42 protein-coding genes, 1 tRNA gene, 1 pseudogene and 1 riboswitch (1 of these 45 only partly in view) are annotated in these 57,671 nt (G+C 72.5%); of the genes and pseudogenes, 10 read left to right on the top strand and 34 right to left on the bottom strand.

What is annotated here, in order from left to right:
* From ACIPSJ_RS30660 to ACIPSJ_RS30650, 3 genes are all read left to right on the top strand, one after another.
* Positions 1–1,576, top strand: partial view of an ATP-binding protein gene (locus ACIPSJ_RS30660; protein ID WP_401350879.1) — the 3' portion only. It extends 419 nt beyond the left edge of the window; 1,576 of the gene's 1,995 nt are visible here — the last part of the coding sequence; its start codon lies beyond the left edge, outside the window; it ends in the stop codon at positions 1,574–1,576.
* 202 nt (positions 1,577–1,778) lie between these two features.
* Positions 1,779–4,556 (top strand): hypothetical protein, encoded by a 2,778-nt coding sequence (locus tag ACIPSJ_RS30655; protein ID WP_401350878.1) that lies wholly within the window; start codon positions 1,779–1,781, stop codon positions 4,554–4,556.
* 103 nt (positions 4,557–4,659) lie between these two features.
* The gene (locus ACIPSJ_RS30650; RefSeq protein ID WP_401350877.1) at positions 4,660–4,848 is read left to right on the top strand and encodes a hypothetical protein; all 189 of its coding nucleotides are present in this window, start codon (positions 4,660–4,662) and stop codon (positions 4,846–4,848) included.
* On the opposite strand, the gene ACIPSJ_RS30645 is transcribed toward ACIPSJ_RS30650, so the two are convergent.
* The 12 genes from ACIPSJ_RS30645 to ACIPSJ_RS30590 all read right to left on the bottom strand — a co-directional run bounded on the left by ACIPSJ_RS30645 (position 4,817) and on the right by ACIPSJ_RS30590 (position 18,408).
* Entirely contained in the window at positions 4,817–5,404 is a 588-nt protein-coding gene (locus ACIPSJ_RS30645; protein WP_401350875.1) for a hypothetical protein, read from the bottom strand. The two genes, ACIPSJ_RS30650 and ACIPSJ_RS30645, sit on opposite strands and share 32 nt — an antisense overlap.
* Before the next feature lie 37 nt (positions 5,405–5,441).
* Positions 5,442–7,382: a DUF6519 domain-containing protein gene (locus ACIPSJ_RS30640; protein ID WP_401350873.1), complete on the bottom strand. Its 1,941-nt coding sequence runs from the start codon at positions 7,380–7,382 to the stop codon at positions 5,442–5,444.
* Positions 7,383–7,457: 75 nt separating this feature from the next.
* Complete coding sequence (locus tag ACIPSJ_RS30635; protein WP_401350872.1) at positions 7,458–9,578, bottom strand: phage tail protein; 2,121 nt, start codon at positions 9,576–9,578, stop codon at positions 7,458–7,460.
* Positions 9,575–12,022, bottom strand: a complete 2,448-nt coding sequence (locus ACIPSJ_RS30630; RefSeq protein ID WP_401350870.1) for a putative baseplate assembly protein — start codon at positions 12,020–12,022, stop codon at positions 9,575–9,577. The genes ACIPSJ_RS30635 and ACIPSJ_RS30630 overlap by 4 nt, the downstream gene beginning before the upstream one ends.
* On the bottom strand, positions 12,019–14,508 hold the full coding sequence (locus ACIPSJ_RS30625) for a putative baseplate assembly protein (RefSeq protein ID WP_401350868.1): 2,490 nt from the start codon (positions 14,506–14,508) through the stop codon (positions 12,019–12,021). The genes ACIPSJ_RS30630 and ACIPSJ_RS30625 overlap by 4 nt, the downstream gene beginning before the upstream one ends.
* Before the next feature lies 1 nt (position 14,509).
* Positions 14,510–14,866: a GPW/gp25 family protein gene (locus tag ACIPSJ_RS30620; RefSeq protein WP_401350867.1), complete on the bottom strand. Its 357-nt coding sequence runs from the start codon at positions 14,864–14,866 to the stop codon at positions 14,510–14,512.
* Between the two features lie 3 nt (positions 14,867–14,869).
* On the bottom strand, positions 14,870–15,184 hold the full coding sequence (locus ACIPSJ_RS30615) for a hypothetical protein (RefSeq protein WP_401350866.1): 315 nt from the start codon (positions 15,182–15,184) through the stop codon (positions 14,870–14,872).
* The gene (locus tag ACIPSJ_RS30610; protein ID WP_401350864.1) at positions 15,184–15,681 is read right to left on the bottom strand and encodes a phage baseplate assembly protein V; all 498 of its coding nucleotides are present in this window, start codon (positions 15,679–15,681) and stop codon (positions 15,184–15,186) included. The genes ACIPSJ_RS30615 and ACIPSJ_RS30610 overlap by 1 nt, the downstream gene beginning before the upstream one ends.
* 78 nt (positions 15,682–15,759) lie before the next feature.
* Positions 15,760–16,917 (bottom strand): hypothetical protein, encoded by a 1,158-nt coding sequence (locus ACIPSJ_RS30605; RefSeq protein ID WP_401350863.1) that lies wholly within the window; start codon positions 16,915–16,917, stop codon positions 15,760–15,762.
* A gap of 37 nt (positions 16,918–16,954) precedes the next feature.
* Complete coding sequence (locus tag ACIPSJ_RS30600; RefSeq protein WP_401350862.1) at positions 16,955–17,263, bottom strand: hypothetical protein; 309 nt, start codon at positions 17,261–17,263, stop codon at positions 16,955–16,957.
* Entirely contained in the window at positions 17,260–17,964 is a 705-nt protein-coding gene (locus tag ACIPSJ_RS30595) for a hypothetical protein (protein ID WP_401350860.1), read from the bottom strand. The genes ACIPSJ_RS30600 and ACIPSJ_RS30595 overlap by 4 nt, the downstream gene beginning before the upstream one ends.
* Before the next feature lie 361 nt (positions 17,965–18,325).
* Positions 18,326–18,408, bottom strand: a tRNA-Leu gene (locus ACIPSJ_RS30590).
* Between the two features lie 410 nt (positions 18,409–18,818).
* Here ACIPSJ_RS30590 and ACIPSJ_RS30585 point away from each other — a divergent pair.
* Positions 18,819–19,592, top strand: coding sequence for an ABC transporter ATP-binding protein (locus tag ACIPSJ_RS30585; protein ID WP_355716271.1), 774 nt, complete (start codon positions 18,819–18,821; stop codon positions 19,590–19,592).
* The gene (locus ACIPSJ_RS30580; protein ID WP_401350858.1) at positions 19,592–22,120 is read left to right on the top strand and encodes an ABC transporter permease; all 2,529 of its coding nucleotides are present in this window, start codon (positions 19,592–19,594) and stop codon (positions 22,118–22,120) included. Before ACIPSJ_RS30585 ends, ACIPSJ_RS30580 begins: the two co-directional genes overlap by 1 nt.
* A 70-nt stretch (positions 22,121–22,190) precedes the next feature.
* Here the strand turns inward: ACIPSJ_RS30580 and ACIPSJ_RS30575 are convergent, their stop codons facing one another.
* The 19 genes and pseudogenes from ACIPSJ_RS30575 to ACIPSJ_RS30485 all read right to left on the bottom strand — a co-directional run bounded on the left by ACIPSJ_RS30575 (position 22,191) and on the right by ACIPSJ_RS30485 (position 46,669).
* The gene (locus ACIPSJ_RS30575) at positions 22,191–23,477 is read right to left on the bottom strand and encodes a class I SAM-dependent methyltransferase (protein ID WP_401350856.1); all 1,287 of its coding nucleotides are present in this window, start codon (positions 23,475–23,477) and stop codon (positions 22,191–22,193) included.
* Between the two features lie 237 nt (positions 23,478–23,714).
* On the bottom strand, positions 23,715–25,094 hold the full coding sequence (locus ACIPSJ_RS30570) for an NAD(P)/FAD-dependent oxidoreductase (protein ID WP_359212913.1): 1,380 nt from the start codon (positions 25,092–25,094) through the stop codon (positions 23,715–23,717).
* A gap of 441 nt (positions 25,095–25,535) precedes the next feature.
* Positions 25,536–26,477 carry a Ppx/GppA phosphatase family protein gene (locus ACIPSJ_RS30565; protein ID WP_359212910.1) on the bottom strand — a complete coding sequence of 314 codons (942 nt, stop codon included), beginning with the start codon at positions 26,475–26,477 and terminating at the stop codon, positions 25,536–25,538.
* Positions 26,474–27,019: a DUF501 domain-containing protein gene (locus ACIPSJ_RS30560; RefSeq protein ID WP_359212907.1), complete on the bottom strand. Its 546-nt coding sequence runs from the start codon at positions 27,017–27,019 to the stop codon at positions 26,474–26,476. Before ACIPSJ_RS30560 ends, ACIPSJ_RS30565 begins: the two co-directional genes overlap by 4 nt.
* 28 nt (positions 27,020–27,047) lie before the next feature.
* On the bottom strand, positions 27,048–27,524 hold the full coding sequence (locus tag ACIPSJ_RS30555) for a septum formation initiator family protein (RefSeq protein WP_355716255.1): 477 nt from the start codon (positions 27,522–27,524) through the stop codon (positions 27,048–27,050).
* Positions 27,525–27,632: 108 nt separating this feature from the next.
* Positions 27,633–28,919 carry a phosphopyruvate hydratase gene (eno, locus tag ACIPSJ_RS30550; RefSeq protein ID WP_359212902.1) on the bottom strand — a complete coding sequence of 429 codons (1,287 nt, stop codon included), beginning with the start codon at positions 28,917–28,919 and terminating at the stop codon, positions 27,633–27,635.
* 363 nt (positions 28,920–29,282) lie between these two features.
* Positions 29,283–29,963 (bottom strand): transglycosylase family protein, encoded by a 681-nt coding sequence (locus tag ACIPSJ_RS30545; protein WP_401350853.1) that lies wholly within the window; start codon positions 29,961–29,963, stop codon positions 29,283–29,285.
* Positions 29,964–29,967: 4 nt separating this feature from the next.
* A riboswitch (cyclic di-AMP (ydaO/yuaA leader) is annotated at positions 29,968–30,168 on the bottom strand.
* A gap of 197 nt (positions 30,169–30,365) precedes the next feature.
* Entirely contained in the window at positions 30,366–31,349 is a 984-nt protein-coding gene (locus tag ACIPSJ_RS30540; protein ID WP_401350852.1) for a transglycosylase family protein, read from the bottom strand.
* A gap of 177 nt (positions 31,350–31,526) precedes the next feature.
* Positions 31,527–32,801, bottom strand: a complete 1,275-nt coding sequence (locus ACIPSJ_RS30535) for a cytochrome P450 (RefSeq protein ID WP_359212894.1) — start codon at positions 32,799–32,801, stop codon at positions 31,527–31,529.
* Positions 32,802–32,828: 27 nt separating this feature from the next.
* Positions 32,829–33,851, bottom strand: coding sequence for a nucleoside triphosphate pyrophosphohydrolase (locus ACIPSJ_RS30530; protein WP_401350850.1), 1,023 nt, complete (start codon positions 33,849–33,851; stop codon positions 32,829–32,831).
* A 127-nt stretch (positions 33,852–33,978) separates the two neighbouring features.
* Entirely contained in the window at positions 33,979–34,626 is a 648-nt protein-coding gene (locus ACIPSJ_RS30525) for a SurA N-terminal domain-containing protein (RefSeq protein ID WP_359212888.1), read from the bottom strand.
* A 148-nt stretch (positions 34,627–34,774) separates the two neighbouring features.
* Complete coding sequence (locus tag ACIPSJ_RS30520) at positions 34,775–35,602, bottom strand: glycoside hydrolase domain-containing protein (RefSeq protein ID WP_401350848.1); 828 nt, start codon at positions 35,600–35,602, stop codon at positions 34,775–34,777.
* 78 nt (positions 35,603–35,680) lie between these two features.
* Positions 35,681–37,219, bottom strand: coding sequence for a protein kinase domain-containing protein (locus ACIPSJ_RS30515; RefSeq protein ID WP_359212883.1), 1,539 nt, complete (start codon positions 37,217–37,219; stop codon positions 35,681–35,683).
* The gene (locus ACIPSJ_RS30510; protein WP_401350846.1) at positions 37,216–37,830 is read right to left on the bottom strand and encodes a hypothetical protein; all 615 of its coding nucleotides are present in this window, start codon (positions 37,828–37,830) and stop codon (positions 37,216–37,218) included. Before ACIPSJ_RS30510 ends, ACIPSJ_RS30515 begins: the two co-directional genes overlap by 4 nt.
* A gap of 194 nt (positions 37,831–38,024) precedes the next feature.
* Positions 38,025–38,286, bottom strand: a pseudogene (locus ACIPSJ_RS30505) (N-acetyltransferase); the annotation flags it as partial.
* Between the two features lie 68 nt (positions 38,287–38,354).
* Entirely contained in the window at positions 38,355–39,071 is a 717-nt protein-coding gene (locus ACIPSJ_RS30500) for an HNH endonuclease family protein (RefSeq protein ID WP_401350845.1), read from the bottom strand.
* Between the two features lie 372 nt (positions 39,072–39,443).
* Positions 39,444–42,977, bottom strand: coding sequence for a transcription-repair coupling factor (mfd, locus tag ACIPSJ_RS30495; RefSeq protein ID WP_401350843.1), 3,534 nt, complete (start codon positions 42,975–42,977; stop codon positions 39,444–39,446).
* A gap of 327 nt (positions 42,978–43,304) precedes the next feature.
* A complete protein-coding gene (locus ACIPSJ_RS30490; protein WP_401350841.1) occupies positions 43,305–45,884 on the bottom strand; it encodes an ABC transporter permease in 2,580 nt (859 codons plus the stop codon).
* Positions 45,881–46,669, bottom strand: a complete 789-nt coding sequence (locus ACIPSJ_RS30485; protein WP_359212868.1) for an ABC transporter ATP-binding protein — start codon at positions 46,667–46,669, stop codon at positions 45,881–45,883. Before ACIPSJ_RS30485 ends, ACIPSJ_RS30490 begins: the two co-directional genes overlap by 4 nt.
* 488 nt (positions 46,670–47,157) lie before the next feature.
* Between ACIPSJ_RS30485 and ACIPSJ_RS30480 the strand changes: the two genes are divergently transcribed.
* The 3 genes from ACIPSJ_RS30480 (at position 47,158) to ACIPSJ_RS30470 (ending at position 50,892) form a co-directional block, all read left to right on the top strand.
* Positions 47,158–48,651 carry an MFS transporter gene (locus tag ACIPSJ_RS30480; protein ID WP_401350840.1) on the top strand — a complete coding sequence of 498 codons (1,494 nt, stop codon included), beginning with the start codon at positions 47,158–47,160 and terminating at the stop codon, positions 48,649–48,651.
* Positions 48,652–48,841: 190 nt separating this feature from the next.
* A complete protein-coding gene (locus ACIPSJ_RS30475) occupies positions 48,842–49,270 on the top strand; it encodes a DUF485 domain-containing protein (protein WP_359212862.1) in 429 nt (142 codons plus the stop codon).
* Between the two features lie 26 nt (positions 49,271–49,296).
* Positions 49,297–50,892 carry a cation acetate symporter gene (locus tag ACIPSJ_RS30470; protein ID WP_401350978.1) on the top strand — a complete coding sequence of 532 codons (1,596 nt, stop codon included), beginning with the start codon at positions 49,297–49,299 and terminating at the stop codon, positions 50,890–50,892.
* On the opposite strand, the gene ACIPSJ_RS30465 is transcribed toward ACIPSJ_RS30470, so the two are convergent.
* From ACIPSJ_RS30465 to ACIPSJ_RS30455, 3 genes are all read right to left on the bottom strand, one after another.
* Entirely contained in the window at positions 50,858–51,745 is an 888-nt protein-coding gene (locus ACIPSJ_RS30465; protein ID WP_401350838.1) for a cellulose-binding protein, read from the bottom strand. The genes ACIPSJ_RS30470 and ACIPSJ_RS30465 overlap by 35 nt on opposite strands.
* Positions 51,746–52,160: 415 nt before the next feature.
* Positions 52,161–55,163, bottom strand: a complete 3,003-nt coding sequence (locus tag ACIPSJ_RS30460) for an SUKH-4 family immunity protein (RefSeq protein WP_401350837.1) — start codon at positions 55,161–55,163, stop codon at positions 52,161–52,163.
* A gap of 7 nt (positions 55,164–55,170) precedes the next feature.
* Entirely contained in the window at positions 55,171–56,154 is a 984-nt protein-coding gene (locus ACIPSJ_RS30455; RefSeq protein WP_355716192.1) for an HNH endonuclease, read from the bottom strand.
* A 298-nt stretch (positions 56,155–56,452) separates the two neighbouring features.
* Between ACIPSJ_RS30455 and ACIPSJ_RS30450 the strand changes: the two genes are divergently transcribed.
* Positions 56,453–56,992, top strand: a complete 540-nt coding sequence (locus tag ACIPSJ_RS30450) for a YwqJ-related putative deaminase (RefSeq protein ID WP_355716189.1) — start codon at positions 56,453–56,455, stop codon at positions 56,990–56,992.
* A gap of 62 nt (positions 56,993–57,054) precedes the next feature.
* A complete protein-coding gene (locus tag ACIPSJ_RS30445; RefSeq protein ID WP_355716186.1) occupies positions 57,055–57,552 on the top strand; it encodes an SUKH-3 domain-containing protein in 498 nt (165 codons plus the stop codon).
* Positions 57,553–57,671 lie beyond the last annotated feature (119 nt).

Raw genomic sequence — 57,671 nt, 5'->3', positions numbered from 1 at the left:
GCTCGCCCATCCCGACATCCCCACGACGAGCGCGCTGTACGTCGAGGAACGGATCCTGCACGCGCTGACCGGTGTCTCCTACCTCGACCCCGAACTGGAACCGCACACCGCGCCGCTCGCCGAGCCCGAGGCGCTGTCCCCCGCCCTCCGGCAGGCCGCGCGGGCGGTGGCGGCGATCTGGTCGGCCGAAGGAGCGCCGGGGGCGGTGCCGGTGCTGGTGCACGGCCGTCAGCGGGCCGGTCTGCGGCACACCGCGGCCGCGGCATACCGGTCGGCGGGGCTGCGGCCGGTCTGCCTGCGGGCGGCCGACCTGCCGACCGAACCGGCGGCACGGGACCGGCTGGCGCGGCTGTGCGAACGGGAGTCGGTCCTGGGCGGGATCGGCTGGATCATCGACGTGGACGACGCGGTGCCCGAGTGCGGCCGGACGGCGATGGACCTGGCCGGCCGGCTGACGGCGCCCGTGGTGGTGACCGCATGTGAGCCCCTGGCCGGCCCCGGACCGCGCCGTCCCGTCCAGGTGGCGGTCGGCCGCGCCTCGGCGGACGAACTGCGCACCGTCTGGCGGCAGGCCCTGGGCCCGGCCGCCGCGGGCCTGGACCGCTGGATCGACATGGCCGCCGGTCAGTTCGACCTGGACCCCGACGCCGTGGCCGCCGTGGCCGGGCAGGTTCCGCCACCGGCCGACGGTACGGCGGCCGACCCGGACGAGACCGGGGCGCGGTTGTGGGACGCCTGCCGCCGTCAGGCCCGGCCCGCCCTGAGCGGCCTGGCGGAACGGATCGAGCCCCGCGCCCGCTGGGAGGACCTGGTGCTGCCGGAGGTCCAGGTACGGGTGCTGCGGCAGATCGCCGCCCACGTACGGCATCGGCTCACCGTCTGGGAGGACTGGGGCTTCGCCGCCCGCAGCGGCCGGGGCCTGGGCACCGCCGCGCTGTTCTCCGGGCCCAGCGGCACCGGCAAGACGCTGGCCGCCGAGGTGATCGCGGGCGCGTTACGGCTCGACCTGTACCGCATCGACCTGAGCCAGGTGGTCGACAAGTACATCGGCGAGACCGAGAAGAACCTCAGCCGGGTCTTCGACGCCGCCGAAGCCGGCGGCGCCGTCCTGCTCTTCGACGAGGCCGACGCGCTCTTCGGCAAGCGCAGCGAGGTCAAGGACAGCCACGACCGGCACGCCAACATCGAGGTGGGCTATCTGCTCCAGCGCATCGAGGCCTACCGGGGGCTGGCCGTCCTGACCACCAACCTCAAGGACACCCTCGACCCGGCGTTCCTGCGCAGGCTGCGCTTCACGGTCCCCTTCCCGTTCCCGGACGCGCCCGCCCGCGAGGAGATCTGGCAGCGCGTCTTCCCCGAGCGGACACCCGCCGAGGGCCTCGACCCGGCGGCCCTGGCCCGGCTGTCCGTCTCCGGCGGCACCATCCGCAACATCGCCCTCGGCGCAGCCTTCCTGGCCGCCGACGCGGGCCGCCCGCTGGGCATGGACCACCTGCTGGCCGCCGCCCGCACCGAGTACGCCAAGTTGGAACGCCCTTTGACCGGTGCGGAGTTGACCGGTTGGACGGTGCGGTGAGCGGAGGGGGTCGCTGATGCCCGGGACACCTGGCGAGAGCCCGGCCACATCCGTATCGGCTGGGCCGTCGTCGCGGCACATGTTCAAAATCCAGGGCGAGGCCGCCAAAACGGTGTCGCCGGCGACGTCCTCGGCGGCGTCAGCGACGTCAGCGGCAGCTCTCACGAAAGCCGGGCCCCCGCCCGCGCCAGGTAACGGAGGCATGGCCATTGCGGCGGCCTCTCCCAGACCGGCCCCGAAGAAGCGCGGCCTGAACGACGCCCCTGGGCGGGGCAAGAGGGCACGGACCGAGGGGTCGGACCCACACCCGTCCGGCGGCAGCGGCAAGGAAGAAAAGAAGTACGACGACAAGGACCGGGACGCGGACGGAGACCGGTCTGCCGGTGACGACATGCAGCTGGTGACGCAAGATGAGGAGAAGAACGACGACGACGGCGACTTCATGGCGCACATCGCGGTCACCTGGCGGGGAACCCGTTCGGCCGACGGCCTCTACCCGCTCGACGGTGTGGCCGTACGCAGTCTGCTGATCAGCGACACCGATCGTGGCCCCACGCGCTTCGGAAAGAAGACGCAGAACAAGAAGGCGCAGAGGTCGCATACCACCGCGTGGACCCTGTTGCGCGAGGCACTCGCCAACCTGGCGGGACGCCCCGCGAACGTCCTGGTCGACTACCTGCGCAACCGGCTCCGCGAACTGAGTGACACCGCCAAGGGCTGGGAAGAGCAGCCTGGCGCCTGGGACAGGGCGCGGGTCTTCGCGGAAGCGCAACTTTCGTCGGCCGGAGGCCAGTTGCCCCTGAACCGCTGGGCGGAGGTGCTGACGCGGCTTCTGCGGGCCTATGTGAGTGCCTACCAGCTCAGCCCCATCGCGACCTACGCCGACGGCCAAGCAACTGGGCACGGTGAGCCGGATGCGATGGTGACGCTGCGTCAGCTGGAGAACGGGCTCCAGTCCGGCGGGCAGCTGGACGATACCGACAGGAAGAAGGCAGCAACGGCGGCGCAGACGCTTGTCGACGTCAAGCGCGGCGAAAGTCTGGGCCAGAACTACGCCCATGCCGTCGACCATTTCTGGATGACCCTCGCCACGGCCTTCCCGCTCGTGACCCGACAGCTGATCGCGCTGCGGGGTGACGATAAGGTATCGCCCGCCTACACGCCGAAGTACGGCCCGGTGCTCGACTCGGTGGTAGAGACTTTTGCGCAGCCGCACGTCGCACAGCCCTCGGTGACCGACACGGGCGTCCCCGTCCAGCTTGTTCTGGACGAGCTGGAGACAGGGTTCCTCGCAGACGTCCGAGTCGCCCCTGTGGCGACCGGCGGTGCTGAGGCGTCGGCGTACGCGATGAACGAGGTGAAGCTGCGCCAGGTGACCCTCAGCACCAAGGAACGGCCCAGGACCGCGTTCATCGAGGGACAGGGCTCGCATCGCATCTCCTTCGCGCTGGGCAAGCGTGCTCTGGAGTCGCTGGCGGGCCACTCCGTGGCCGATGCGGTGGAGTGGCTGTCCCGAGCCGGTGGGCAGATCGCCGACCACCCGCCGGTGCATCGGCGGAGCGCCTGGGTCCACCTGCGCGAGCAGCAGGGGAAGCTGCTGGCGTTCGCCCGAACGGCCCACCTGCCCACCCATGAGTGGTCCGAGCTGCTGAGCGCGCTCGTGAGGGGCTACTCGATCCTGCACAACGCACACCTACTGGCAGTCGGCGGAGGTGGCGCCAAGGATCTCGGCAGTGCCTTCGGACACGGTGAGGCCGCTCACCTCCGCGCGCTCGCGGAGGCAGCCGCCGCCTACCGGGCCGCTCTCCACACCGCCGAGACGGCAAGCAACCGCGCTGCCCGCTCGAAGGCTTCGGCCAAGGCCACGGCCGTGGCCCGCGGTGCGATCAGCCCGGCTCTGGGACTGCTGGATGTGACGTCCCTACGGGACGGGATCATCCAGAAGAACAAAGTTCATCTGCTCAGTCAGGACAGCGGGAAGGCGACTTCCAAGTACCAGGCCCTCCTGCCGGAGGACCGGACGGTCCCGGCGAGCCGCTGGTCATCGTATTGGAGGGCGGCCTGGAAGGCGGCCGAGGAGGACATCGCGAAGGCCGACGAGGAGTACGCCGCGGTCAGGGGGTCGAGCGAGAGGAAGGTCGTCAAAGCCGCCGGTGACATTGTGGACGCCACGCGAATCACCCGGGAACAGCTCGGCAGCCTCCGGTCGACGTGGGAGCCCGGGGTGGTCGTGGACCAGTGGGTGGAACTGCTCGAGCGGCCGTACCGCCCGCTCTTCAGCGACGAGGCGTCCCGCGAGGCTCTGCGGGACGCCGCATATGAGCAACTGCGGGGCGGTCTCTCCGCAGAGGAGCAACGAGTGGTCGTGATCTCCGGGAACAGGACCGGCGACCAGCACGGTTCCCCCAGCCAGCAGGCACAGCCCAGTCTGAAGCGGGCCCGTGAGCAGGCGCCGTCCCAGGACAGGACGCTGGCGCTGCTGCTGCGCAATCTGCAGAAAGAGCACGCCGAAGGGCGGGGTACTCCGATTGGCGGGAGCTCCCTCTACCATGCGGTGCAGGGCGGATCAACGAGCGATGACGACGCCGCTGCGCTCCGTGCCAACCTGGTCGATTGGATACTCGCCCCCGAGAACCTGGGACGTGTCGCACGAGATGCGATCGAACACGAGGTGCACTTGTGGGTCCTGCCCGACGCCATCGACCACCCTGAACGATGGGCCGGCGATCCGCTCGACCCGACGCCCAGGCTTCTCGCTTCGTACCTCTGGACAACGCTGAACATCAGCCGAGGAGGGAAAGCCGTGAAGACCGTGGTACCGCTCGGTGCCGCGACCGCGACCGGGATCCCTGCTGTGCACGTCGACCTCGCAAAGGGCCGTTACAGCTTCGACCACGCGGTGACGGCGTCCATCTCGTCCTCCAGTTCATCGTCCGCCGGCGTGATCGCGGAACCCGCCAAGAAGAAGCGCAAAAGGTAGTAATCGGGTGGCACGCTTCAGGGCCGGGCACGCGGAGCACCGCACACAGTTCGGCCGGGATTCCCAGAATGATCCGCTGCCACCGGGACCGGAGGGACGACACGTGACCACCGAAGTGACCGTCGCCATCGACACCCTCGTCGTCGAGGTGGACGAGACGACCGCGCGCGCCGTCGCCGAGGGCCGTGTCGAGGCCCTGGTGCCGGCGCTGCTGGACACGCTGCGCGACCACCCGGCGTTCGCGGACGCCGTCCGGCGGGTCAGCTGGGGACGCGGGCGCCCAGCCGGATGACCCACAGTGTCGGTGCGCGCAGGGACGCAGACACTGTGTTGGAGCAGGTGGCCGTGAGTTGCACGGTGTGACTGCCTGCGGGCACCTGGACGGTGCCGATCGCGGTGACCGGTACCCATGTGCCCTCCTGAACGGCCAGATAGCCGGATCCCCAATCGTTGGCGCCCTCGCTGTTGGTGGCTACCCCGTCAACCACGATGCGCATGGTCAGTGCTTCGCTCACGCTCGGGGTGGTGCCGTGGCCGTGGCCGATGAGCAGCAGGGTGGTGTCCGTCTGGAACTGGATCTGTTGACTGATCATCGTGGCCATGCCACGCCAGGCGATCCCGATGTTGTCGAAATTCACCTGCCCGTTGTCCGGCTTCAGCAGTTGCACGCCGAGGGACTGAGGTGCGGTCAGCCCGCCCTGCACCGTGAGCGAGCCGGTCACCGTGCCGCCCGAGATGTCGAGCTTGTCCGTCTCGTGCCGCAGTACGGCCGCCGCGAGGTCGTTCCAGTCGGCGGACCGGACCGGGTCGCCGGGGGCCTTGTTGGCCGTGTTCTTGTCGAGTGTCATCGCCGTGTCTCCTCGTCGGCTCGCTGCCATCGGCAGATCACTGGAAAAACCCCTGGTCGAACAAGGATTTGTCGAACACCGCGGGATCGCGGGAAAGCTGCACCCAGAACCAGCAGGTGAAGTCGGCGCCGCGCACGTCGTCCACGGTCGGCAGCACCAGGTCGGTGCCACCGTCCTCGGGGCGGACCCGGGGAAGCGCCAGCCCGTTGAGGACCCGGTCGGGGTGGTCCGCGTGGATCACGGCACGTCCGCTGACGGTGAGACGGCAGTAGAGCCGGTAGGCCGGCGCGCTCTCGAGCAGCCGGCTCGCCAGCTGGTCCAGCCAGCCGTGGAGTGGGTCGGCCGGTTCCCAGGTGAGCTGCTGGCCGACGACGGCGGTGCGGCCGGCCAGCGTCAGCGGCTGGGTGCCCAGGACGGTGCCGGCCGGCAGGGGCCAGTCGGTGCGGTCGGCGGACGACAGCGGAAACGGCAGGTCCATGGTGACCGTGAGCACCGGGCTGCCGGCGGTCACCGGGACGGGCGGGCCGTCCAGTGCCACGGCCAGGCCGCCCAGCAGGTCGGTCTGGCTGATCCCGGTGTCGTTGCGCAGCTCGCGGCCGGCGCCCGTCAGCAGCACCTGCACGACGTGCAGGCCGGGGGCGAAGGGCGGCGTGGACGGGTCGGGGCGTGTCTCGGCCAGCGGGGCGAACAGCGCTCGGCAGTCGTATGCCGTGGTCCAGGCACCGTCTTTGAGGTCCAGCAGGGCGATGGCGGCGGTGTGGTGCTCGATGCCGTCCGGGGGCCGGAACACCGGTGTGCCGTCGGGGTCGCGAGGCCATTCCACGGTGCCGGCGAGATCCGGGTCGAGGTCGGTGTCGTCCCAGACGGCGGTCCTGGCCGGGATCAGCCAGTAGTCGCCGGTGCGGTGCCAACGGTAGTCCTCGAACTGGATCTGTACGCCGTCCTCCAGGCCGACCCATCCGTCGCGGACGGGTAGGGCGCCGGGCGAGTCCCAGCGCCGTACGACGACCGGGTCGGCGAGGTCCCCGTCGGCCGGGGCGGGGCCGCTCCATTCCGTCACGCGCAGCGTGGTGCCGTCGGCCTCGTCGAGGCGGCCCAGGAAGCCCTGTTCGCCGCGCCGGGTGCGGGCCAGGTCGCAGACCTCCACCCAGTCGCCCTTGGCGAAGCCGAGCCGTTCGTCGCGGGCGGGGGTGTCGATCGCCAGAGTGGTGGCGGTCCCGTCGGTGGTCAGGCGTACCACCAGGGCGGCCACCGAGCCGTTGTCCCGCGACCACACGAACGACGGGACGCCGTCGTCGCTTTCGCGGATCTCGACCCGGTACAGCTGGTTCTCCAGGCGGCGGTAGCCGGCGGAGGGCGGGATGACGCACGGCGTGCCGGCGGTGGGGTCGGGCTCGGCGCGGGCCCGCAGCCGCCCGGACGGCCGGCTGCCGCTCGGTACCCATGGCGCGGCGACGTCGGCGGGCACCGCCTCGGGGCCGGGGGCCGGTTCCAGCCGCACCTGCCAGACGGTACGGCTCCTGGTGCCGGTGTCGGGGCCGCCGAGGGCGACCTCGCGCAGTTCCGGGCGCTCCAGGGCGGTGAGGTGTTCGCGCCACACGTCGAGGTAGGCGACGTAGCGGCCCGGGTCGGTGGGCAGCGGGACGCCGGGCAGCTCGGGCTGGGCGGCGAGCGGCACCGGGGTCTCGATCTCGCACAGCACGCCGTTGACGTAGTACCGCCCGGTGGACAGCGTCAGGTCCGCGCCGGGACTGGCGGCCGGGGTGCCGCCTTCGGGAGTGGTGATCGCGAAACCGGCCGCGTCCTTGGGCCCGCCGTGGACGCCGACGGCGTCCCGGGCGGTGGTCTCGTCCAGGTGCAGCTGGATGTCCAGCTGCTCGTTCCAGTCGGCGTCGAGCGCGACCCGGCCCTGTTGCAGCAGCACGCCGCGGTAGTGGTTGCCGGGACGGAACGTCCGCCGGGTGAAGTCGCCCTTCATCGCTGTACCTCCGCCATCGTGTAAGCCCGCTCAGCCCGCTCAGCCCGCTCAGTCCGCTCAGTGCGCTCAGTGCGCTCAGTCCGCAAGGAAGACACCCGCCTCCAGGCCGAACCGCAGGTGGTCGTCGAGGCGGCCGGCCAGGTCGGCCAGCCGCCCGGGTTGCCGCAGGAAGCGGTACGCGCCCATCTCCTCGCCGTTCTCCGCGCCTTCGGCGATCTCCGCGGGGCAGCGCGCGGCGAGCCGCCCGAAGCCGGGCGCGGCCGGGTCGAGGGCGTCGAAGGCCGGGGCGACGCGGCCGGCCGCCGTGTCGTCGGCGGGCTGGCAGCGGTAGCGGCGCGGGACGCGGGAGTCCGGTGGCGCGTAGCTGAACCGCAGGTAGCCCTGCTGGCGCCAGACGACCTCGGCGCGGTCGCGCAGGATGCTGTCGCTGACCGTCAGGCTGCGGGCGGTGGTGCGGCCCAGCACGGTGCTCGCCTCGATCCCGGTGTCCGCCGACTGCGCGTCGAGGGCGAGCCCGTCGGCGCGGGGACCGAGGATGCTGTCGGCCAGATCCAGTGTGGGGACGTCGCTCAGCCGGACTCCGGCGCAGACGGTGCGCCGCAGCCGTACGGCCAGTCGCGGATTGGCGTCGGCCGAGATCAGGCCGCCGTCGGGGAGGGCGGCGGCGCGGTCGCCGGCCAGGGTGCAGCCGGAGACGACGAGGCTGTCGAGGTTCCCGGGCGCGACGGTGATCCGGCCTTCGACCGACAGGCCGTCCAGGACCAGTTGGGAGGGCTGCGCCACCTGGCCGCCGGGGGCGGCCGCCTCGATGGTGCCGGTCAGGTGCGGCCGCAGGCCGAAGGCGCCCAGGGCGGCGGGATACCCGCCGGCGGCCAGGACGATCAGCCGGTTGCCCGGCGGGATCAGGATGCGCCGGGGACCGGTGAGGTCCTCGTCGTAGGTGGCGCTGTCCTGGACGGCGATGACGCCGACCTGTCCGGGGCGCGGGTCGGGGCGCTCGTTCCAGGCGGTGACGGCGGCGCCGAGGGTGGTGACGGTGGGCACGGACGAGGGCGCGGACGGGTCTCCGGAGCCGGCGGGGTCGCGGCTTACGGCGATCTGCCAGTCGGGCGCGTCGGGCCAGGGGGTGCCGGCGGCGGCGAGCGCGGTCATCAGGGTGGCCCGGCGGTCGTACGGGCCGGCGCCGAGGTCGCCCGGGGAGCCGTAGGAGTAGGCGACGCGCACCCGCTCCGGCGCGATGCCGGGCGGCAGGGTGAGCCGGCCGAGTGCCGGGTCGACGGCGACCTGCGGGGCGGCGCCGTCGGACGGTGCGGGCGGGCGGTCCCAGTCGGTGAGGTCGGCGCAGATCAGCCGGGCGGGCTCGACCGGGCCGTCGGGCAGCGTCACCGTCAGCAGCGGGTCGGGGCCGTCGAGCAGCCCGGACGGGGATCCGGTGCGGAGCGCCGTCAGTTCCTGATGGAGCCTCAGGCGGCGTAGCGGGGCCGGGACTTCCGTCTCTTCCGTGGGGGGCGTGGCCGAACGGGGCCGGCTGAACAGCGGCAGGTCGCGCCCGGCCGGGTCGAACGTCCAGCGGCCGGCCGCCGCGTCCACCGCCCGGGCGTCCACGCCGGTGCAGGGATGGGCGGTGAGCCGCCACAGGTGCAGGCCGACCACGCCGATGTTGTGCCGGCCGCGCCGGCGGTCGGCGTGGCGGACGTCCACGGTGTGGGAGTTCCGGTCGAAGGGGGTGCCGACGAGGGCCAGCCGGGCGGTGTCCCGCAGGTCGGGGGTGCGGACGTCGCCGGGGCGCGGATGGTTGACGTTCTGGGTGGTGCCCAGCAGTGGGAAGTACTCCACGACCCGGACCGGCCAGCCGGTGATGTCCCGGGCGGCCTCCTCCAGCGCGCCGGGGGTGCCCTTGCGCCGCCGGTTGGCGAGGGTGTGGGCGACCAGGGCGCGGCGCGGGACCGTGCCGCCGGGGCCGCCGGTGAGGTCTCCGGGCCCCAGCAGGTCGGCGAGGTAGGGCAGCACCCATGCGGCACAGGTCTCGACGAACCAGTTGTCGTAGAGCCCGTCGATGTCCTCGCGCAGGCGCAGAAGTTCCTCCTCGACCACCTCCAGCAGGGACCGCAGGGGGTGGCCGAGTTCGGCGTCGCGGCTGCGGTGGACCTCGGGCAGCAGCCGGTAGACGGGACGGTCGGGTTCGGCGGGGGTCACGGCACCAGCTCCGTCACGGTGATCCGGCCGGGGTCGGCCAGCAGCAGTTCGGCGGGGAGCACCCCGGTACGGCCGAGGCGGGCGGGGTGCGCGACGAGCACCTCGGCGACGGTGTCGCCGTCGGGGGCGTCGCCGAGGTGCAGCGCGCGTACGGTGGCGGCCAGCACGCCGGGCACCTGCTGGACCAGGGTGAGCACGCCGGAGGCGGGCACGGGCCGGGCGAAGTCGCCCCGGTCGAAGGAGTAGGCCGTGCGCAGCGCCTCCCGCACGGCGTCGGCGACCTGTTCCCGTTCCCGGTCGGGGGCGGCCAGGACAGCGACGGTGACGGCGAAGGACAGCGGCCGGTAGGTGTCCAGGCCGAGCCGGCCGGGGGGCCGTCCGGCCGCGTCCAGCGCGGCGCGCAGGGCAGCAAGGGTGTCCGCGGGCACGTCCGCCCCGCCGGGGCCGGCCACGGTGAGGTGCACGAAGGGGTGGCGCGCGCCCGGCAGGGCCGTGGCCGTGGCCTTGGCGATACCGGCGAAGGCGCGGGCGAAGTCCTGGTGGTCGTCGAGGGAGACGACCCGGTCGAAGGTGCGCACCGACAGGGGTGCGGCGGTCCTGCCGTCCTCCGGCCCTTCGGGGGCGGTGCCGCCGGTGGCGGGCACGGGGTTGGTCACGTCCCGGATGCCCAGTGGCCGGACCGAGAGCAGGGAGAGCGCCCCGGCGGCCACGTTGCCCGCCGGACCGGTGCCGCTGCGGTAGTCGGCCCGGACGTTGTCCTGCCCGGACGGCAGGCGGGCACCGCGCTCGCCGTCGCCGAACAGCACGCCGACGGAACCGTCGTCGCCGATCCTGACCACGTACCCGCGGTCGTGTGGGCCCAGCTCGTACAGCGAGGCGGCCTCGGTCCACTCGACGTCGTCGACCCGGACGCTCAGCGAGTCGCGCACCCCGCCGGGCACCGCCGCGGTGGTGTGGGTGAGGTCCCCGCGCAGCAGGGTGAAGCTCTGGTTGGCGGTCGCGCCGTCGCCGCTGCCGAGGACCTCGTCGGTGACGCTCTCCCCGGCGGTGGCGGCGACGACGTTGCCGAGCACCCGTACCGAGGCCGGATCGAGCGGCAGTGCCGGCGGCTCGGCGAGGGTGAGCCGGGTGCCGTCGGCGGTGGCGGCGCTGTCGGCGACGGTCACGGGCCGGGTGGTGGAGCGGCCGTCCGGGGTGCTGCCGGTCACCACCACGGTGCTGCCGGGGGTCAGCTCCACTGGCCGGTCCAGCAGCAGGTCGGTGCCGGTCACCGGTTCGGTGACCGGTTCCTCGGCCGGCTGGAGGCGCTCGCTTCGGGCGTACACCGTCGTGGTGCGGCGGTCGAAGGGGGCGATCGGACCGGAGCCGCGCAGCAGCAGCCGGGTGGTGGTGGCGGTCAGGCCGAAGTCGGCGACGGCGGACAGGTCCGCCGTCACCACCTCGTACAGCTCCGTCAGGCCCGGGGCGCGCAGCACCAGCCAGGAGCCGGGCAGCACCTCGGGGTAGGGCGCGTCGAGGTCGAGGACCGGCTCGCCGCCGTCGGCGGGGTCGGCGAGCGCGAACCCCGGCCACTGGGCGGGCAGTGGGGTCGTGTCACCGCCGTCCCCGGTGCCGGAGGGCATGTAGTTGCGCCGGACGGTGTCGGGCATGATCCGCCAGTCCGGGGCGTTGTGGCCGAAGACCGCCGCCCGCTGCCGGAACGCGTGCACCTCCACCGGTGCGGGAACGGACTCGCCGGCGGCCGGGTCGGTCAGGTCCAGCGGCTCGTCCCAGCGGACCACGGTGGTCGCCGGGTTTCCGGAGGCGTCGGCGGGGTGTGGCTCGACCTCGGTCAGCACCCGCAGTTGCCAGGGCCGCCGGCCGTCGGAGCGGCGGACGAGCAGCGGGTCGCCGGGGCGCAGGCCGGTGGTGACCCCGGCGAGCAGCACCTGGGTGGCGCCGGTGGTGACCAGCTGCGTGCGGCTCAGGCGCAGCCGCATCGCGTTGCGCTCGGCGCGGGCGGTCAGCTCCTCGGCCGTCTCGAAGGTCTGCGGCAGTTCGCCCTGGCCGGGGATGCTCTGTACCCGGGTGCCGGCCGGGACGACGGCCTGGGCGGCGGGATCGACGGCGTCCTCGACGGTGAAGGACAGCCAGGTGGCGGCCGCGACGCCGGGAGCGAGTTCATAGCCGATCGTCCGGGCGAGTTCGAGCACCGACCGGCGCTCGGTGGCGGTGCGCAGAAAGCCCTCGCTCGCGATCCGCTCCTGGTAGAAGGTGACGATGTCGGCCACCGTGGCCCAGGCGTCGAGCAGGGCGGCCGCGGGGTCGTCCGCGTCCGGCGCGGTCAGGGCGGGCAGCCGCAGGCGCAGGGCGGTCAGGGCGCGGTCCAGCACCTCGGCGTGGGTGCCGGCGCGGTAGGACAGGCCGGTGCGGCCGGCGGGCGCCGCGGTGTCGTCGGGGCTCACGCGCCGCCCTCCGTCAGGAAGTCGATCCGTCCGTGCTCCGGCCGAGTGGGGTCGTTCAGGCAGCGGGCGACCTCATGGCGGCCCATGGCGATCAGCCCGGCCGCCCGCTCGCCCGCGGCCGGCCGTCCCCAGCGCTGGAAGCGGTTGGGGCCGGGCGGGGTGTCGTCGGTGTCGATCCAGAGCACGCCGGGGACGCCCGAGGCGGCCGCGACCACGTGACTGAGATAGACCGGTTGCCCGAAGGCGAGGCGCGCGGGGTGGAAGAAGCCGGGGGTGCCGTCGGTCCGCAGCCCGGCGGTGAACACCTCCAGCAGGTCCTGTCGCACGTCGCTGCCCGGATGTCCGGGCGCCACGTGCACCGTCAGGACGATGTCCAGCGCCACCGGCACGACCGCGGTCACCCGTACGTCCCCGCCGGCCATCCGGTAGTCCTCCAGGTGCGCGGCGGCCCGGGCCCGGAACGCACGGTCCGCCGGCAGGCTGTCGGCGCGCTCCACGGTGACCGTCTCGGTGTGCCACGAGCCGGTCCAGCGACGGTCGGCGACGGCCTGCCGCACCTCTGGCAGACGGCCCGTCACCTCGGCGTAGTCGGCGTCGGTGACGGCCCGCTGCCGGACCCGGAAGGCCTCCGGCGCCCATTGCCTGACCTGCTCGACCGGTTCCGGGTCGGTGCCGCCCGCGGCCGGCAGCGGATTGCCGACGCGGACACCGGTGACCGGTACGGACAGCCGGGTGAGGGTGTCGCGACCGACGTTGCCCGCCGTGCCGCCGCCGGTCCGGTAGGCGGCGGTGAAGGCCGTCCCCGGGACGGGGGCACGGCCGCCGTCCCCGTCGCCGAAGCGCAGGAAGGCCCGTCCGTCGTCCTCGGTCTCCACGACGCACTGCGCGGCGTACGGGCTCGCGTCCAGCAGGTCGCGCACCGCGGTCCAGGGTCCCGTCCCGTCGTGCAGCGCGGCCAGCGCGGGGAGCGCCAGCGCGGGGTCGACGGCGAGAGCCTCGGCGGCCGGCCCGCCGAGCGCCTGCCGGTGGTCGTAGGGCACGGCGTGGGCGAGGCCAGGGCGGGCGAGCCGGGGCCGGTAGCGGCCGCGCACGGGGACCTCGGCCGGGACCAGCGGCTCGGGGCCGACCAGGGCGCCGTGCTCGGCCAGCACCACGTTGGCCCGGGCCACCGTGGCCCCCACGGTGCCGGAGTCGCCGTCCGGGAAGCGCCACAGCCGCAGCGGGAACGGCGGCGCGTCCTGCCGGAACCAGCTCACCCGCACCAGCTCGGTGCCGGTCAGCGGGTCGGTGTCCGCGACCGGGTCCGCGTCCAGCCGTACCGCCTGGCGCCGCGCCGGGTCCGCCGTCCCGGCGCCTCCGTCGTCGCCGAGCACCTCCTGGAGGACCAGCACGTCGCCTGCCGTCAGGCCGAGCCCGGCAGGGGTGCCGACCAGGGTCGCCCCGGTGGCGCCGGCCGGCAGCCAGGCGCGGTCCTCGCCCCAGGCGTACAGGTCGACGGCGTTGCGGGCGGTGCGGGCGGTCAGCGGGTGCAGGGTGTGGAAGACGGCATCGGTGCCGCCGTCCGCCGCGCCGGTCTCCGTGCCGGCCGGGAACGCGGTGCCGTCCGCGCCCGGGTCGGCGTCCAGGGCGAGCCAGACCCGGGCGGCGGCCCCGTCGTGCATCGGGTAGTCCAGCAGCCGGGCGTGGCGGCGCACCGACACCCGGCGGCGTGCGGTGCCGAGGTAGGCCTCGGTGGCCACCGCGTCCTGGGCGTAGGCGAGCTGGTCGCCGAGGTAGGCGAGGATCTCCATGACCGTGATGCCGAGGTCGGCCGGGCTGCGGTCGCTCCAGCCGGGCAGCCGCAGTGACAGCCGGTCCAGCAGGAGCCGGCGCAGCCCGGCGTAGTCGCGGCTGAGGTAGTCGGCGGCCGGCACGGGCGCGGGCACCGCCGGGACGGTGCGCGGCGGGCGCGGGTCGAAGTCGGCCGGGCAGTCCACCTTGAAGGTGAACGGCACCCGGGAGAGCCGCGGGTCGAAGCCGTACCGCTGCGGGTCGGCGAGCACCAGGGCGTACGGGGAGAAGTCGCCGGAGGAGCCGGTGCGCACCACCAGCAGCCGGTCGGGGTCGGGCAGTGTCGCGAAGGCCGCCACGTCGCCGGCGGTGACCCGGTCGGGGTGGGCGAGCCCGTCGTCACCGGCGGCCCGGGCGGCGGCGAGGCCGCTCGCGGGCAGCGCCCACACCACCGGCACCGGGTTGAGCGTCCGGTCCCCGCGAACGCCGCCCACCACCGTGAGCGAGCCGGCGTCGAGACCGGCCGGCACCGGGCGCAGGCAGCGCACCAGCAGGGTCCGCTGGGGCGGCACCTGCGGCGGATGCCCGTCGTCCACCTCCAGGCCCTCGAACGCGTTGAGCCTGCCGTCCGCGCGAACCGCCGCGAGCCGCGGCAGCGTCGCCTCGCCGGACCCGCCGGGGGCGCCGTACACCGGGGTGGCCATGTCGGACGCCATGTCAGACCGCCCGGCTGACGACGGCGGTGACGGGCGCGGGCGCGCTGCGGGTGCGGTACTGCACGGTGACGCGGACGGTGGCGTCGTCGGCGACGACGTCGACGGTCTGCACCTGGATCTCGGCTCCCAGCCACTGCTGCAGCGCCGCCTGCACCAGCGCCCGGGTGGCCGTGGCCAGTTCCCCGGAGGCGGGTTGGAACAGCAGCTGGCGCAGGCCGCTGCCGAAGTCCGGCCGGTTGACGCGTTCGCCGGGCGCGGTGAACAGCACCTGCTCGATCAGCCCGCGGACGTACTCCTCGTCGTCGGGGCTCACGGTGCGGCCGCGGTGGTCGACGCGGAAGGGGAAGCCGATGTGCACGGGTCAGACCCCCTGTACGCGGATCTGGACGACCGCCACGGTCAGCGGGGTGCCGGTGGGCACGCACGCCGACTGACTGCGGGACAGCAGCACCGGCAGGCGGCCGGCCTGCACCCGGGTCGCGCCGGTCCACTCCGCGCCGAGGCACGGCACGGCGTCCGGATCCTCGGACAGCGTGCAGCGGTCGACGGTGTACGGCGCGGCGACGGCCACCGGGAACCCGTTGACCTTGACGCGGGCATCGGTCCGGGTCGGCTTCGCGTCGCCGGCGTGCGCGCAGGTCACGATGGCATCGTCGTGCAGCAGGTAGCCGGGCATCAGCTGACCTCCAGGGCACCGTCGTTGATCGAGACCTTGTCCAGGGTGAGCTTCACGCTGCCGCTGCCGTTGGTCAGCGCGATGGCGTCGGCGGTCAGGGCCAGCCGCAGCTCCGTGGAGACCAGCGGCGGGGAGACCACGACGGTCAGCCCGCCGGAACCGGACACGTCGTCCACGGTCACGGTCACCCCGTCGGTGCGGAACACCTTCTTCTGCGCGACCGCCGGTGTGACGGGCAGCTGGCCCGTGCTCCAGAAGCAGCCCGCCCAGATCGGGTAGTGCGGATCGCCGCCCTCGAACTCCACCCACACGTCGGCGCCCACCGGCGGCAGCGCGAACAGCCCGACCCCGGGCCCGGCGTAGGGCACGCAGGGCATCGCCCAGACCGGGTTGCCGTCCCCCAGGACGGCCGGGCAGCCGACCTGCACCCGGCCGAGCTGCCTGGGGTCGGCGTTGTCGGTCACCTTCCCCCGGTACTTGCCGTAGAAGGGGTTCATCGCGCACCTTTCCGCGTTCGGCCGGCGGTCCTGCCGCCGTGGGTCCTGTCCCGCTTCCGGGTCGTCGCGGTCACCGCCTCACCGCCCCGCCCCGGATGTCGGTGGCAGCAGCGGCACGGTGCTCCCGGTGCCCTCGCGGGACAGCGTGAACTGCTGGGTGTACCGGCCGCGGGCGATGGCGTGGGTGACCTGCCGCACGTAGTACAGCCCGTCGTGCTCCCACCCCGCCCCGCGTACGCCCACCAGGCCGCCAGCGGTGAGCAGCGCCCCGTAGCGCGCGGTGTCCAGCGTCCCGGTGGCCACCAGCGCGTCGTTGGACGCCTCGGCCGTGCCCTGGGCACGGGCGGCCGCCTGCACCGCGCTCGGTCCGCTCTCGCGGAAGGCGACCGTGCGCACGTGGGACCGGTTCACCGCCCAGTCGGGCTCGGTCGCCAGCGGCGGCCGCACACTGCCGGCCCCGCGCACCGGCAGCACGGTGTCGCTGAGCGGGTCGAGAACGGATCCGGAGACCTGGACCGGGGCCAGCGCGTCGCTCCGGAAGGTGACCTGCCGCACGTTGGCGGCCGGACCGGCGGCGACCGACAGGGCGGGGGCCGGCGGTCCGACGCGCTGGGGAGGCCCCCAGTAGGCGGTGTTGACCAGCGGCGCCGGACCCGGGGTGACGTGGAAGACGTAGCCGAACCGCCGGGCCATCGCGGTCAGGTACGCCAGGTCGGTGCCCTGCTGTACCGGGATCCGGTCGATCGGCAGCGGCGGGTCGACCACCGGCGGCGGGATCACCCGCGGCACCAGTCCGTACCGGGCGTAGCCGAGGATGAGCCGGGCCGCGATGGCCGCCTCGTCCTGGGCGGGGTAGGCGGCCGACTTCTCCTCCAGGTCCATCATCACGCTGACGTCCTCGCCGGTGACCGTGAGCCGGGTCGAGCCCGGGACGCTGCCCGGCGTCAGCTCGCGGTGAGTCACCACTCCGTCCATCAGGACCACCGGCCGGCCGTCCGTCGTGACGATCAGGACCACGCGGTGGAACGCCTGGAGCCAGCCGCCGCTCAGCTGCGGGAAGTCGGTCAGTCCGGTAGCGCGGTCCCGTCCGGCGCCCAGCACCAGCTGGAAGCCGGACCGCGCGTCGGCGGAGGACGTCACCTGGACCTCCTCGATGCACCGCACCAGCTGCGCGGGAGCGGGAACGGGCACCGACGGCCCGAGAAGCACGGTCAGCGTCGTCCTGCCCGACAGCATGCCCGGCCCTCCCCTCGTGCGGGCCGCCGTCCGCGGATCACGGCTGCGGGAAGGGGACGCGGACGGTCCCGCCGATCCGGTCGTCGGCGGTGAGTTCGTCCGGGTGGATGACGAGGGCGGCGTCGCACACCCGCCAGAACAGCGTGGGATCGCCGAGGTACGCGGCCGCCACCAGGTCCGGCCGGTCACCGCGGGCCACCGTGTGCAGCGCGAGCGTCTGCGGGCCGCCGGGCGGCGGCAGGAACCTGCGGCGCAGACAGCGCACCTCGCGGGTGCCGCCGGAGGGGTCGGGAACCCGGGCCGTCGCGATCTCGGTGGTGGCGTAGCGGCTCGTGGGATCGATCACCGTGCCGCTCCCGCGGTGCTGCCGCCGGTCGCCGCTGCCCCGGCCGCCGAGGCTCCCAGCCGCAGGGGCACCGAGACGCTGCCGAGCACGGCCAGCGCCTCCTTCGCGACCTGATGGACGAGAAACAGGTGATAGCCCGGGTCGGTGACCGGCAGATCGTTGTAGGACAGCACCCGCAGCTCCAGATCCACCCGGGCGCGCAGCGGGGTCAGATCGGCGTCGTAGGCCTGCTCCACGATGGAGAAGTCGCTCAGCCGCACCGGCAGCACCCGGCCGGGCCCCCAGACGAACAGCGTCAGCGGCGCCCGCGGCGGCACCACCTCGATCGTTCCCAGCAGTTCGAGCGCGTTGTTCGCGAGGACGGTCGCGCTCTTCGGGTACAGCATCGTCTCCAGAGCCGAGAGCTGCGGATACACCCCCAGCAGCGCGGCCGCCGGATCCTCCGCGGCCGCCCGGTCGTTGGCGTCCAGTTCCACGGCGAGCGAGATCGTCTCGATCGGCGCGCCCTCCAGCCGCAGCGCCTCGTCGCGGGCCCCGCCGTACGGGTCGCCGTCCGCCCCGGCGGCCGATCGCGCCCGCAACCGGCGGGTCATCTCCTCCGGGTTGTACTGGAACACCACCGTGGAGGCCACGGGGTTGCTCTCGTCCACCGCGACCAGCGCGCCCCGCAGGGCTCGCGGGGCATCCGTCACCCCCGTCATCGGCACCCACCGCACTTCCCACCCCGGATACGCATGCGGCGATGGTGACCTGGCCCCGTCACGCCGACGTCACAGTGCCGTCACGGCCCTCGTCGCCCGGCCTGGCAGCGGTGCCGGGTTCACCGGAGCCGTACGGGATCAACGTGGTTCTTCAGGACCCCGCACGACAGCGGAGCGAGCGCGAGCGGACCCTCGCACCGCGGGAGGAGCACCGCTCCCGTCGAGTGCGGTTCGTCCGGAGCCACTCGGCCGTGGCGGATCCGCGGACAGAGAAGGGGTGCGCCACCGGTGCGCCGGCGACCCGCACGGGGGACAATGCCGACCGGCCTCATCGGCAGTTGAACCGCAGTGGCAGCGTAAGTGCCCGGAACCGGACTTGAACCGGTACGCCCGCGAGGGGCAGCGAGGTTTAAGCTCGCCGTGTCTGCATTCCACCATCCGGGCAGGCCATGGGCTCCGCTACGAGGCTCCGACCCTATCGGGAGGCGTCCCCCGAACAGCGGACGGACGACCCGATGTTGTCTTATTTTATTGACGTCTGAGGGAGCATCAGCACCCGGAACGAGCCATCCGCACTTGCCAATAGCGTTACGCGCGGTGGGTGTGTGCGTACGTGGAATGACGGAATTTCACCGTCCGAACAAGGGGGCTCCACCTGTTCTCGACGACTGGGAGCGGCCCGCTCCGCATCCGGGTCTCGGGGTCGCCGTCATCCCCAGGTATGACGCGGCACCCCCGCGGTCCGTCCTCGGTCGCCCCCCGGAACCGGAACAGCGGCTGACTACACGGGCCGCGACGGCCGAGACGATGGTGCGGTCGCCATGAACACCACCGTCCCGACAGGAGCGCCCTCCGTGTCCACCACACCCATCGCCGACCGGCGGACCACCTCCGTGGCCGCTCGCGCCACGGACCTCTCCAAGATCTACGGCCAGGGCGAGACCCAGGTGGTCGCCCTGGACCGGGTCACCGTCGAGTTCCGGCAGGCCGAGTTCACCGCGATCATGGGGCCGTCCGGCTCCGGCAAGTCCACGCTGATGCACTGCGTGGCCGGCCTCGACACCTTCTCCTCCGGTTCGGTCCGGATCGGTGACACCGAGCTGGGCTCCCTGAAGGACCGGCAGCTGACCAAGCTGCGCCGGGACAAGATCGGGTTCATCTTCCAGGCGTTCAACCTGCTGCCGACGCTGACCGCCCTGGAGAACATCACGCTGCCCATGGACATCGCCGGGCGGAAGCCGGACCAGGCGTGGCTGGACAGCGTGATCCAGATGGTCGGTCTCAAGGACCGGCTCCGCCACCGCCCCGCGCAGCTCTCCGGCGGCCAGCAGCAGCGCGTCGCCGTGGCCCGCGCCCTCGCCTCCCGGCCGGAGATCATCTTCGGTGACGAGCCGACCGGAAACCTCGACTCCCGCTCCGGCGCCGAGGTCCTCGGCTTCCTGCGCAACTCGGTGCGGGAGCTGGGCCAGACGGTGGTCATGGTGACCCACGACCCGGTCGCCGCCGCCTACGCGGACCGCGTGGTCTTCCTCGCGGACGGCCGGATCGTGGACGAGATGTACCGGCCGACCGCCGAGACGGTCCTGGACTTCATGAAGCAGTTCGACGCGAAGGGCCGGACCAGCTGATGTTCCGCACCGCCCTGCACAACGTACTCGCGCACAAGGCCCGGCTGCTGATGACCGTGCTCGCCGTCATGCTCGGCGTCGCGTTCGTCTCCGGCACCCTGGTCTTCACCAACACCATCTCGGACGCCTACCAGAACAGCTCCGCCAAGGGCTTCGACGGCGTCGACGTGGCCGTCCAGGCCAAGTACCAGGACTCCAAGGGCGACCAGGTCGGCAAGGTCCCCGACCTCACCCAGGCCCTGCTCGACAAGGCCGCGAAGGTCCCCGGGGCGGCCTCCGTCACCGGCGTCGTCTCCGGCTTCACCGCGATCGCCGACAAGGACGGCAAGCTGATCGGCGGCGGCTGGCAGTCCGAGGGCGGCAACTACTGGGGCGCCAAGGACGCCCGCTACCCGCTGGTCAGCGGCCACGCGCCCAGCGGGAAGAACGAGGTCCTGATCGACTCCAGGACCGCCGAGCGGGCCGGCTACCAGGTCGGCGACACCGTGCGCATCTCGGTCGACGGCCCGGTCCTCAAGCCCACCGTCGCCGGCATCTTCACCACCGACGACGGCAACGTCGCGGCCGGCGGCAGCCTCGCCCTGTTCGACACGGCGACCGCGCAGCAGCTGTTCGGCAAGAAGGGCGCGTACGACGAGATCGACGTGACCGCGAAGGCGGGCACCGGCCAGGCCGCCCTCAAGTCCCAGCTGGACGCGGCCCTTCCGAAGAAGCTCGTGGAGACCACCACGGGCCAGAAGCTCGCCGACGACCAGGCGGAGCAGATCTCCAGCAGCATGAGCGGGCTGCGCCAGGGCCTGCTGGTCTTCGCCGGCATCGCCCTGTTCGTCGGCACGTTCATCATCGCCAACACCTTCACCATGCTGGTCGCCCAGCGCACCAAGGAACTCGCGCTGCTGCGGGCGGTGGGTGCCTCCCGCCGCCAGGTCACCCGCTCGGTGCTGATCGAGGCGTTCGTGGTCGGCGCGGTGGCCGGGGTGACCGGTCTGGTCGCCGGAATCGGCATCGGCGCGGGGCTGCGCTCGCTGCTGGGCTCGATCGGCGCGACCGTGCCGGACGGCCCGCTGGTCGTCACCCCCGGCACGGTCGCCGCGGCCCTCGCCGTCGGTGTCGTCATCACCATGCTGGCCGCCTGGCTGCCCGGCCGCCGTGCCGCGAAGATCCCGCCGGTCGCCGCGATGAGCGCGCTGCACTCGGCCCCGACCACCAAGTCGCTGGTGCTGCGCAACACGATCGGCGCGCTGTTCTCGGCGGCGGGCGCGACGGTGATCGTGGCGGCCACGACGATGAGCGGCTCGGACGGCCAGGCACCGATGGGCCTGGGCGCCGTCCTCCTCATCGTCGGCGTCTTCGTCCTCACCCCGCTGCTGTCCCGCCCGCTGATCGCGGCCGCCGCCCCGCTGCTGCGCGCCTTCGGTGTCTCCGGGAAGCTCGCGCGGCAGAACTCGGTGCGCAACCCGCGCCGTACCGCCGCCACCGCCTCGGCGCTGATGATCGGGCTGACCCTGATCACCGGTATGACGGTGATGGCGGGCAGCCTGCAGAAGTCCATCGACAAGATGGCGAGCTCGGCGATCCGCGCGGACTACGTCGTCTCGATGGCCAACGGCAACGCGCTCTCCCCGGACGTGGCGAAGAAGGTCGCGGCCACGGACGGGGTCACCGCCTCCAGCCCGCTGCGCAACGCGCCCTCCCGGATCGACGGCGACACCGAGTTCCTGACCGGCGTCGACGGCGCGGCGATCGGCAAGCTGACCGACCTCACGGTGGACAGCGGCTCCTTCAAGGTCGGCGGCTCGGACGTCGTCGTGGACGACGACACCGCCACGTCGCACGGCTGGAAGGCCGGTTCCACCTTCACCGTCCACTACGAGGACGGGAAGTCGCAGAGGATGACGGTCGCCGCGGTCTACCAGGGCAACCAGGTGATCAACGGGATCATGATCGACAACGCCGTCCTCACCCCGCACGTGACCGACCCCGCCGACATGCAGGTCATGGCGAAGACGGCGGACGGCGCGTCGAGCGCGACCAAGGACCGGCTGGAGAAGGCGCTCGGCTCCAACCCGGCGATCAAGGTCCAGGACAAGCAGGACCTGTCGAACTCCATCGCGCAGGCGTTCACGCTGATCCTGAACATGGTCTACGGCCTGCTCGCGATGGCGGTGATCGTCGCGGTCCTCGGCGTCATCAACACCCTGGCCATGTCGGTCTTCGAGCGTTCCCAGGAGATCGGCATGCTCCGCGCGATCGGCCTGGACCGCAAGGCGGTCAAGCGGATGGTCCGCCTGGAGTCCCTGGTCATCTCGCTCTTCGGCGGGGTGCTGGGCCTCGGCCTGGGCGTGTTCTTCGGCTGGGCGGCCGGTCAGCTGGTCGGCGCGAAGATGCCGACGTACGAACTGGTCCTGCCCTGGGCCCGGATGGCCCTCTTCCTCCTGCTGGCCGGCGCGGTCGGCGTCCTGGCCGCCCTGTGGCCGGCCCGGCGCGCGGCGAAGCTGAACATGCTGTCGGCGATCAAGTCCGAGTAGCGCCACGCGGTACCCGGTAGGTACGCGAAGGGGCCCCACACGCGCCGTGGGGCCCCTCTCGTATGCGTCGTCAGTTCCAGGTACGGGTCCGCAGCGGCAGCCCGGAGGCGCCCGACTCAGGGGTCCGGACGGCCAGCACCTGGTTGACGCCGATGCGGTTGTGCTCGAAGGCGAGGGCGGAGGCGGCCATGTACAGCCGCCAGACGCGGGCCCGCCCCGGGCTGGTCAGCCGCATGGCCCGCGCCCAGTCGCCCTCCAGGTTGAGCACCCACCGGCGCAGGGTGCGGGCGTAGTGCTCGCGGATCGACTCCACGTCCCGCACCTCGAACCCGGCCCGCTCCAGCTGGGTGACGGTGGTGCCGATCGGGGCCAGCTCGCCGTCCGGGAAGACGTAGGCGTCGATGAAGCCGTCCACGTCGTACGCCGACTCGTCGCGCTGCGGCCGCCGGGCGATCTGGTGGTTGAGCAGCCGCCCGCCGGGCTTCAGCAGCCCGTACAGGCTCCGCGCGTACTCCAGGTACCGCTCCGCGCCCACGTGCTCGGCCATCCCGATCGACGAGATCGCGTCGTACGGCCCGTCCCTGACGTCCCGGTAGTCCTGGACCCTGATCTCCACCCGGTCCGTCAGACCCTCGTCAGCGACCCGTTTACGGGCGTACGCGGCCTGTTCCTGGGAGAGGGTGACCCCGACGACGCTCACCCCGTGCTCGCGGGCCGCGTGGATCGCCATCGAGCCCCAGCCGCAGCCGACGTCGAGCAGCCGCCGACCGGGGGTCAGACCGAGCTTCGCGCAGACGAGTCCGAGCTTGTCGCGCTGGGCGGTCTCCAGGGTGCTGTCGTCCGCCCAGTAGGCGCACGAGTACACCATCGACGGGCCGAGGACGATCTCGTAGAAGTCGTTCCCGACGTCGTAGTGGTGGCTGATGGCCCGCTTGTCGCTGTGGCGGGTGTGCAGATGGCGGGGTCTGCGCATCTCCTCGCGGGGCGGGGCCGGCGGGAGGGGCGGTCCCGCGAGTCTCAGCAGCTCCCGGACGGCGGCCCGCACGGCGGGGTCGCGCAGCGCCTGCGTGAGCGTACGGCCGCCCTCGTCGCGCTCCCAGATCAGTCCCGAGATCGCTGCCAGGGCGCTGTAGAGATCGCCCTCGATGTCCAGGTCGCCGGAGACCCAGGCGCGGGCCATGCCCAGTTCACCCGGCTTGAACAACATGCGGCGCAGGGCACGGCGGTTGCGCACGACGAGTGTCGGCGCGTCCGGCGGCCCGGCCTGCGATCCGTCCCAGGCCCGCAGCCGTACCGGGAGCGGGACTCCCAGCACCTGCTCGGCAACACTCCTCAGCCGCGACGCGGCGTCGGCCATGGCGCACACCTCCAAGACATCGATCCCGGATGCCGGTTACCACGTAAACACCGTGGGGGCGGCAGCGCAGTCCCGCAAAGGAGTTACGACTGGGCAAAAAAGATGTAGCGAACATGTAGTTGTGCGGGCCCCGGGAACGCCGAAGGGCCCCCCGCACCACGGATGGCGGGAGGCCCTTCGATCGGTTCAGCTGGTACAGCTGGTTCCGCTGGTTCAGCGACCGGTTCGGCTACCGGGTCAGGAGGCCTTGGCCTTCTCCTCGGCCTTCGGCGCGGCGACCGGCGCCGGCTTGGCGGCCTCGTAGAACTCCTCGCGGGGGTTCTCCATGGCACCCAGGGACACGACCTCGCGCTTGAGGAACATGCCGAGCGTCCAGTCGGCGAAGATGCGGATCTTGCGGTTCCAGGTCGGCATGGCCAGACCGTGGTAGCCGCGGTGCATGTACCAGGCCAGACGGCCCTTGACCTTGATCTTCGTCTTGCCCAGGACGATCATCGCGACGCCCTTGTGCAGACCCAGACCGGCGACCGCGCCCTTGTTGGCGTGGCTGTACTCCTTCTGCGGGAAGCCCCGCATGCCGGAGACCACGTTGTCGCCGAGGACCTTGGCCTGACGCAGCGCGTGCTGCGCGTTCGGCGGGCACCAGGCGTTCTCCACACCGGCCTTGCGGGCGGCGACGTCCGGCACCTGGGCGTTGTCGCCCGCGGCCCAGATGTAGTCGGTGCCCTGCACCTGGAGGGTGGGGGCGGTGTCCACGTGACCGCGCGGGCCGAGCGGCAGACCGTAGCGGGCCAGCGCCGGGTTCGGCTTGACGCCGGCCGTCCAGACGATCGTGTTGGAGTCGACCTCGAGGCCGTTCTTCAGCACCACGTGGCCGTCGACGCAGGAGTCCATCGAGGTGGAGAGGTAGATCTCCACACCGCGGCTCTCCAGGTGCTCCTTGCCGTACAGGCCGAGCTTGGGGCCGACCTCGGGAAGGATCTTGTCGGCGGCGTCGACGAGCACGAAGCGCATGTCCTCGCGGGACACGTTCTTGTAGTACTTGGCCGCGTCGCGGGCCATGTCCTCGACCTCGCCGATGGTCTCCGCGCCCGCGAAGCCACCGCCGATGAAGACGAAGGTGAGCGCCTTGCGGCGGATCTCCTCGTCGGTCGTGGAGTCGGCCTTGTCCAGCTGCTCCAGGACGTGGTTGCGCAGGCCGATGGACTCCTCGATGCCCTTCATACCGATGCCCTGCTCGGCGAGGCCGGGGATCGGGAAGGTGCGGGAGACCGCGCCGAGCGCGATCACCAGGTAGTCGAAGGGCAGCTCGTACGCCTCGCCGACCAGCGGGGCGATCGAGGCGACCTTGCGGTCCTGGTCGATGGTGGTGACCCGGCCGGTGAGGACCTCCGCCTTCGGCAGCACGCGTCGCAGCGGGACGACGACGTGCCGAGGGGAGATGCTGCCGGCGGCGGCTTCGGGGAGGAAGGGCTGGTAGGTCATGTACGACCGGGGGTCGACGACCGTGACGGTCGCCTCGCCGTAGCGCATCTTCTTGAGAATGCGCCGAGCTGCGTACAGGCCTACGTACCCACCGCCTACTACGAGGATCCTGGGACGCTCCGTGGTGCTCATGGCATCGAGTATCCACCCGCCCCGAGGGGGGCGCTCGTGCGCCCCTTCACAAGCTTCCACAGGGGTCGTGCTACACTCCGCCGCCCACGTGACACAGGTCATGGTCAACAGCGGGAACCCACTTCCGATACGACCCGTTGTCAATGCCGCGTGAGCTGCCGCTCCAGGCTTCCGGGGGCACCGCGAGAGCACCCGATGTCACCCTCACGAGCACCTCCCGGAACACCCCCGTGACGCTCTCCTGAGCGTCCGCTCGGGCCCGTTGAGCCCTCGAACGGACCAAGACACCCCTCCGGACCCCTCACCTGCGCCGAATTCCTTGTGAAGAACTTCACGAAGTTTTCCGGCGGGATGTCGTGGCACGGCGTGCCATAGGCCGTTCGGGGCGCTCACCCGTCGTTTCGCATGCTCATCCGAGGTTGGATCACGCCGACCTGTGGGTCAGGCGACGGACCAGGCGATGCCGTCCAGAATGTCATGCTCGCTGACCACGACCTCCTGGGCGCCCACCCGTTCCATGATCGACTGGAGGACGAGGGCGCCGGCGGCGATGACGTCGACGCGGCCGGGGTGCATGGAGGGGATCGCCGCGCGTTCGGCGTGCGTCGAGCGGAGCAGCCACTCGGTGATCTCCCGGACCCGGGTGTAGGGGATGCGGGAGTGGTGGATGGCGGCGGAGTCGTAGGCCGGGAGGTCCTGGTGGATCGCGGAGAGGGTGGTGACGGAGCCGGCGAGACCGACCAGGGTGCGCGCCTCGCGCAGCGGTACGGTCTCCTCCGCGAGGTCGAGGGCGCGCTCGATGTCGGCCCACATCGAGGCGGTCTCGGCCTCGGTGGGCGGGTCGCTGACGTGCCCCTCGTGCACCAGGTGCCGCTCGGTCATCCGCACGCAGCCGACGTCCACGGACCGCGCGGCCCGCACGTGCTCCTCGCCGACCACGAACTCCGTCGAACCGCCGCCGATGTCCACGACGAGGAACGGCTTGGCGAGGTCCTCGCGGCCGCCCAGCTCCCTGGTGGCGCCGGTGAAGGAGAACTCGGCCTCCTGGTCACCGGTGATGACCTCGGGCTCCACGCCCAGGATGTCCAGCACGCCCCGCACGAACTCGTCGCGGTTCTCGGCGTCCCGGGAGGCGGAGGTGGCCACGAACCGCAGCCGCTCCGCGCCGTGCTCCTTGATCACCGCCGCGTACTCCCGGCAGGCGGCGAAGGTCCGCGCGAGCGCCTCGGGGGCCAGCCGGCCGGTGCGGTCGACGCCCTGCCCGAGCCGCACGATCGTCATACGGCGGTCCAGGTCGACGAGTTCACCGGTCCCCGGGTCCACGTCGGCGACGAGGAGACGGATGGAGTTCGTGCCGCAGTCGATGGCGGCGACGCGGGTCACTTGTCGTCCCCCTCGGCCGACCGCGGTCCGGGCTGTGTCACGCACGCCCCCTTGGCCCACCACTCCGGCAGCATCGCGATCGCCTCGTCGCCGAGCGGGTTCACGCCCGGTCCCGCCGCGAGGGAGTGGGCGACGAGCACGTGCAGGCACTTCACCCGGTCCGGCATGCCGCCGGCGCTCGGAAAGCCCGTCAGCTCCTCGATCTCGTCCCGGCGCCGGATGTAGTCCTCGTGCGCGGCGCGGTAGGCGGCGGCCAGCTCGGGGTCGCTCTCCAGCCGCGCCGTCATCTCCTTCATCACGCCGTTGGCCTCAAGGGTGCCGATGGCGGACGCGGCCTTGGGGCACGTCAGGTAGTACAGCGTCGGGAACGGCGTCCCGTCCGGCAGCCGCGGCGCGGTCTCCACGACGTCCGGCTGCCCGCACGGGCACCGGTGCGCGATCGCCCGCAGTCCGCGCGGCGGCCGTCCGAGCTGCTGCTTGAAGGCCTCGACGTCCGCGTCGGTCGGCTCGGTACGCGGGGTGGAGGGTGGAGGCGTGTGCATGACTGGTTCGGCGTGGCTTTCTGTCGGTTCACTGGTCGGACGCGTCGGACTTGTCGACGCCGTCCCAGACGTTCGCGTACCAGGGGCGGTCGGCCGCCCCCAGATAGGCGTGCGCCTGCTTGGCCGTACCGGGGTCGATCACGACGTACCCGGTCTCGCCCGGCATCACGTAGTGCAGCCGCTGCCGGATCTGCTGCTCGGCGTACGCGTCGTCCTGCCAGCGCGCCTTGACGTCCCGCAGCTGCTCGACCCGCTGCCGGGCCTGCTGCTGCCGGCGTTCGAGATCGGCGATCTCGGCGCGCTGGGAGACGTACTGCCGCATCGGGTAGGCGAGCGCGACGATCATCGTGCAGAGCACGATCGCGAGCAGCGCCGCGCGGCCGGTGAGCCGGGAGCGGCGGGCCTGGCGCCGGGTCTGGGAGCGGTAGACCCGGGCCGCCGTCTGCTCGCCGAGCAGCTTGAGCCTGGTCGCGGTGGAGAACCGGTCCCGGTCCTTCACGGCCATGTCCCCGCCTCCCTGGTCACCCTGATACGCGCGTACGTCCCCGGACACGGTACGGGACCGGGTACGGGGACGTACGTACGACTGGCTAAGGCTTACCCTCTAGCGGGCTCAGCCCTTGAAGCGCGGGAACGCGGAGCGGCCGGCGTACACCGCCGCGTCGTCGAGGATCTCCTCGATGCGCAGCAGCTGGTTGTACTTGGCGACGCGCTCGGAGCGGGCCGGGGCGCCGGTCTTGATCTGGCCGCAGTTGGTGGCGACGGCGAGGTCGGCGATGGTGACGTCCTCGGTCTCGCCGGAGCGGTGCGACATCATGCACTTGAAGCCGTTGCGCTGGGCGAGCTCGACGGCGTCCAGGGTCTCGGTGAGCGAACCGATCTGGTTCACCTTGACCAGCAGGGCGTTGGCGGTGCCCTCCTCGATGCCGCGGGCGAGGCGCTCGGGGTTGGTGACGAACAGGTCGTCGCCGACGATCTGCACCTTGTCGCCGAGCTTGTCGGTGAGGACCTTCCAGCCGGCCCAGTCGTCCTCGAACAGCGGGTCCTCGATGGAGACGAGCGGGTAGGCCGCCACGAGCTCCTCGTAGTACTCGGTCATCTCGGCGGCCGAGCGGGACTTGCCCTCGAACTCGTACTTGCCGTCCTTGTAGAACTCGGAGGCGGCGACGTCGAGCGCGAGCGCGATCTGCTCACCGGGGACGTACCCGGCCTGCTTGATCGCCTCCAGGATGAGGTCGAGGGCGTCGCGGTTGGAGCCGAGGTTCGGGGCGAAGCCGCCCTCGTCGCCGAGGCCGGTGGCCAGGCCCTTCGACTTCAGGACCTTCTTGAGGGTGTGGTAGACCTCGGCACCCCAGCGCAGCGCCTCGGAGAAGGACTCCGCGCCGATCGGGGCGATCATGAACTCCTGGATGTCGACGTTGGAGTCCGCGTGCGAGCCGCCGTTGAGGATGTTCATCATCGGGACGGGCAGCAGGTGCGCGTTCGGGCCACCGAGGTAGCGGAACAGCGGCAGGTCGGACGCCTCGGAGGCGGCGTGCGCGACGGCGAGGGAGACGCCGAGGATGGCGTTGGCGCCGAGCGAGCCCTTGTTGTCGGTGGCGTCCAGGTCGAACATCGCCTGGTCGATGAGGCGCTGCTCGGTGGCGTCGTAGCCGACGAGCTCCGGGCCGATCTGCTCGATCACGGCGAGGACGGCCTTCTCGACGCCCTTGCCCAGGTAGCGGTTGGGGTCGCCGTCACGGAGCTCGATGGCCTCGAAGGCACCCGTGGAGGCGCCGGACGGAACGGCGGCACGACCCGTGCTGCCGTCGTCGAGGCCGACCTCGACCTCGACCGTGGGGTTGCCTCGGGAGTCCAGGATTTCCCGGGCTACGACGACGTCGATGGACGGCACGAGCATCTCCTTCTTGGGATGTGACGCTGGTTGTGCGGGGCGCACGCGGGCCTTGTCGGCCCTTGCTCAGCCTTGCGACTAGAGCCTAACCGCCCCGGGGCCGTCGGCCGTCGACCGACCGTCCCGTGGACAAGGACAGACGGTATCTATTGTTCACCCTCGGAACAAAGGGGGGCCGGATGAAGAACGGGAGAAGAACCGGCCAAAGAGAAACCCCGCCCCGGTGCGTACGGGGGAAAACGCACCGAGGCGGGGGCCCGTGGGGGACGGGGGTGACCCTCACGTGGTCCCCACTATGAGGACCACGGTTGTGAAGGGGCTGTGGTTCAGCTGGGCGCCCCGTATTTCTTGGGGCGGTCCGCCTGTGTCCTACTTCAGGTGCAGCTGCTGGCCGGGGTAGATGAAGTCGGCGTCGTCGACGATGTCCTTGTTCAGCTTGAACAGCGCCTGCCAGCCGCCCTTGACCTTGTGCTTCTCGGCGATCGAGCTGAGGGTGTCACCCTTGACGACCTTGTACTCGCCGTCGCCCTTCTTGACCTTCTTGCCGGTCGGGGTGGTGATGGTCTTCTTGGCGGCCGGACGCTCGGCGGAGCGGGAGGCGGCCTGGGTGTCGGTCGAGCGGGTGCTGGTGCCGGTGCTCGTCGAGTTGGAGGAGCCGGTGCTGCCGCCCGTGTAGGTGGCGCTGGACAGGCCCGTGCCGCAGACCGGCCAGGCGCCCTTGCCCTGCGCGGCGAGGACCTTCTCGGCGATCGTGATCTGCTGCGCCTTGGTGGCCTGGTTGGCCTGCGCGGCGTAGGCGGTGCCGCCGTACGCGGCCCAGGTCGAGGCGGAGAACTGCAGGCCGCCGTAGTAGCCGTTGCCGGTGTTGATGGACCAGTTGCCGCCGGACTCGCACTGGGCGACGGTGTCCCACTCGGAGGCGGTAGCGGCGGAGGCGCTGCCGGCCGCCATCAGCGGGGCGGCGACGGCGACGCCGGTGACCCCGGCGACGGCGATGGCGCGGACGGCCTTGGACGGACGGCGGTGCTTGCCCTTGCCGGAAAACAGCATGGATCGATCCCCTCACCGACGCCTGCGAGGTGAGCTGTCGGGTTCGGGCCGGTTGAGTTGCCCGGCCGCACACCTGTCTGTCGGTGCGCGACTTCACCCCGAGCCGGTTCCGGCGGCCTTTCGGCCATGAGGCCCCTGAGGGCTCAACTGCCGGACCCGGCACTTACCTTGGGTCCCCCGCTCCTGCCTACGGCGCTTGACGCGACGACTGTTCCCGGACGGCCGCTGGCAGGACTCGGCGTTGCGACGGCCGGGGCTCGTGGTGACGAGCGGCCTTGACCGTAAACAGGGCATCAGGTGAATTTCAAAGATGATCAGGGCTTCTGAGACTCATCCCACACTTTCACCAAACCGGACATTCGACTCGAAGCGGGGCGCCAACTCCCGCCGCTTTTCGCCCGATTAGCTGCTGAGTTTCAGGGTCTGACCGGGAGCGATGGCGTTCGGGTCGGCGCCGATGTCCGCCTTGTTCGCGGCGTAGAGCGCACGCCATCCGCCGTCGAGGTCAAGGGAGTCGGCGATGGAGGCGAGGGTGTCGCCGTCCCGGACGGTGTAGGTGCCGCTGTCGCGGGAGGCGTGACGCCCGGAGGAGGTGGTCTTCTGACCGTTTGTCGCGCTTTCGTCCGCCAAGCCGCCGCGGTGCTTGCCGCCGGTGCTCGCGGTGCCCGTGTCGACCAGGCTCCAAGAGCCGCCGGTCTGCCACGAATTGTCCGAGTCGTCGGTCTGGGGCACTACAGGGTTCTCGTCGACCTTCGAGGTGTCGGACTTGGAGGATTCCGACTTGTCCGTCTTGGTGGACTTGGTTGGAGTGTCCGTCTTGGAGTCGCCGCTCGCGCTCGCGCTCGGGGAGGGGGTGGCGGAGGCGTCCCCGGAGTCCGTGGCGTCCGAGGAGGAGTCGGAGCCCGAGGACGAGGACGAGTCCGACAGCCCGGAGGACGAGTCCGAAGAGTCGGAGGAACCGGACGAATCATCCGATCCGCCGTCGCCCGGGTCGACGTTCACGGAGGCGTCGTCCGAGGAGAGCCCGGCGAGCAGGGCGCAGGTCCGCCAGGGCTTGGTGCCCTGGTCGGCGAGGATCTTCTCGGCGACCGCGATCTGCTGCGAACGGCTCGCCAGGTCGGGCGTGGTGGCGTACTGCGTACCGCCGTACGTGTCCCAGTCGTCCTGCGACATCTGCAGGCCGCCGTAGTAGCCGTTGCCGGTGTCCATGCTCCAGGAGCCGCCGCTCTCGCAGTTGGCCACCTGGTCCCAGGTGGTGCCGTCGGCCGCGTTGGCGCTCGCCGCCCCGAGCAGCGGGAGGGCGATGGCGGAGCCGGTCACTCCGGCCGCGACGAGCAGGGCCGGAGCCTGACGGGGGCGACGGTGACGACCGTTCCCGGAGAGCATGCGGAAACCTTTCGAGCGACAGCGGTGACCGGTGCGGCGGGTCCCGCAGGGCGCCGCACTGATGGGTGAACGTATAGGCAGACGATCACTTGTCACAAGTTAATGCCGCGCAGATCACGTGAAGATCACAGACTTGAGTGCTGGTCACCTTTGGCTGGTAACGGGCCTACCGGTGACTTACCGGGCGACGGGGGTGAACTCCACCGGAAGGGTGCGCAGTCCGCGCATGATGAGCCCGCCGCGCCAGCGCAACTCGTCCGGATCCGCCGCGAGTCGCAGATCGGGCAGCCGGGTGAGGAGGGTGGCGAGCGCGGTCTGGCCCTCCAGACGGGCGAGCGGGGCGCCCAGGCAGTAGTGGATGCCGTGGCCGTATCCGAGGTGCTGGTTGTCCCGCCGCGAGAGGTCCAGGGTGTCCGGCTCGGCGAACCGCTCCGGGTCCCGGTCCGCCGCGGCGAGGACGACCAGCACCGGGTCGCCGGCCGCGATGCGCTGCCCGCCGATGCCGAGCGGCTCGGTGGCGAACCGCCAGGTGGCCAGCTCCACCGGCCCGTCGTAGCGCAGGAGTTCCTCGACGCCGGTCTCCAGCAGACCGCGCTCACCGGCGCCCAGGGAGTCCTCCAGCCGGACCCGCTGCTCCGGGTGGGTGAGCAGGGCGTACGTCCCGTTCCCGATCAGGTTGACGGTCGTCTCGAACCCGGCGAACAGCAGGATGAAGGCCATCGCGGCGGCCTCGTTCTCGGTGAGGTGCTCACCGTGGTCCGAGGCCCGGATGAGCCCGGAGATCAGATCCTCGCCCGGACCGGCCTCGGCGGGCAGCGCCTCCCGCTTCCGGTGGATCAGCTCGGCCAGATAGCCGCGCATCTTCTTCACCGACCGCGCGACCCCGCCCCGCGGCCCGCCGCCGTGCCGGATCATCATTCCCGCCCAGTCCCGGAAGTCGTCCTGGTCCTCGCGCGGGACGCCCAGCAGGTCGCAGATGGCGTAGATGGGGAGCGGGAAGGCGAACTCGTGGATGAGGTCCGCCTCCCCCTTCTCCGCGAACCCGTCGATGAGCCGGTCGGTCAGCTCCTGCACCCGGGGCGCGAACTCCGCCACCCGGCGCGGCGTGAACGCCTTGCTGACCAGCCGCCGCAGCCGGGTGTGGTCCGGCGGGTCGATGTTCAGCAGATGCGTCATCAGCTCGGCCTTGCGCTCCCCCGGGATCCCGGTCTTCCCCTTGGCGTGCGCCGGCTCGTCGTGATGCGCCGGGTTCTTGGAGAGCCGGGGGTCGGCGAGCGCCTGCTTGGCATCCGCGTAACGGGTCACCAGCCACGCCTCCACCCCACTGGGCAGCGTGGCCCGGTGAACGGGCGCGTGCTCACGGAGCCACGCGTACGCCGGGTAGGGGTCGCTCGCGAACTCCCAGGTGAAGAGCTCGGGGGCGGTGTCGTCGGGGCGGGGCTGGTGGGTCACTTGTCGACGGTACCGGGTGGCCGGCGGTCAGCCCTCCACGCCCTCCACCCCCTCCGCCGCCCGTACCGCGTCCCGGTAGGCCCGGGCCGCCGCGCGCAGGGCCGCCTCGGGGTCCACGCCGTCCGCCTCGGCGCGGGCGGCGAGGGCGAGCAGGTCGTAGCCGACGCCCTCGCCGGCCGGGAGGGGGACGTCGAGGCCGGCCGTGCGGACGCGGGAGGTGAGCTTGGCGGCGAGGGCGAGGCCGGGCTGGCCGAGGGGGACGCCGTCGGTGACCGAGGCGCGGCGCTTCTCCTGGGCCTTGGTGCGCAGCCAGTGCTCCTTGACCTCCTCCGGGGTGGAGGCGGTCTCGTCGCCGAAGACGTGCGGGTGGCGGTGGATGAGCTTGGCGACGATGCCGCCCGCCACGTCGTCGACGGAGAAGGGGGCGTCGGGGTCCTCCTCCGCGATGCGCGCGTGGAAGACGACCTGGAGCAGCACGTCGCCCAGTTCCTCCCGGAGTTCGTCGCGGTCGCCGTCCTCGATCGCCTCGACGAGTTCGTACGCCTCCTCGATGGCGTACTTCGCCAGCCCCTTGTGGGTCTTCTGGGACGACCAGGGGCACTCCACGCGGATGCGGTCCATGACCTGGACGAGGTCGAGGAGGCGGGCGCCGGGCAGGTCGTAGGAGGCGGGGAGCAGCTCCAGCTCGGGCATGTGGACCCGGCCGGAGCCGGCGAGGCGGGCCAGGCCGTCGGTGAGCGCGGGCTCGCCCTCACCGGTCGCGACGACCACCGCCGTGCGGCCGCCGGCGCAGGCGTCGACCAGCTCCTGGGCGGTGGGGGCGGCCTCGTGCACGGTTATGCCGGCCTCCCGCAGATAGGGCAGCTGCGGATGCGCGCCGTCCGCGCACAGCACCCGGTCCGCCGCCCGCAGCGCCTGCCAGGCGGGCCAGGACAGCAGGCCGGGGGCGACCCGGTGGCTGGTGGTGAGCAGCACGACGCGGCCGGTCTCGGCGGCCTCGGGGGCGGGAGAGGGTTCCGGGGTGACGGGTTCGGGCCTGGTGGTGTTCACGCACCGAACGTAACGCACGACCGCCGCCGACCTCGCGGTTCGTCCACAGGACGGGGATGATCAAGTGATCGTACGACTGCCCGTCCCTGCCATCGGGCCGCCGGACCACCGGCCCGCTCCCCCGGGGCTACGCCGACGTCTGCGTCCCGCCGGTCGTGACCTCCCGTACCCACGGCGTCTTGGCGTCCACCCGGCTGCTCTTCTGGACGTCCCAGGCGCCGTAGCGCGGGTTGAGGTCGACGCGCAGTTCCTTGGAGGCCTTGGCGAGGGCCTGCCAGAAGACGGGCTGCGAGGTGTCGGTGCCGAGCAGCTGGGCGAGCTTCTTGGCCTCCACCTGGAAGCGCAGGTTGTCGTCAAGGCGCTGGGGCGCGACGCCGTACTTCTGCAGCCAGGCGGTCCGCAGCGCCTCGGCGCCGCCGGCCTGCTGTTCGAGGCCGGCGCGCATCTCCTCGACCTCCTTGCGGCTGACGCCGATGCCGGCGTCCTGGGCGGCCCGGTGCAGCACCTGGTCGAGGACCATGCTGTACAGGGTGTCCCGGGTGAGGCTGCTGGTGGCGGCGAGCACCTGCTGGTACTGCGTCTCGTCCGGCACCGCCGCGCGCTGTGCCCGGCGCACCTCGCTCACGCGGTTCTCCAGCTGCGCCACGGTGATCCGCTGACCGCCGACGACGGCCGCCGCGCCCGGGTGCGCGTCGCTTCCGCAGGCGGTGAGAAGGGGGGCCGCGGCGGCGATCGCGGCGGACAGGACGAGCGCGGTGCGACGGCGGCGGTGCAAGGATGCCTCCCGAGGAGATTGTGCGACGGTGCACAAAGTCTTGCGGTGATCGATGGTAGGCAGTGGGCAAGCTCTGGCCAACCCATTCGACCAACGATTCACAGCCGCTTCCGGCACCGCCGCGCCACCCCCCGGAAGGGTTTGCGGATCAGCCCGTGATCGCCACCGGTGCGTCCCAGGCGTCCCGGTCCACGGTGATCGTGTAACCGCCGCGGGTCTCCTTGCTGTTCACCATGTACTGGTGGGCCCGGCTGTGCCCGGTGTACTGGGTCGCTCCGAACGGCCAGTCCGACGTGGTGGTGTTCTTCTTGTCCCACAGCGCGTACCAGAGGTTGCCCGGCAGGTCCGTCTTGTCGGTGGCGTTGGCGATCGCCTTGGCGCTGGAGCTGGTGAAGCCGTAGTAGCCCGCGCGGTACGTCTTCGCGCGCAGCTGCTTGTCGAAGGCGCGCACATAGGTCAGCACGGCGTTGTTGCACGACGTGTTCGTCGTGTCGTACGCCTCCATGTCGAGGTAGATCGGGCTGCCGGCCTTCATGCCGAGGGCGGCTGCCTTGGTGACCGCGTCGGTGGCGTCCGCGGTGCCGAGGGAGGCGGCGTTGGCGGTCGTCATCTTCTCCGGGCTGGAGCCGGTCTGGCAGGACGGCTGGGCGCCGACGTACAGCGGGATGAGCTTCCAGCCCACCGTGGTGACGGACTTGACCCAGGAGGCGGTGAGGTTGGGCTGGGCACAGCCGCGGTTCTTGCCGCCGATGTAGACGGCGGCGGCGCCGTAGAAGCCGGTGTTCCAGGCCTTCATCGCGGCCAGGGAGGGCGCGGCGCAGGTGTCGAACGCCCGGCCGGTGTACGTCTTCTGGGCGGGCCAGGTGGTGGCCGCCATGGAGGTCTGCGCGGCGATCCCGGCCCCGGCGAGGACGGCGGCACCCGCGACGCCCCAGGTGACGTATCTGCGCTTCTTCGACTGCCGATGGCTGGACATGGCCGACCCCACCCCTATGTGTTCACTATGCAAGGAAGTTCGAGGAAAACGGACGGCAACCTATCAGGAGCGGTACGGCTAGCCGCGCACCTGCCCCAGCCACAGCAGTGTCCGCCGGATCTCGCCCGCCGTCGGGTGACCGGGCCCGTGCAGCCGCTCCACGTCGAACAGCAGCCGCGCGAGCGTGTCGTGAGCGGCCGGCCGGTCGCCGAGGGCGAGCAGCAGATGCCCGATCCGGCGCCGTACCTCGTGCGCGAGCTGGGGGTCGCCGGCCACGTACTGGTTCTCGTAGTACGGCAGCAGCGCGCGGTACTCGGCGAGCGCCGCGGCCGGTTCGCCGAGCTGTTCCAGGCACTGGGCGGCCTCGTAGCGGAACCGCAGCGACTGGGTGTCGGCCTGGCCGGCCTCGGCGGCGCGTTCGTCGGCGAGCCGGCGCAGCTCGGGCAGCGCGCGCCGGTACTGGCCGTCGTCCATCAGGGTGGCCGCGTACTGCTTGCGCAGGGTCCGTACGACCGTGGAGCGCTCGCCGTGCTGGTCGGCGGCGACCGGCAGGATCGCGCCCAGGATGTCCACGGCCTGGGTGATGCGCCCCTCCCCGAGCAGCCGCTTCACCTCGTCGACCGCGGCGGCGACATCGGGCGCCGCGGGCCCGGCGGGTACGGCGGCCACGGGCGCGGCGGGCTGCGGCGCGGGCGTCCGCGCACGGTCCGGCCAAGGGGCGTGCGGGCGCAGGAAGGGGCGGGTGGGATCCAGCGGCGCCCCGGTGTGACTGCCGCGCGCGGGCAGCAGCGGGACGAGGTCCTCGTACACCTCCTGGGCCGAGGCGGGCCGGTGCTGGGGGTCCTTGGCGAGCAGCCGCAGCACCAGGGCCTCCAGTGGCTCGGGCACCTCGGCGCGGTGCCGGCGCACGGGCACCGGCTGCTCGTACAGGTGCCGGTGCAGCACCCCGAGCGAGGTGGAGCCGGCGAACGGCACCTCCCCGCTGAGCAGTTCGTGCAGCAGCACCCCGAGCGCGTAGAGATCCGTGTACGGGCCGACCGCGCCGCCCATCGCCTGCTCGGGCGCCATGTAGGCGGGCGAGCCGATGGGGGTGCCGGTGTGGGTGAGGCGGGTGGTGTCGGTGTCCATCACGGAGGCGACGCCGAGGTCCAGGACGGTGATGGTGCCGTCCTGCTTGACCATGAGGTTGCGCGGCTTGAGGTCGCGGTGGACGATCGGCACCGCGTGCACGGCGCTCAGCACGGCGCACAGCTGGGCGGCGACCGCGACCGCCCACGGCCAGGGGTACGGGGCGTGCTCGGCGAGGTGGCCGGCCAGGTCGGTGCCGTCCACGTACTGCATGACGAGGAACAGCTCCTCGCCCTCGGTGCCCGCGTCGTGCACCGTGACCAGGCCGGGGTGGTCGACCTGTGCGGTCACCCGGCACTCCCGCAGGAACCGCCGGCGCAGTTCGTCGGCGTCGGCGCCCGCCACCTTGTCGGGGCGCAGCAGCTTCACCGCCACCCGCCGGTCCAGCCGCTGGTCGTACGCCGTCCAGACCTGGCCCATGCCGCCCTGCCCGATGAGCGCGGACAGCTCGTACCGGTCGGCGACGACCCGTCCCGCGGCCACGGTCATCTACCGCCCTCGTCCCGGCCGTCGTGCTTGCGCAGGTAGTCGCTGAGCTCGTCGAGCTCGGCGCGCACCTGCTCGATCCGCGCGGGCGCCGGACGCTGGGGCGGCGCGGGTATCGGGGGCTGGGCGAGCGGCGGCCGGGAGACCGGCGGCACGGTGTGCGGGGGCGGGGTGTGCGGGGGCTGCGCGCCGAGGGGTGTCGTCGTGGTGGTGTACGGGGAGACGGGGGGCGGGTAGCCGTACGCCGCCGCCTGCGCCGCGTACGCCTCGCGCCGGCGCTGGAAGTGGCGTACGTCGGCGGCGAGGTAGTAGACGACCGTGGCCAGGAGCCCGCCGAACAGCAGCGTGATGCCCAGGTAGCCGCCGGGGGTGTGGACCTCCTCGCCGGGTTCGCTGGCCAGCAGCACGACGCTGAGGATGTCGGCCGCCATCACCGTCACCAGCAGGCCGAAATCCACCGACCTGCGGGTCACGACGGCGAGCCGCAGCATCATCGCCCAGGCCAGGAAGCCCGCGCTGAACACTCCGAGCGCCACGAACACCACGCGCAACAGGACCAGTACCGCGTCGTGCGGCGGCCGCTGCACCGGCTGCGCATGGCCCTGGCCTTGCATGATCGCTCCTGTGTTGCCTGTATTGCCGGAAAAGGGCGTACGTGCCCGTCCGATGCGGTCCGCTCGCGGACAACATCGGACGCGCGATGGTCGCTTCGAGCATATGGCCCGACACCGACGTGCGGTCCGGGTTGTATCGAACCGTTGTCGTGCCGAGCGCCGGACGCGACCGCGCACACCGCGGCGCGGGGTCGGAGCGGGTGGCGCGTCCACACGTTGGGCTCGACGTACACGGCGTGGCCGGGCCCGGGTTCGCAGCGCACCGGGGTGAGTGCGCCGGGCACCTCGATGTCGCCCTCGATGTCGCCCTCGGTGTCGAAGGGCAGCCCGGTACGCGCACTCGCTCATCGGGGTGCGCGGTTCCAGGTGCTTGGCGCTCGGCCGGACGGGGGCCACGACCTCGCGGAAGCCGTGGGCACGGGCGTTGTCGGGCATCGCCGTCAGCAGCACGGCTGCGGCGAGGGAGTTTCCGTCGCGGCTGAGTGCGCCTTGCGTCAGTGCGTCGTGCGGCAGCGCGCCTTGCGTCAGTGCGCCTTGAACCGTGAGGGCGCCTTGGTGGGGTTGCCGCCCGCGGGGAGCTTCTGGCCCGGGCAGTCGGCGAGGACCTTCTTCATCGCGGCCTTCTCGGCGGCGGTGACCCACAGGCCGTACTTCTTCTTCACGGCGACCTGCGCGGCGACATAGGTGCAGCGGTAGGCCTTGTCGGGCGGGAGCCAGGTGGCCGTGTCGCCGTCGCCCTTGCCGCGGTTGGCGCTCGCGTCGACGGCCAGGAGGTTGAGCGGGTCGTTGGCCAGGGCTATGCGCTTGCTGGCGTCCCAGTACTTGGCGCCCTTCTGCCAGGCGTCCGACAGGGCGACGAGGTGGTCTATGTCCACCAGGCTGCGGCCCCGCGTGTAGGTGATCTCCTTGCCGGAGTAGGGGTCCGGCCTCAGCACGCCGGAGGAGACCTTGCAGTCGCCGTCGGTGAACTTCACGTCCTTCAGGTCCCGCTTCAGTATGTCGTCGCGGGTGTCGCAGGAGTTGGAGTCGGTGTCCGCCCAGGCCGAGCCGAACTTCTCCCGGGAGTAACCGGTCTTCGGCGCCCGCCCCTTGACCGTGAGCGCGTCGGCGGCGGCCAGCGCCGCGCCCCCGCCCCCGGCGCCCTGGGCTCCCGAACTCCCCTTGTCCTGCAAGTCCTTGCATCCGCCTACGGCGAAGACCACGACGACGGCGATGACCGCGCCGCCCTTCAGACGCGCCACGTGCGCCCCCTCTTTCCTGCCCGTGTCCGCCTCCGCACCGGCGGATCTCTGCTGGTCCCACGCTATCGGCCGGGTTGTCGGGGCCGGCCGGGACCCAGAAGCACGGATACCCCCAACCCGGCCGGACCATCACCCCGTTGTCCCCCGGGCGGAAGCCCGGGCCGCGCTCCCGCGCTCCGGCTCACCCCCGGCCGGGACGCCGGCCGATCCCGCGCGGGGCGAAGGTGACGGTCGTCGGAGCGTCCTGGCCGAGGTCCGGCCCGCCGCGGCCTCGTCACCCGCGCCACGGCTCGTCCCACGCACCACTGCGCGCGCCGCCGCGCATGCCGGCCGGTGTCGAGGAGACCGGCGGAGGCCGCGCCCCGGGGGGTTCTACGACCCCAGGACGGAGGCCAGGAACTCGCCCACCCAGCCCAGCAAGTCCCGTCCGACCAGCGGCTTCCCGCCGACCTTCGCGGTCTTCGGGCGGGGCACCAGCACCTGGTGGACGGCCGGCTTGATGACGGTCCCCGGGTACAGGCGCTTGAGGCGCAGCTCCTGCGACTCGCGCAACTCCACCGGCGCGAACCGGATGTTGGTGCCCTGGAGCACGATCTCGCCGACCCCGCAGGCGCGGGCGAGCATCCGCAGCCCGGCGACGAGCAGCAGGTTCTCCACCGGCTCGGGCAACTTGCCGTAGCGGTCGGTGAGTTCCTCGCGGACCGCCCTGATGTCCTCCTCCGAGTTGGCGGCGGCGATGGACCGGTAGGCCTGCAGGCGCAGCCGCTCGCCGGGCGCGTAGTCGTGCGGGACGTGCGCGTCGACGGGCAGCTCGATCTTGACCTCCAGCGGCGGCTCTTCCTCGATCTCGCCGGTCTCCAGCTGCCGCCGGTAGTCCGCGACGGCCTCGCCGACCATGCGGACGTACAGGTCGAAGCCGACGCCCGCGATGTGCCCGGACTGCTCGCCGCCGAGCAGGTTTCCGGCGCCGCGGATCTCCAGGTCCTTCATCGCCACGTACATGCCGGCGCCCATCTCGGTGTGCTGGGCGATGGTGGCGAGCCGTTCGTGCGCGGTCTCGGTGAGCGGCTTCTCCGGCGGGTACAGGAAGTACGCGTACCCGCGCTCGCGGCCACGGCCGACCCGGCCGCGCAGCTGGTGCAGCTGGGACAGGCCGAAGGTGTCGCCGCGCTCCACGATGAGCGTGTTGGCGTTGGAGATGTCGATGCCGGACTCGACGATCGTGGTCGAGACGAGGACGTCGAACTTCTTCTCCCAGAAGTCCACGACGACCTGTTCGAGGGCCGACTCGGACATCTGGCCGTGGGCGGTCGCGATCCGTGCCTCGGGGACGATCTCGCGGAGTCGGGCCGCCGCGCGGTCGATGGACTCGACCCGGTTGTGGATGTAGAAGACCTGGCCCTCGCGCAGCAGTTCGCGGCGGATGGCGGCGCCGATCTGCTTCTCCTCGTACGGCCCGACGAAGGTGAGCACCGGGTGCCGCTCCTCCGGCGGGGTGGTGATCGTGGACATCTCGCGGATGCCGGTGACCGCCATCTCCAGGGTGCGCGGGATCGGGGTGGCCGACATGGTCAGCACATCGACGTTGGCGCGCAGCTTCTTCAGCTGCTCCTTGTGCTCGACGCCGAAGCGCTGCTCCTCGTCGACGATGACCAGGCCGAGGTCCTTGAACTTGGTCTCGGAGGAGAACAGCCGGTGGGTGCCGATGACGACGTCGACCGCGCCCTCGCGCAGGCCCTCCAGGGTCCCCTTCGCCTCGGTGTCGGTCTGGAACCGGGAGAGCGCCTTCACGCTCACCGGGAACTGCGAGTACCGCTCGGAGAACGTGCCGAAGTGCTGCTGCACCAGCAGGGTGGTGGGGACGAGGACGGCGACCTGCTTGCCGTCCTGGACGGCCTTGAAGGCGGCCCGGACCGCGATCTCCGTCTTGCCGTAGCCGACGTCGCCGCAGATCAGGCGGTCCATGGGGATCGACTTCTCCATGTCCTCCTTGACCTCGGCGATGGTGGTCAGCTGGTCGGGGGTCTCCGCGTACGGGAACGCGTCCTCCAGCTCGCGCTGCCACGGCGTGTCCCCGCCGAAGGCATGCCCCGGCGCGGCCATGCGGGCGCTGTAGAGCTTGATCAGGTCGGCGGCGATCTCCTTGACGGCCTTCTTGGCGCGTGCCTTGGTCTTCGTCCAGTCCGCGCCGCCCAGGCGGTGCAGGGTGGGCGCCTCGCCGCCGACGTACTTGGTGATCTGCTCCAGCTGGTCGGTCGGGATGTACAGCCGGTCGCCGGGCTGGCCGCGCTTGGCGGGGGCGTACTCGACGACCAGGTACTCGCGGGTGGCGCCCTGGACGGTGCGCTGCACCATCTCGATGTAGCGGCCGACGCCGTGCTGCTCGTGGACGATGTAGTCGCCCGGCTCCAGGGTGAGCGGGTCGATGGTCTTGCGGCGGCGGGCCGGCATCCGGGCGCCGTCCTTGCCGGCCGCCTTCTGGCCGGACAGGTCGGTCTCGGTGAGGACGGCGAGTCTGAGCGCCGGGTCGACGAAGCCGTAGTCGATCGAGCCGCACGACACGTGCACGACCGAGGGGCCGACCTCGCCCAGGTCGACGTCCAGGCGGGCGGCGATGCCCTCGCCGCCGAGCACCTCGACGGTGCGGGAGGCGGGGCCGTGGCCCTCGGTGACGAACACCGTGCGCCAGCCGTCGGCCAGCCAGCCCTTGGTGTCCGCGAGGGCCTTCGCGGTGTCGCCGCGGTAGGTCTCGGGGGCGTGCATGCCGAGCTTGAGGGTGTCGGCGGCCAGCTCCTCGTCGGCGGCGAACGGCGACACCGACCACCACATCATGTCCAGCTCGCGCGCGCGGTCACGGACGTCCGCGATCGACCACAGGGAGGCCGCGCCGACGTCGATGGGCGCCTCGCCGCCGCCGGCCGTGGCCGCCCAGGAGGCCTGCAGGAACTCCTGGCTGGTCGCGACCAGGTCGGCGGCGCGCGTCCGCACCCGCTCCGGATCGCACACGACGGCCATCGCGCCCTTGGGCAGCACGTCGAGCAGCAGCTCCATGTCGTCGACGAGGACCGGGGCGAGGGACTCCATGCCCTCGACCGCGATCCCCTCGGCGATCTTGTTCAGCAGTTCGCCCAGTTCGGGGTGTTCCTCGGCGAGGGCCCGCGCGCGGTCGCGGACGCCCTCGGTCAGCAGCAGCTCCCGGCAGGGCGGCGCCCACAGGCCGTGCTCGGCGACCTCCAGGGAGCGCTGGTCGGCGACCTTGAAGTAGCGGATCTCCTCGACGTCGTCGCCCCAGAACTCGACGCGCAGGGGGTGTTCCTCGGTGGGCGGGAAGACGTCCAGGATGCCGCCGCGGACGGCGAACTCGCCGCGCTTCTCGACGAGCTCCACGCGCGCGTAGGCGGCGGCCGCGAGGGCTTCCACCACCTCGTTCAGGTCGGCGCTCTGCCCGGTGCGCAGCGCCACCGGCTCCAGGTCGCCGAGGCCCTTGACCTGCGGCTGGAGCACGGATCGTACGGGCGCGACGACCACGGAGACCGGGCCGGTCTCGGGGTCGTCGGGGCGGGGGTGGGCGAGGCGGCGCAGGACGGCGAGGCGGCGGCCGACGGTGTCGCTGCGCGGGCTGAGCCGCTCGTGCGGGAGCGTCTCCCAGGAGGGGTACTCCGCGACGCCCTCGGAGGGCAGGAGCGTGCGCAGGGCGGCTGCCAGGTCCTCGGCCTCGCGGCCGGTGGCGGTGACCGCGAGCACGGGGCGGCCGGTCTCGCGGGCCAGGGCGGCGACCGCGAAGGGGCGGGCCGCCGGGGGGCCGACCAGGTCGACGTGCATGCGGTTGCCGTCCCCCGCCGCCTTGATCGCTTCCGCGAGGGCGGGGTCCTTGACGACGGCGTCGAGCAGACCGTGCAGGCTCATTCAGGGCGGCTTTCGTCGGGGGGTGGGCAACACGAAGTGCCCGGCGCGGGCTGCGACCGGGGGGTCTCCAGCGTACGACTACGCGGGCGCGGGCGCCGGGGCTGTGGACAACGTCCGCTGTCCTCGCCGTACCAGGGGGCTCCGCCCCCTGGACCCCCGAAGCCTATGCCCGCCCACCGCCCGACTCGGTTGCCGGGAAGGCTGAGCTCGAAAAGACAGCAAACTCGAAAAGACGACAGACATGCCCGGTGCCGGAGAGTCCCCCAAGACTCCCCGGCACCGGGCTTTCCCCCGCAACCCCCGTATGCGGTGGCTCTCGCTGTCGCCTCAGTCCGTGGCGATGGCGTTGAGGACGTTCATGCGGCCCGCGCGGAACGCCGGGATCAGGGCGGCGAAGAGGCCGACGAAGGCGGATCCGACGAAGACCCCGATGATGGTCGGCCAGGGGATCTCCAGGACCTTGAGGCCCTGTAGGGCGAGCAGTTTCTGGGCGGTCGCGCCCCAGCCCATGCCGAGCCCCAGACCCAGCAGGGCACCGAAGAGGGCGATGACCACGGACTCCATGCGGATCATGCGGCGCAGCTGGCGGCGGGAGAGGCCGATGGCCCGCATCAGGCCGATCTCGCGGGTCCGCTCGACGACGGAGAGGGCCAGGGTGTTCACCACGCCCAGGACCGCGACGATGATCGCGAGGGCGAGCAGGCCGTAGATCAGGTTCAGCAGCTGGCCGATCTGGTCCTTGAGCGCCTGCTTGTAGTCGGTCTGGTCGCGCACGGTGTACTGCGGGTAGTCGTGCAGGGCGGACTTGAGGGACGTGTACGCGGCGTCCTGCTGACCGTCCTTGGCCGTGGCGAAGACCAGCTCGTCGAGGGGCATCTTGGCGGCCGGCACGTACTTGGCGAGGGTGGCGATGGAGATGTACTTGGCGCCCTGGTCGATGACGACGTCGCTGCTGGTGATCGCGCGGACGGTCAGGTGGGCCGTGCCGCCGTCCTTGAACTTCACGGTGATCTTCGAGCCGAGGTGGATGCCGTGCGCCTCGGCGAACTTCTCGTGGACGGACATCGAGTCGGGCAGGTAGGCGTTCTTGAGGTCGCCGGCGACGGTCTTGGTGCGCAGGTCGGTGGCGTACGTCGGGTCGGCCGCCGTGATGTCGGTGTCCTTGAGGGTCTTGCCGTCGGGCGTGGTGTAGTCGGCGGTGGTGTCCCGGTACTCGGTGACCCGGGCGAGCCCCGGCACGTCCTTGACGGCCTTGACCGCCTGCGGGGTGATCCGCTGGCCGCTGTCGGACTGGATGATGAAGTCCGTGCCGACGGTCTTGTCGAGCTGGTCGCTGGCGGAGGCGACCATGGAGGAGCCGACCACCGAGAGGCAGGCGACCAGCGCCAGGCCGATCATCAGGGCGGCGCCGGTGGCGCCGGTGCGGCGCGGGTTGCGCAGCGCGTTGCGCTCGGCCATGCGTCCGACGGGGCCGAACATCCGCAGCAGGACGGCGCCCAGGACGCGTACCACTCCGGCGGCGAGCAGCGGGCCGATGACGACGAACCCGATCAGCGAGAGCACGATACCGAGGCCGAGCCAGCCGGCGCCCTCCTTGGCCTGGTCCGCCTGCGAGGCCAGGTAGAGGCCGTAGCCGCCGCCGGCGGTCAGCAGGAGGCCCAGCAGGGCGCGGACGAGACCGGCGCGGGCGTCGGCGGGGGCGCCCGCGTCGCGCAGCGCGGCCATCGGGGAGACCTTGCCGGCCCGCCGCGCGGGGAGGTAGGCGGCGAGGACGGTGACGATGACGCCGAGGGCGAGGCCGACCACCGGGGTCGTCCAGGCGACCGTCAGATCGCTCGTCGACAGATGCATGCCCATGGAGCCCATGAGCTTCATCAGGCCGACCGCGATGCCGACGCCTGCGCCGACGCCCAGGACCGAGCCGACCGTGCCGAGCAGCAGGGCCTCGACGAGCACGGACCGGTTGACCTGGCGGCGACTGCTACCGATGGCCCGCATCAGGCCGATCTCGCGGGTGCGCTGGGCGACCAGCATCGAGAAGGTGTTGATGATCAGGAAGATGCCGACGAGGAACGCGATCCCGGCGAAGCCGAGCATCGCGTACTTCATGACGTTCATGAAGCTCTCGACGTCCTTCTGGTTGGCGTCGGCGGTCTCCTTGGCCGTCTGCACCTTGTAGCGGGCGCCGAGTTCGCCGGTCACGTTCTTCTTCAGCTGCGGGTCGGTCACGCCCGGCGCGGCCGTCACGTTGACGTTGGTGAAGACGCCGGTCTGCCCGACGAGCGTCCGCTGCGCGGTCCTCGTGTCGAGGTAGAAGATCGCGGCACCGGGGTTGGTGACGGTGAAGTCGGCGATGCCGGAGATCTTCGCGGTGTGGGTGCCGACCGCGCTGATCACGCCGATCTCGTCGCCGAGCTTCAGATGGTGCTTGTCGGCGGTGTCGGCGTCCACCATGATCTGGCCGGAGTTCGCGGGCGCCGTACCGGAGGCGATCTTCATGGTGCGGGCGTCGTTGGAGTTCCAGCTGCCGACGATGGTCGGCGCGCCGCTGGACGGCGACAGGCTGTCCTTCTTCGCGTCGACGACGGTGACGGACGTCGAGAAGACCGTCCCCTCCGCCGACTTGACGCCGTCCGCCGCGCGGACCCTGGCCACGACCGAGGCCGGCATGACCGGCGGCCTGCCGTTGTCGGAGGTGGTCTCACCGGTGTCGGAGGCACTTTGGGCGCTGACCGTGACATCGGCCGAGGTCGCCGCGAACAGCTTGTCGAACGTCGTGTTCATGGTGTCGGTGAACACCAGGGTGCCGCACACGAACGCCACGGACAGCAGCACGGCTATCGCCGAGAGGGCCATGCGCCCCTTGTGCGCGAAGAAGTTGCGCATCGAGGTCTTCATGACGGTCATGACGTACGCCCCCGCGCGTCGAAGTCCTTCATGCGGTCCAGGACGGCGTCCGCGGTCGGCCGGAACATCTCGTCGACGATCCGGCCGTCGGCGAGGTACAGGACACGGTCCGCGTAGGAGGCGGCGACCGGGTCGTGGGTGACCATGACGATGGTCTGGCCCAGCTCGTCGACGGAGGTCCGCAGGAAGCCCAGCACCTCCGCGCCGGCCCGGGAGTCCAGGTTTCCGGTCGGCTCGTCACCGAAGATGATCTCGGGGCGTGCGGCGAGGGCGCGCGCCACGGCCACGCGCTGCTGCTGGCCGCCCGAGAGCTGCGTGGGACGGTGCTTGAGCCGGTCCGCGAGCCCCACGGTGTCGACCACGCGACCCAGCCACTCCTTGTCGGGCTTCCGCCCGGCGATGTCCATGGGCAGCGTGATGTTCTCCAGCGCGTTCAGCGTGGGCAGCAGGTTGAAGGCCTGGAAGATGAAGCCGATCCGGTCCCGGCGCAGCTGGGTGAGCTTCTTGTCCTTCAGGCCGGTGATCTCGGTCTCGTCCAGGTGGATCTGACCGCTCGTCACGGTGTCGAGCCCGGCGAGGCAGTGCATCAGGGTGGACTTTCCGGAGCCCGAGGGGCCCATGATCGCGGTGAACTGGCCCCGCGCGATGTCCACGTCGACGTGGTCGAGGGCGACGACCCGGGTCTCTCCGGCCCCGTACGCCTTGACGACCTGCCGCGCCCGCGCGGCAACGGCCGTTCGCCCTCCAGTACCCCCGTGCCTGGGAATGGTCACAGCCGATGTCACGGTATGTCTCCTAAGTCGGTCAGCGAAGGGACAGCGCTGTGCTGTGCCCTGCTGTGCTGCGTTCGGTACGACGATGAGTCTCGCGGTCGGCGGGGTCGCTCCGCGCTGGTGCGGAGCCCCGTCTTGCCCGGGGGAAAACCCCACCCCCGCCGGTTCGGTCAACCGCCCCCCGGCGGCGTAAAGCCAGGTTAAGGACGGACGGGGTGCCGTCTCCTCCTCCGGCGGTACGAACCCTCCCCGAGCCGTAGTACGGAGGACCCCCTAGGGGTCGTCCACCGCCGGGTGGAGTCCTTCTCGGGGTCGGACTCCACCCTTCGACCGGGGCAGCCTCCACCCTCCCGTGGCGTGAGGGTCAAGTCGCCGCCCGTCGCCGCCGGGTGGCGGCCCGTTCTTGCCAGGTGGACGCCTACTCCCGCCGGGTGCGGGCGGATGGGAAGCTGTCGTACACGACATAGATGCATGAGGGACACATGGGGAGGGGATCCGGGGTGGGGAGCACGACACCCGCGATACGCGCGGCGGGCCGGGAGACGGGGACGGGCCGGCGCGGGGCCGTGGTGGCCGCGCTGATGCTCTCGATGGCGCTGGCGGCGCTCGACTCCACCGTCGTCTCCACCGCCGTGCCGCAGATCGTCGGCGACCTCGGCGGCTTCTCCGTCTTCTCCTGGCTGTTCTCGGGCTATCTGCTGGCCGTGACGGTGACCCTGCCGGTGTACGGCAAGCTCTCCGACACCTTCGGCCGCAAGCCGGTGCTGGTCGCGGGCGCCGCGCTGTTCCTGCTGGGGTCGCTGCTGTGCGCGGTGGCCTGGAACATGGCCGCGCTGATCGCGTTCCGGATCGTGCAGGGCCTCGGCGGCGGGGCGCTGCAGGGCACCGCGCAGACCCTCGCGGCCGACCTGTACCCGCTGGAGGAGCGGCCGAAGATCCAGTCGAAGCTCTCCACGGTGTGGGCGGTGTCGGCGGTGGCCGGGCCGGGGCTCGGCGGGGTGCTGGCCGCGTACGCGGACTGGCGGTGGATCTTCCTGATCAACCTGCCGATCGGCGTGGCGGCGCTCTGGCTGATAGTGCGTCACCTCCACGAGCCGGAGCGCGCGCCGCGCACGCCCCCGAGGGTGGACTGGGCGGGCGCGCTGGCGGTCTTCGCCTGCGGGGGCGTGCTGCTGACGGCGCTCGTGCAGGGCGGGGTGGCGTGGGCGTGGTGGTCCGCGCCGTCGTGCGCGCTGTTCGCCGGCGGGCTGGCGCTGGCGGGGCTCGTGGTGTGGATCGAGCGCCGAGCGGCCGAGCCGATCATCCCGGGCTGGGTGTGGCGCCGCCGTACGATCGCGGCCGTCAACCTGGCGCTCGGCGCGCTGGGCCTGCTGATGGTGGCGCCGACGGTGTTCCTGCCGACGTACGCGCAGTCGGTCCTCGGCCTCGCCCCGGTGGCCGCCGGCTTCGTGCTGTCGGTGTGGACGCTGAGCTGGCCGGTGTCGGCCGCCCTCAGCCAGCACGTCTACCGGCGCATCGGCTTCCGCGACACCGCGCTGCTCGGCATCGGCGCGGCCGCGCTGATCCTGTTCGCCTTCCCCTTCCTGCCCTATCCGGGGTCGGCCTGGCAGCCGACACTGCTGATGCTCCTGCTGGGCGCCGCGCTCGGCCTGTTCCAGCTGCCGCTGCTCGTGGGCGTGCAGTCGACGGTGGGCTGGGCGGAACGGGGCACCACGACCGCGTCGGTGCTGTTCTGCCGGCAGACCGGGCAGACCGTCGGCGCCTCGGTGTTCGGCGCGGTCGCCAACGGGGTGCTGGCGGCCCGGCTGGGCGGTGCGGGCGACCTCGACTCGGTCACCCGCACGCTGGACGACGGCACGGCTCCCGAGGCCACCCGCCACGCGATCGCGGACGCGGTGCACGCGGTGTACCTCGGAGCGGCGTGCGCGGCCGCACTGGCGTTCCTGGTGCTGCTGTTCGTCGCGCCGCGACGCTTCCCGGTCCTCAAGGACTGACTCCCGCCCCGGAGTTAACGCGGGTAACACCCCAGGTCAACAACGGTCCCGCACAGTAAGCGCATACCGACCGGCCAGTTGCCGGAAAAGGCCGCGCGCCCCGGATACCTACGAGTAACGTGCGTGCCCCGCTCCCCACCTCTCCCTGCGGTCCGCCGCCACGGACCCGAGCCACGCAAGGAGCACCGGGATGTCCTACGACCCGTCCCCGACCTCCCCACCGCCGTCCCCGCGCGAGCCGTCGTACACCTACCCCTGGCAGCCGCTGCCGCCGGAGCCGCCGCGGCCCCGCCATGTCCCGCACCGGGAGCCGGTCGGGCACCACAGCGACCTGCGGGTGCTGCGCGGCGCCTACCGGCTGCAGCGGCGCACCGCGACCCTCACCGCGCTCGGCTACTTCACCCTCTTCCTGGTGCTGTCGGCGTTCGCCCCGTCCGTGATGACCAGCACGGTCGCCGACGGGGTCCCCACCGGCCTGCTCCTCGCGCTCCTCCAACTCCCCGTCACCTGGCTGGCGATCGCCCTGTACGAGCACACCGCGCGCCGCCATGTCGACCCGCTCGCCGACCGCATCCGCAGAACCGCGGAGCTGGACGCCCGGCGGGGGGCCGTACGGTGAGCGGCTTCAGCGGCACCGCGCAGTCCATGTCGCTGGTCGCCTTCACCGTCGTCGCCACCCTCACCCTCCTGCTGTGCGTGCTGACCGGCCCGGACCGCGACGACCTCGCCGAGTTCTACACCGGCTACGGCTCGCTCTCCCCGCTCCGCAACGGCCTCGCGATCGCCGGCGACTACATCTCCGCGGCCACCGTCCTGGGCACCGGCGGGGTGATCGCCCTGTGCGGCTACGACGGTGTCGTGCTCGCCCTCAGCACGGCCCTGTCGCTGATGCTGCTGATGTTCCTGCTGGCCGAACCGCTGCGCAACGCGGGCCGGTTCACCATGGGCGACGCGCTGGCCCGCCGGATGCCCGGCCGGAGCGTGCGGATCGCGGCCTGCGCGGTGACCATCGCCGCGCTGCTGCCGCTGATGCTGGTCCAGCTCGCCGGCGCCGGACAGCTGATGGCCTTCCTGCTCGGCTTCTCCAACGAGGCCGTGCAGACCGGCTGTGTGGTCGGCCTGGGCGCCCTGATGATCAGCTACGCGGCCATCGGCGGCATGAAGGGCACCGCCCTCATCCAGATCCTGAAGATCGTGATGCTGCTCGGCTCCGGCACGGTCGTCGCCCTGCTGGTCCTGCACCGTTTCGACTGGGACCCGGGCGCCCTGCTCACCGCGGCGGCCCGGGGCAGCGGGGCCGGCCCCGCCTTCCTGCACTCGGGGCTCCAGTTCAGCGGCGGGCCCGCCCCCCGCCTCGACATGATCACCTCGGAGCTGACCATCGTCCTCGGCGGCGCCTGCCTGCCGCACATCACGATGCGCATGTACACCGCCGCCGGCGCCCGCCAGGTACGCCGCTCGATGTCCTGGGCGGTGTCCGGCGTGGCCCTGTTCGTGCTGATCATCAGCGTGATCGGGTTCGGCGCCACCGCCCTGGTCGGCCGGAGCGCGATCGCCGCGGCCGACCCGCAGGGCAACACCGCCTATCTGCTGGGCTCCCGCGCGGCGTTCGGGACCGACCTGTCGACGGCGGAGACCCTGCTCTTCACCACCGTCACCACGGCGATCTTCCTGACCCTGCTCGCCTCCGTCGCCGGCATGATCCTCGCCTGCGCCAACTCCCTCGCCCACGATGTCTTCGCGACCCGCGCCCGGGAGCTGCCGGCCCGCCGCGAGATGACCCTGGCCCGGGCCTCCGCACTCGCCATAGGGGTGCCCACGATCCTGCTGGCGACCCTGGTGCAGCACCACAGCCTGCAGCCCCTGGTCACCCTCTCCTTCTGCGTGGGCGCCTCCGCCCTCGCCCCGGCCCTGGTCTACGGCCTCTTCTGGCGCCGCTACACCCGCACCGGCCTGCTGTGCACGCTGCTCGGCGGCACCCTCACCGTGCTGCTGCTGATGCCGGGCACCAACCTGGTCTCGGGCTCGCCGGGCGCCGCCTTCCCGCACGCCGACCTCAACTGGTTCCCCTTCACCACCACCGGCATCGTCTCCATCCCGGCCGGCTTCTTCCTCGGGTGGCTGGGGACGGTGACCTCCGGACGGCGCCGGGCCGCGGAACAGCGGCGGCAGTACGAGGCCGTGGAGGGCCGCATCCTGGCGGGCGCTACTCCGCCGTCGCGCGTCCCGTCAGGGTCATGAGGCTGTCGCGCATGTGATCCATGTGCGCCTGGACGTCGTCCCAGGTCTCCCCGTGCTCGCGCAGCACCCGTTCGGTCTCCCGCACGATCCGGTCCTCCTGGACCCGCGCCTCCTCCAGGATCTCGGCGGCCCGCACCCGGGCCGCCTCCTGGTACCGGCGTTCCGAGTCCTCCGCCTCCACCCGGGCCCGCTCCGCCTCGGCCAGCGCCGCCTCCGCGCGGGCGATGCGTTCGGCGTTGTGCGCGTCGACCGCTGCGGCGCTCGCGGCCTCCTCGCGCTCCGCCTCGGCCCAGCGTTCGGCGTGCTCCTTGGCCTGGTCCGCGAGCATCCCGATGGTGCGCTGCCGCACCTCTCGCAGCGCCCCGAGGGCCTCGCCGCGCCGCTCCTTCACCTCCAGGCGGGCGCCGATGCGCAGGTCGTCGGCCTCCGCACGGGCGGCGAGGAGCAGCTGGCGGGAGCGTTCCTCGGCGTCCGCGCGGAGCGCGTCGGCCCGCTCCCGCACCGCGCGGCACATGCTCTCGGCGCGCTCCTCGACCTCCGCGACGCCTTCCGTCAGCTCCCGCCGGGCGCTGTTGCGGACGGCCGCCGCCTCGTCGAGCACCAGCCGGAACACCCGCTGCGCGCGGTCCCCGAGCGTCTCGTACGTCTGCGGCGGGAGCTCCGCCACGACGACCCGCAACCGCTCGGCCTCCGCGTCCATCTCCTTGGCGAGCACGGTGAGCCGCGCGGCCCGCTCCCACGCGGCGTCCCGGTCCTCCGAGAGCGCCGCCATGAACGTGTCGACCTGCTCGGGGCGGTAACCACGCCCCCGGACGGTCACGAAGCCGTTCGGCGACACCGATGCGCTGCTCACCCTGGAACCCCTCTCCGCAGACCCGCACGAAATGATGATTTCGCGCACATCTTGATGGATAGGGCTTAAGTGTTCATAACGCGACACTCCGCAGAGATGTCACGGCCGAGACACCGCACGGGTCGTTTCCGGGCTGCCGAAGCGTCCGGGGGCGCGAAAGTTCAGCCGCGCGCCCCGCGGTGGCGGGCCGACGCGGAACAGCGGCCGGGGAGAGCGGCCGGCCGGTGCCGAGGACGGTGGGGAAGGGCCAGCAGCCGGCAGCGGTACGCCACCAACTCGCCCAGATACGGCGCGAAGTCCACCCGCCCGTCATGCCCGCGGGGGTGTGGACGCGCACACGCGTGCGGGGCCGGTCCGGTCACCCGACCGGACCGGCCCCGCACGGCCGTCCTCACTTCGCGCTACGGCACCCCGTCTACAGCAGCCCGTCCCACATCTGCTCCAGCAGCACCGACCACCAGCTCTCCGGCGAACCGAGCGCCGCCGGGTCCAGGGAGGCCAGCTGGGCCTGGAAGTCGACGGTCCAGCGGCCCGCCTGCTCCTGGTTCAGACCGAACCTGAGCCGCCACATCCGGCCCAGCAGCGCCAGGCAGCGCGCGAACTCCGGCAGCCCGGTGTTGACGAACTGCGGCGCCACGGACACCCCGCCCGGCCCCGCCTCCACCGGCACGGCCACGATGTTCGCGGTGCCGTACTGCACACAGAGCGCCTTGCCGAAGTCGGTGCCCATGACGAGGTACGACGCCGCGTCCGGCGAGGGCCGCACCCCGCGCTCCTGCGCCAGTTCGGCCAGCGTCGGCACCGGGCGGCCCGGCTGGGCCTGCGCCCAGAAGAACGGCCCCATGTCCAGCGGCAGCCCCGCCGCCACCAGCGTGTGCGCCACGACCGGCGGCACACCCTGCCGGTCCACCGCCGCCTGCTCGAACCGGAACACGCCCGGCCCGAACGCCGCCGCCAGTTCCTGCGCGATCGCCTCCGGCGGGATCGGCGGCGCCGCCTGCACCGGCGGCAGCGGCGCCCGCACCGGCGCGGGCCGCGCGGGACCCGCCGCGACCTGGTGCAACTCGCCCTGGTGGGCGAGCAGTTGCCGCATGCCCTGCTGCCGGCTCGCGTGATCCGTCCCGTACGGCGCGATGCTCGCGAGCCGGGCCTGCGGCCACTGCTCCCGGATCATCCGCGCGCAGTAGGCGCCCGGCAGTTCGCAGGACTCCAGCTCCGTGTGCAGCTCCAGCACCTGGTCCGGCGGCACGTTCATGGCGCGCAGCTCGTGGAAGATCTGCCACTCCGGGTGCGGGGTGCCCGGCGCCGAACGCCGGATCAGCTGCTGCTCCGAACCGTCCTGCGCCCGGTAGCGCAGCACCGCCTGGTAGCCGGGGCCCACGGTCGGCTGCCCCTGCTGCGGATACCCGTACGCCGGCGGCTGCTGCCCCGGCACGGGCTGTCCGGGAGGCGGCGGCATCGCACCGGCCGGCATCGACGGCGGCGCCTGCGGAGCGCCCGGAGGCATGCCGGGGGCGCCCGGGGCGTGCGGTGCGCCGGGGGCGGGCGGGGGCGGGGGCGAATATCCACCCGGGACGTTCACCGGCGGCGCCGCCAACACGGTCTCCGCGTGGTGCACCGCCCCGCCCGCACCTCCGGCGGAGGCCTGGGGCGCGCCCTGCGGGGTGCCCTGCGGGGCGGGGGCGGGGGGCATGCCGGGGACGCCCGGGGGATGCGGGGCGCCGGGAGCAGCCGGAGCACCCGGAGAGCCTGGGGCCTGTGGTGCGCCGGGCGCGAAAGGTGCGCCCGGAGCGCCCGGAGCGCCCGGAGCGCCCGGAGCGCCCGGAGCGCCCGGAGCGCCCGGAGCGCCCGGAGCGCCCGGAGCGCCCGGAGCGCCGGGGGCGCCTGGGGCGCCGGGGGCGCCTGGAGGCTGCGGGGCACCCGGAGCGCCCGGAGCGCCCGGGGCTTGTTGTGCGGGCGCGAAAGGTGCGCCCGGAGCGCCGGGGACGCTCGGCGGCTGCGGGGCGCCCGGCGCGGGGGGTACGCGTGGGGCGCTCGGGGCTCCGGGAGCACCGGGCGGATTGGGGGCGCCGGGAGCGCCTCCTCCCCTCACGCTCGGGTCGGCCAGCATCGTGGCCGCGCGGTGGACATCGCCGGGAGGTGTACCGGGTGGAGTGCCCGGCGCACCGGGCGAGTTGGGGGCGCCCGGCGCCGGTCCCGCGCCTGCCGGACCGTCCGGTCCCTCGGGACCCAGCGAGGACACCATCTGCGTCGGCACATACCCGCCCACCGGCCCACCCGGCGCGGGCGGCTGAGGCGCACCACCGGGATACGCGCCCGGAGTTCCGGGTACGCCCGGCGGCGGAGGCGGCGCACCGGCACCGCCGCGCGCCCTGCGCGGAGGGGGCGCGGCCCTGCTCGTCGCGGCGTCCGCTATGTCACCGGCGTTCGGCGCGAGCGGCCGACTCGGGGCGGCCGGGGTGGCCGGGGTGACCGGGGCAGCTGGAGCGGCCGGCGGCTGGGGCGCCTGCGGATAGCCGTACCCCGGAGCACCGGGCCCCTGCGGGTAGCCGTAGGAAGGCGCGGGTGCCTGGGGATACCCGGGCGCGCCCGGCGGGGGCGCGCCCGGAGCCGACGGTGCCTGCGGGTAGCCGTACGACTGGGCACCCGGCGGAGGCGTGCCGCCGCCCTGCGGTGTGCCGGGCGCACCAGGCACCCCCGCCGGCGTCTCCGTGCCGTCCAGCGCGGGGGACACCGCCGTGGGCGGCAGTTGGCTGCCGCCCGCCATCAGTGCCGTCTCGGCGTCGCCCAGGGCGCCGTCGTCGGCGTCACTCAGCGGGGGCGCGAAGACGGTGGCGGGGAGCGGGACGGAACGGTCGTCACCGGCGTCGGCGTTGGTGTCCGTACCGGCCCAAGGAGTCGCACCGACGGGCACGTCGGGCGCACCGGTGCCCGCACCCGCGCTCACACCCGCACCCGCGCCGCCGGAAGCCGCCGGCACCCCCGCCTGCGTCTCGGCGAGCCCGACCGGTGTCTCACCGTCGGCTCCCGGTCGCCGGTCCGGAATACCCAGCTTGTCCGCCGCCTCCTGGAGCCACTCCGGGGGGCTCAACAGGAACGACGTCTGGTTGAGGTCGACCCGGGCCGCCGGTGCCGGTACCGCGTCGGCGACCTCGGCCTCACGGCCGTACTCCTCCTCGTACCGGCGGATCACCTCGCCCACCGGCAGCGCCGGCCAGAGCGTGGCCTCGCCGCTGTCGCGGGCGATGACCAGCCGTTGCCCGCCCGCGTCGGAGCGCGGGCCCTCCGCCCGGTCCTCGCCCCACACCACGAACCCGAGGCCGAACTCCCGTACCCGCACCTCACGGTGCTGGTACGCGGGCACGTCCCCGTTGACCCATTCCTCCGCGCGCTCCTGCGCCTGCGCGAACGTCACCATGCCGAACTCACTCCCCCGCGCCGGCGGGAACGGCGTGCGCGAAACCGCCGTCCACCATCAGGTTCGCCACCGTCTCCAGCTCCGGCGGGGAGCCCGCCAGCCGCGACAGGAACACGTCGAAGTCCTCACCGCAGGGCAGCAACAGCCGCTCCACGCGCTCGGCCGGCGACCACGACGGGTCCACGTCGCGCACGTCGTCGTACGCGCAGAACCACACCGAGCCCAGCCGGTCGCCCTTCACCTTCACCGCGACCAGACCGCCCTGTACGAAGGTGACGCCCAGGTAGTCCTTGGTCAGATGGTCGCGCAGGCACTTGTTGACGTACACGAGGTCGTTCACCGCCGCCTCGTCGCGGACCGTGAAGAACGGCTGGTCCAGCAGGAGTCCGAGTTCGGCGTCGAGGGCCGTGCCCACCGGCGCGCAGCCGCCCGCCGCCTTCAGGAACGAGCGGTAGGCGCCGGGCAGCCGGTACCCGAGGTCCTCCTCGACCCCCTGCACCTGCGACTCCGTCACCGCCAGACCCGACTTCGGCAGCCCGAAGTGCGCCGGACGCGTCTCCTGCAACGGCCGGGTCCCGCGCTTGCCCTGGTCGACCCGGGTCGTCGCCACCCCGCCGTGGTGCCGCAGCAGCGCCTTCACCTCGACCGGGACCAGCTCCAGCCGGCGCGAGCCCACCACGTGGTGCCAGGTCCAGCCGTGCGGGGTCGCCACCGCCGGCACCGTGTCCCACAGCTCATGGCCGGAGGCCGCCTGCACCGCGTTCGCGGACACGAAGTCCGTCAGCCGCAACTCGTCGACACCGAAACCCTCCGGCGGGTCGGCGATCTCCGCCGCCGCACGCGCGTAGGGCGAGAAGTCGGGGTAGCCGCGCTCGTCGACACGTACCCCTCTCGGGTGACGTGCCGCCCGGACCGGATCCGGGAAATGCACGACCTGCCCGGCATAGGCCACGTTCGGCGGCGCGGCCTGCCCGAGCCGACCTGTCGTCATGACGGTTGCCCCCTGCGGCACTCTGTACGAACCGGAACCACACCCCTGCGGCGCGCCACGGCCCGTATCCGGCTGTCTCTCCCACGTCCCAGACGCGTCGACCGCGCCCATCGCGGTGCCGACAGCCTATGCGGTACGCGAACCCCGGTCATCGGCCCTCCGGTTCCGTGACCAGCCGTCACCCCGCCGTGACAGCGTGCCCAAACCCGGGCGTGTCGCACCGCCCCAGCTACCGCACCCGCCACGGGATTTGGCAGTCTGTGACTTTCGGGGGGATGCCCGGGAGGGGAAGACGATCATGAACGGCACACAGACGGGACCGCACACCGCCATGTCCGGCGCCGGCCACGGCGCCTCCAACGGCGACCCCCGCATCGGCTGGAGCAGCACCGACATACCTCCCGTGCCCACCCTCCAGCACCGCCGCGACGGCATTCTGCCCACCGTCGCCGCCGCCCTCTCCGTCCGCGGCGCCACCCTCACGGGCACCGCCGCCCGCGGCGACCAGCCGCCTCCGCTGCACCCACTGGTCCAGGAGTTCCTCGACACCCTGCCCAGCGGACAGCGCGACCGCTTCACCGGCCGCTGCGCCGAGGCCATCCTCATCTCACGGCACATCAGCGCCGCCGACGGCGCCCGCAGCAAACGCGCCCTGCGCAAACCCATGACCAACGGCGAGGCCCGCAGGGCCCTCAAGCAGGCCAAGCTCACCGCCCGCCGCATACGTGAGGACGGCGATCCCCTGCACGGCAGCTTCGCCGCACCCTGCCGGGCCTGTGCCGCGCTCACCGCCCACTTCGGGGTCCGCGTCGTCGACCCGACCGCCACCGACGCCTGACGCACCCCGCCCCACGGCACACACCCGCACCCGCACCCGCACCACACACGAACGAAGGGCAGATGCACCCCGACCGCACCACGACCACGCGCTTCTCCGTGCCCGTCGACGCCGCGCTGCGCGCCGCCGGCTGGCAGCCCGGACGCTGGGACATAAAGCAGGCCGAGGTCTGGGCCGACACCCTGCGCGAGCACACCTCGCCCGCCGGGCACCGGCACGCCGTGTTCCCGGCCGCCGTGGAGGCCTGGGCCGAGTTCGGGGGCCTGCGGATCAGCCCCGGCGGTCCCGGCCGTCAGATCGCCCCCGCCGCCCTCCATCTCGACCCGCTGCACGGCCTCCATCTCGCCCGCACCCTCGGCGACCTCGGACGCGCCCTGCACACCGAGATCTGCCCGCTGGGCGCGGAGACCGACACCCACTCCCTGCTCGCCATCGACGCCGAGGGCCGCGTCTACACCCTCGACCACACCGGCGACTGGTACGTCGGCCCCGACATCGACCACGCGCTCACCACACTCATCGCGGGCGTCGAACCCCAGCGGCTGACCACGCACAGCTGACCACCCACGCGTGACGACCCACGGCTGACCACCCATGCGTGACGACCCACGGCTGACCACCCATGCGTGACGACCCACGGCTGACCACCCATGCGTGACGACCCACGGCTGACCACCCC

Origin of the sequence: Streptomyces sp. NPDC090088, assembly GCF_044747345.1 — a bacterium.
Classification (GTDB): domain Bacteria; phylum Actinomycetota; class Actinomycetes; order Streptomycetales; family Streptomycetaceae; genus Streptomyces.
Note: the sequence above shows the minus strand (reverse complement) of the source record. Positions and strands in the feature narration are given on the sequence as shown.

Excerpts from the sequence above, each read along its gene's own strand:
- ACIPSJ_RS30655 (WP_401350878.1), top strand. The coding sequence starts at position 1,779 with ATGGCCATTGCGGCGGCCTCTCCCAGACCGGCCCCGAAGAAGCGCGGC.
- ACIPSJ_RS30645 (WP_401350875.1), bottom strand. The coding sequence starts at position 5,404 with ATGACACTCGACAAGAACACGGCCAACAAGGCCCCCGGCGACCCGGTC.
- ACIPSJ_RS30640 (WP_401350873.1), bottom strand. The coding sequence starts at position 7,382 with ATGAAGGGCGACTTCACCCGGCGGACGTTCCGTCCCGGCAACCACTAC.
- ACIPSJ_RS30625 (WP_401350868.1), bottom strand. The coding sequence starts at position 14,508 with ATGGCGTCCGACATGGCCACCCCGGTGTACGGCGCCCCCGGCGGGTCC.
- ACIPSJ_RS30615 (WP_401350866.1), bottom strand. The coding sequence starts at position 15,184 with ATGCCCGGCTACCTGCTGCACGACGATGCCATCGTGACCTGCGCGCAC.
- ACIPSJ_RS30610 (WP_401350864.1), bottom strand. The coding sequence starts at position 15,681 with ATGAACCCCTTCTACGGCAAGTACCGGGGGAAGGTGACCGACAACGCC.
- ACIPSJ_RS30605 (WP_401350863.1), bottom strand. The coding sequence starts at position 16,917 with ATGCTGTCGGGCAGGACGACGCTGACCGTGCTTCTCGGGCCGTCGGTG.
- ACIPSJ_RS30595 (WP_401350860.1), bottom strand. The coding sequence starts at position 17,964 with ATGACGGGGGTGACGGATGCCCCGCGAGCCCTGCGGGGCGCGCTGGTC.
- ACIPSJ_RS30580 (WP_401350858.1), top strand. The coding sequence starts at position 19,592 with ATGTTCCGCACCGCCCTGCACAACGTACTCGCGCACAAGGCCCGGCTG.
- ACIPSJ_RS30575 (WP_401350856.1), bottom strand. The coding sequence starts at position 23,477 with ATGGCCGACGCCGCGTCGCGGCTGAGGAGTGTTGCCGAGCAGGTGCTG.
- ACIPSJ_RS30570 (WP_359212913.1), bottom strand. The coding sequence starts at position 25,094 with ATGAGCACCACGGAGCGTCCCAGGATCCTCGTAGTAGGCGGTGGGTAC.
- ACIPSJ_RS30560 (WP_359212907.1), bottom strand. The coding sequence starts at position 27,019 with ATGCACACGCCTCCACCCTCCACCCCGCGTACCGAGCCGACCGACGCG.
- ACIPSJ_RS30555 (WP_355716255.1), bottom strand. The coding sequence starts at position 27,524 with ATGGCCGTGAAGGACCGGGACCGGTTCTCCACCGCGACCAGGCTCAAG.
- eno (WP_359212902.1), bottom strand. The coding sequence starts at position 28,919 with ATGCTCGTGCCGTCCATCGACGTCGTCGTAGCCCGGGAAATCCTGGAC.
- ACIPSJ_RS30545 (WP_401350853.1), bottom strand. The coding sequence starts at position 29,963 with ATGCTGTTTTCCGGCAAGGGCAAGCACCGCCGTCCGTCCAAGGCCGTC.
- ACIPSJ_RS30540 (WP_401350852.1), bottom strand. The coding sequence starts at position 31,349 with ATGCTCTCCGGGAACGGTCGTCACCGTCGCCCCCGTCAGGCTCCGGCC.
- ACIPSJ_RS30520 (WP_401350848.1), bottom strand. The coding sequence starts at position 35,602 with ATGTCCAGCCATCGGCAGTCGAAGAAGCGCAGATACGTCACCTGGGGC.
- ACIPSJ_RS30515 (WP_359212883.1), bottom strand. The coding sequence starts at position 37,219 with ATGACCGTGGCCGCGGGACGGGTCGTCGCCGACCGGTACGAGCTGTCC.
- ACIPSJ_RS30510 (WP_401350846.1), bottom strand. The coding sequence starts at position 37,830 with ATGCAAGGCCAGGGCCATGCGCAGCCGGTGCAGCGGCCGCCGCACGAC.
- mfd (WP_401350843.1), bottom strand. The coding sequence starts at position 42,977 with ATGAGCCTGCACGGTCTGCTCGACGCCGTCGTCAAGGACCCCGCCCTC.
- ACIPSJ_RS30490 (WP_401350841.1), bottom strand. The coding sequence starts at position 45,884 with ATGACCGTCATGAAGACCTCGATGCGCAACTTCTTCGCGCACAAGGGG.
- ACIPSJ_RS30475 (WP_359212862.1), top strand. The coding sequence starts at position 48,842 with ATGTCCTACGACCCGTCCCCGACCTCCCCACCGCCGTCCCCGCGCGAG.
- ACIPSJ_RS30470 (WP_401350978.1), top strand. The coding sequence starts at position 49,297 with ATGTCGCTGGTCGCCTTCACCGTCGTCGCCACCCTCACCCTCCTGCTG.
- ACIPSJ_RS30460 (WP_401350837.1), bottom strand. The coding sequence starts at position 55,163 with ATGGTGACGTTCGCGCAGGCGCAGGAGCGCGCGGAGGAATGGGTCAAC.
- ACIPSJ_RS30455 (WP_355716192.1), bottom strand. The coding sequence starts at position 56,154 with ATGACGACAGGTCGGCTCGGGCAGGCCGCGCCGCCGAACGTGGCCTAT.
- ACIPSJ_RS30450 (WP_355716189.1), top strand. The coding sequence starts at position 56,453 with ATGAACGGCACACAGACGGGACCGCACACCGCCATGTCCGGCGCCGGC.
- ACIPSJ_RS30445 (WP_355716186.1), top strand. The coding sequence starts at position 57,055 with ATGCACCCCGACCGCACCACGACCACGCGCTTCTCCGTGCCCGTCGAC.